This window comes from Neisseria sp. 27098_8_139, from assembly GCF_041433195.1.
Lineage (GTDB): Bacteria > Pseudomonadota > Gammaproteobacteria > Burkholderiales > Neisseriaceae > Neisseria > Neisseria subflava.
In genome coordinates this window covers 1-57,468 of sequence record NZ_JAPWBA010000012.1, presented here as the reverse complement: position 1 = coordinate 57,468, position 57,468 = coordinate 1, and the positions used below count along the sequence as shown (strand labels likewise).

At 48.8% G+C, this 57,468-nt stretch carries 54 protein-coding genes, 2 tRNA genes and 1 pseudogene; 18 read left to right on the top strand and 39 right to left on the bottom strand.

The genetic code is table 11. From position 1 onward, the window contains the following. Positions 1–226: 226 nt before the first annotated feature. The gene (gene pilC, locus O3660_RS09750; protein WP_049351732.1) at positions 227–3,445 is read right to left on the bottom strand and encodes a PilC family type IV pilus tip adhesin; all 3,219 of its coding nucleotides are present in this window, start codon (positions 3,443–3,445) and stop codon (positions 227–229) included. A gap of 394 nt (positions 3,446–3,839) precedes the next feature. On the opposite strand from pilC, the gene carA reads away from it, so the two are divergent. The 3 genes from carA to O3660_RS09735 all read left to right on the top strand — a co-directional run bounded on the left by carA (position 3,840) and on the right by O3660_RS09735 (position 5,872). Next, complete coding sequence (gene carA, locus O3660_RS09745; protein WP_371464906.1) at positions 3,840–4,970, top strand: glutamine-hydrolyzing carbamoyl-phosphate synthase small subunit; 1,131 nt, start codon at positions 3,840–3,842, stop codon at positions 4,968–4,970. Positions 4,971–5,053: 83 nt separating this feature from the next. Further along, positions 5,054–5,311: a SemiSWEET family transporter gene (locus tag O3660_RS09740; protein ID WP_003686764.1), complete on the top strand. Its 258-nt coding sequence runs from the start codon at positions 5,054–5,056 to the stop codon at positions 5,309–5,311. 171 nt (positions 5,312–5,482) lie between these two features. Then, positions 5,483–5,872 carry a DUF559 domain-containing protein gene (locus O3660_RS09735; protein WP_371464905.1) on the top strand — a complete coding sequence of 130 codons (390 nt, stop codon included), beginning with the start codon at positions 5,483–5,485 and terminating at the stop codon, positions 5,870–5,872. A 336-nt stretch (positions 5,873–6,208) separates the two neighbouring features. On the opposite strand, the gene O3660_RS09730 is transcribed toward O3660_RS09735, so the two are convergent. Beyond that, on the bottom strand, positions 6,209–6,376 hold the full coding sequence (locus tag O3660_RS09730) for a hypothetical protein (RefSeq protein ID WP_318250562.1): 168 nt from the start codon (positions 6,374–6,376) through the stop codon (positions 6,209–6,211). A 23-nt stretch (positions 6,377–6,399) separates the two neighbouring features. Then, positions 6,400–6,494 (bottom strand): annotated as a pseudogene (locus O3660_RS09725) (IS1595 family transposase); the annotation flags it as partial. A 114-nt stretch (positions 6,495–6,608) separates the two neighbouring features. Between O3660_RS09725 and O3660_RS09720 the strand changes: the two are divergent. From O3660_RS09720 to ispH, 10 genes are all read left to right on the top strand, one after another. Further along, on the top strand, positions 6,609–7,421 hold the full coding sequence (locus O3660_RS09720; protein WP_003744210.1) for a hypothetical protein: 813 nt from the start codon (positions 6,609–6,611) through the stop codon (positions 7,419–7,421). A gap of 10 nt (positions 7,422–7,431) precedes the next feature. Beyond that, a complete protein-coding gene (gene carB / locus O3660_RS09715) occupies positions 7,432–10,647 on the top strand; it encodes a carbamoyl-phosphate synthase large subunit (RefSeq protein ID WP_371464904.1) in 3,216 nt (1,071 codons plus the stop codon). 405 nt (positions 10,648–11,052) lie between these two features. Beyond that, positions 11,053–12,732: a type IV-A pilus assembly ATPase PilB gene (pilB, locus tag O3660_RS09710; RefSeq protein WP_371464903.1), complete on the top strand. Its 1,680-nt coding sequence runs from the start codon at positions 11,053–11,055 to the stop codon at positions 12,730–12,732. Between the two features lie 79 nt (positions 12,733–12,811). Then, the gene (locus O3660_RS09705) at positions 12,812–14,053 is read left to right on the top strand and encodes a type II secretion system F family protein (RefSeq protein WP_049351723.1); all 1,242 of its coding nucleotides are present in this window, start codon (positions 12,812–12,814) and stop codon (positions 14,051–14,053) included. A 1-nt stretch (position 14,054) separates the two neighbouring features. Next, a complete protein-coding gene (locus O3660_RS09700; protein ID WP_049351722.1) occupies positions 14,055–14,942 on the top strand; it encodes an A24 family peptidase in 888 nt (295 codons plus the stop codon). Then, positions 14,942–15,562: a dephospho-CoA kinase gene (coaE, locus tag O3660_RS09695; protein WP_049351721.1), complete on the top strand. Its 621-nt coding sequence runs from the start codon at positions 14,942–14,944 to the stop codon at positions 15,560–15,562. Before O3660_RS09700 ends, coaE begins: the two co-directional genes overlap by 1 nt. Further along, positions 15,559–15,741 (top strand): DNA gyrase inhibitor YacG, encoded by a 183-nt coding sequence (yacG, locus tag O3660_RS09690; protein WP_003682475.1) that lies wholly within the window; start codon positions 15,559–15,561, stop codon positions 15,739–15,741. Before coaE ends, yacG begins: the two co-directional genes overlap by 4 nt. An 81-nt stretch (positions 15,742–15,822) precedes the next feature. Continuing rightward, positions 15,823–16,722: a glycine--tRNA ligase subunit alpha gene (gene glyQ / locus O3660_RS09685; protein WP_049351720.1), complete on the top strand. Its 900-nt coding sequence runs from the start codon at positions 15,823–15,825 to the stop codon at positions 16,720–16,722. 148 nt (positions 16,723–16,870) lie between these two features. After that, positions 16,871–17,377, top strand: a complete 507-nt coding sequence (gene lspA, locus O3660_RS09680) for a signal peptidase II (protein WP_371464902.1) — start codon at positions 16,871–16,873, stop codon at positions 17,375–17,377. 13 nt (positions 17,378–17,390) lie between these two features. Continuing rightward, on the top strand, positions 17,391–18,359 hold the full coding sequence (gene ispH, locus O3660_RS09675; RefSeq protein ID WP_003685931.1) for a 4-hydroxy-3-methylbut-2-enyl diphosphate reductase: 969 nt from the start codon (positions 17,391–17,393) through the stop codon (positions 18,357–18,359). A 121-nt stretch (positions 18,360–18,480) separates the two neighbouring features. Here the strand turns inward: ispH and ftsZ are convergent, their stop codons facing one another. From ftsZ to mraZ, 27 genes are all read right to left on the bottom strand, one after another. Continuing rightward, positions 18,481–19,680, bottom strand: coding sequence for a cell division protein FtsZ (ftsZ, locus tag O3660_RS09670; protein WP_049351718.1), 1,200 nt, complete (start codon positions 19,678–19,680; stop codon positions 18,481–18,483). A 252-nt stretch (positions 19,681–19,932) separates the two neighbouring features. Next, a complete protein-coding gene (ftsA, locus tag O3660_RS09665; RefSeq protein WP_049351717.1) occupies positions 19,933–21,180 on the bottom strand; it encodes a cell division protein FtsA in 1,248 nt (415 codons plus the stop codon). Positions 21,181–21,254: 74 nt separating this feature from the next. Further along, on the bottom strand, positions 21,255–21,974 hold the full coding sequence (locus tag O3660_RS09660; protein WP_371464901.1) for a cell division protein FtsQ/DivIB: 720 nt from the start codon (positions 21,972–21,974) through the stop codon (positions 21,255–21,257). Continuing rightward, positions 21,964–22,878 carry a D-alanine--D-alanine ligase gene (locus O3660_RS09655; protein WP_371464900.1) on the bottom strand — a complete coding sequence of 305 codons (915 nt, stop codon included), beginning with the start codon at positions 22,876–22,878 and terminating at the stop codon, positions 21,964–21,966. Before O3660_RS09655 ends, O3660_RS09660 begins: the two co-directional genes overlap by 11 nt. A gap of 149 nt (positions 22,879–23,027) precedes the next feature. Then, on the bottom strand, positions 23,028–24,437 hold the full coding sequence (gene murC, locus O3660_RS09650; RefSeq protein ID WP_371464899.1) for a UDP-N-acetylmuramate--L-alanine ligase: 1,410 nt from the start codon (positions 24,435–24,437) through the stop codon (positions 23,028–23,030). Between the two features lie 265 nt (positions 24,438–24,702). After that, on the bottom strand, positions 24,703–25,530 hold the full coding sequence (locus O3660_RS09645) for a class I SAM-dependent methyltransferase (RefSeq protein ID WP_371464898.1): 828 nt from the start codon (positions 25,528–25,530) through the stop codon (positions 24,703–24,705). 135 nt (positions 25,531–25,665) lie between these two features. Then, complete coding sequence (gene murG / locus O3660_RS09640; protein WP_371464909.1) at positions 25,666–26,733, bottom strand: undecaprenyldiphospho-muramoylpentapeptide beta-N-acetylglucosaminyltransferase; 1,068 nt, start codon at positions 26,731–26,733, stop codon at positions 25,666–25,668. Positions 26,734–26,737: 4 nt separating this feature from the next. Beyond that, positions 26,738–28,000: an FtsW/RodA/SpoVE family cell cycle protein gene (locus O3660_RS09635; RefSeq protein WP_371464896.1), complete on the bottom strand. Its 1,263-nt coding sequence runs from the start codon at positions 27,998–28,000 to the stop codon at positions 26,738–26,740. Positions 28,001–28,277: 277 nt separating this feature from the next. After that, positions 28,278–29,774 carry an amidase gene (locus O3660_RS09630; RefSeq protein ID WP_371464894.1) on the bottom strand — a complete coding sequence of 499 codons (1,497 nt, stop codon included), beginning with the start codon at positions 29,772–29,774 and terminating at the stop codon, positions 28,278–28,280. A gap of 202 nt (positions 29,775–29,976) precedes the next feature. After that, the gene (locus O3660_RS09625) at positions 29,977–30,537 is read right to left on the bottom strand and encodes a murein L,D-transpeptidase family protein (RefSeq protein WP_371464893.1); all 561 of its coding nucleotides are present in this window, start codon (positions 30,535–30,537) and stop codon (positions 29,977–29,979) included. Positions 30,538–30,550: 13 nt separating this feature from the next. Next, positions 30,551–31,888 carry a UDP-N-acetylmuramoyl-L-alanine--D-glutamate ligase gene (murD, locus tag O3660_RS09620; protein WP_371464892.1) on the bottom strand — a complete coding sequence of 446 codons (1,338 nt, stop codon included), beginning with the start codon at positions 31,886–31,888 and terminating at the stop codon, positions 30,551–30,553. 45 nt (positions 31,889–31,933) lie between these two features. Next, on the bottom strand, positions 31,934–33,397 hold the full coding sequence (locus O3660_RS09615) for an SEL1-like repeat protein (protein WP_371464891.1): 1,464 nt from the start codon (positions 33,395–33,397) through the stop codon (positions 31,934–31,936). Between the two features lie 61 nt (positions 33,398–33,458). Next, positions 33,459–33,983, bottom strand: a complete 525-nt coding sequence (locus tag O3660_RS09610) for a hypothetical protein (protein ID WP_049350848.1) — start codon at positions 33,981–33,983, stop codon at positions 33,459–33,461. 24 nt (positions 33,984–34,007) lie between these two features. Next, positions 34,008–35,018, bottom strand: a complete 1,011-nt coding sequence (locus O3660_RS09605; protein WP_049350849.1) for a hypothetical protein — start codon at positions 35,016–35,018, stop codon at positions 34,008–34,010. Between the two features lie 19 nt (positions 35,019–35,037). Next, a complete protein-coding gene (locus O3660_RS09600) occupies positions 35,038–35,649 on the bottom strand; it encodes a hypothetical protein (RefSeq protein ID WP_049350850.1) in 612 nt (203 codons plus the stop codon). A gap of 131 nt (positions 35,650–35,780) precedes the next feature. Further along, the gene (locus tag O3660_RS09595) at positions 35,781–36,260 is read right to left on the bottom strand and encodes a group II truncated hemoglobin (RefSeq protein WP_049350851.1); all 480 of its coding nucleotides are present in this window, start codon (positions 36,258–36,260) and stop codon (positions 35,781–35,783) included. A 115-nt stretch (positions 36,261–36,375) separates the two neighbouring features. Further along, positions 36,376–37,458 (bottom strand): phospho-N-acetylmuramoyl-pentapeptide-transferase, encoded by a 1,083-nt coding sequence (gene mraY / locus O3660_RS09590; RefSeq protein WP_049350852.1) that lies wholly within the window; start codon positions 37,456–37,458, stop codon positions 36,376–36,378. Positions 37,459–37,559: 101 nt separating this feature from the next. Continuing rightward, positions 37,560–37,709: a hypothetical protein gene (locus tag O3660_RS09585; protein WP_250601366.1), complete on the bottom strand. Its 150-nt coding sequence runs from the start codon at positions 37,707–37,709 to the stop codon at positions 37,560–37,562. 15 nt (positions 37,710–37,724) lie between these two features. Then, on the bottom strand, positions 37,725–39,089 hold the full coding sequence (gene murF / locus O3660_RS09580) for a UDP-N-acetylmuramoyl-tripeptide--D-alanyl-D-alanine ligase (RefSeq protein ID WP_371464889.1): 1,365 nt from the start codon (positions 39,087–39,089) through the stop codon (positions 37,725–37,727). Beyond that, on the bottom strand, positions 39,086–39,589 hold the full coding sequence (locus tag O3660_RS09575) for a hypothetical protein (protein ID WP_049350854.1): 504 nt from the start codon (positions 39,587–39,589) through the stop codon (positions 39,086–39,088). The genes murF and O3660_RS09575 overlap by 4 nt, the downstream gene beginning before the upstream one ends. Positions 39,590–39,610: 21 nt before the next feature. Continuing rightward, a complete protein-coding gene (locus tag O3660_RS09570; RefSeq protein ID WP_049350855.1) occupies positions 39,611–40,465 on the bottom strand; it encodes a hypothetical protein in 855 nt (284 codons plus the stop codon). A 24-nt stretch (positions 40,466–40,489) separates the two neighbouring features. Next, a complete protein-coding gene (locus O3660_RS09565; RefSeq protein WP_049350856.1) occupies positions 40,490–41,011 on the bottom strand; it encodes a M23 family metallopeptidase in 522 nt (173 codons plus the stop codon). Between the two features lie 180 nt (positions 41,012–41,191). Continuing rightward, positions 41,192–42,670 carry a UDP-N-acetylmuramoyl-L-alanyl-D-glutamate--2,6-diaminopimelate ligase gene (locus O3660_RS09560; RefSeq protein WP_049350857.1) on the bottom strand — a complete coding sequence of 493 codons (1,479 nt, stop codon included), beginning with the start codon at positions 42,668–42,670 and terminating at the stop codon, positions 41,192–41,194. A 26-nt stretch (positions 42,671–42,696) separates the two neighbouring features. Beyond that, a complete protein-coding gene (locus tag O3660_RS09555) occupies positions 42,697–44,445 on the bottom strand; it encodes a penicillin-binding protein 2 (protein ID WP_049350858.1) in 1,749 nt (582 codons plus the stop codon). A gap of 78 nt (positions 44,446–44,523) precedes the next feature. Next, positions 44,524–44,787, bottom strand: coding sequence for a cell division protein FtsL (gene ftsL / locus O3660_RS09550; RefSeq protein ID WP_003681879.1), 264 nt, complete (start codon positions 44,785–44,787; stop codon positions 44,524–44,526). A 63-nt stretch (positions 44,788–44,850) separates the two neighbouring features. Continuing rightward, on the bottom strand, positions 44,851–45,813 hold the full coding sequence (rsmH, locus tag O3660_RS09545) for a 16S rRNA (cytosine(1402)-N(4))-methyltransferase RsmH (protein WP_049350859.1): 963 nt from the start codon (positions 45,811–45,813) through the stop codon (positions 44,851–44,853). Continuing rightward, positions 45,810–46,265 carry a division/cell wall cluster transcriptional repressor MraZ gene (mraZ, locus tag O3660_RS09540; protein WP_039861849.1) on the bottom strand — a complete coding sequence of 152 codons (456 nt, stop codon included), beginning with the start codon at positions 46,263–46,265 and terminating at the stop codon, positions 45,810–45,812. The genes rsmH and mraZ overlap by 4 nt, the downstream gene beginning before the upstream one ends. A gap of 402 nt (positions 46,266–46,667) precedes the next feature. Here mraZ and O3660_RS09535 point away from each other — a divergent pair, with 402 nt between their 5' ends. The 3 genes from O3660_RS09535 to O3660_RS09525 all read left to right on the top strand — a co-directional run bounded on the left by O3660_RS09535 (position 46,668) and on the right by O3660_RS09525 (position 48,084). Then, the gene (locus tag O3660_RS09535) at positions 46,668–47,819 is read left to right on the top strand and encodes a class I SAM-dependent methyltransferase (RefSeq protein WP_049350860.1); all 1,152 of its coding nucleotides are present in this window, start codon (positions 46,668–46,670) and stop codon (positions 47,817–47,819) included. Between the two features lie 106 nt (positions 47,820–47,925). Continuing rightward, positions 47,926–48,002, top strand: a tRNA-Met gene (locus O3660_RS09530). A gap of 6 nt (positions 48,003–48,008) precedes the next feature. Next, positions 48,009–48,084: transfer RNA gene (locus tag O3660_RS09525), tRNA-Ala, on the top strand. Between the two features lie 140 nt (positions 48,085–48,224). Here the strand turns inward: O3660_RS09525 and O3660_RS09520 are convergent. From O3660_RS09520 to O3660_RS09495, 6 genes are all read right to left on the bottom strand, one after another. Continuing rightward, on the bottom strand, positions 48,225–48,629 hold the full coding sequence (locus tag O3660_RS09520) for a ClpXP protease specificity-enhancing factor (RefSeq protein ID WP_049350861.1): 405 nt from the start codon (positions 48,627–48,629) through the stop codon (positions 48,225–48,227). Positions 48,630–48,640: 11 nt separating this feature from the next. Further along, positions 48,641–49,246 (bottom strand): glutathione S-transferase N-terminal domain-containing protein, encoded by a 606-nt coding sequence (locus O3660_RS09515; RefSeq protein ID WP_049328411.1) that lies wholly within the window; start codon positions 49,244–49,246, stop codon positions 48,641–48,643. Positions 49,247–49,460: 214 nt separating this feature from the next. Further along, complete coding sequence (locus O3660_RS09510; protein WP_049350862.1) at positions 49,461–50,246, bottom strand: cytochrome c1; 786 nt, start codon at positions 50,244–50,246, stop codon at positions 49,461–49,463. Positions 50,247–50,260: 14 nt separating this feature from the next. Further along, positions 50,261–51,610: a cytochrome bc complex cytochrome b subunit gene (locus O3660_RS09505; protein WP_049328413.1), complete on the bottom strand. Its 1,350-nt coding sequence runs from the start codon at positions 51,608–51,610 to the stop codon at positions 50,261–50,263. Between the two features lie 18 nt (positions 51,611–51,628). Further along, positions 51,629–52,210, bottom strand: coding sequence for a ubiquinol-cytochrome c reductase iron-sulfur subunit (petA, locus tag O3660_RS09500; protein WP_049350863.1), 582 nt, complete (start codon positions 52,208–52,210; stop codon positions 51,629–51,631). A 122-nt stretch (positions 52,211–52,332) separates the two neighbouring features. Next, positions 52,333–53,082 (bottom strand): Nif3-like dinuclear metal center hexameric protein, encoded by a 750-nt coding sequence (locus O3660_RS09495; RefSeq protein WP_049350864.1) that lies wholly within the window; start codon positions 53,080–53,082, stop codon positions 52,333–52,335. Between the two features lie 175 nt (positions 53,083–53,257). Between O3660_RS09495 and O3660_RS09490 the strand changes: the two genes are divergently transcribed. Continuing rightward, positions 53,258–54,184, top strand: a complete 927-nt coding sequence (locus O3660_RS09490; RefSeq protein ID WP_003748251.1) for a LysR family transcriptional regulator — start codon at positions 53,258–53,260, stop codon at positions 54,182–54,184. A gap of 75 nt (positions 54,185–54,259) precedes the next feature. Here the strand turns inward: O3660_RS09490 and O3660_RS09485 are convergent, their stop codons facing one another. The 3 genes from O3660_RS09485 to dnaJ form a co-directional block, all read right to left on the bottom strand. Then, positions 54,260–54,910: a TIGR01621 family pseudouridine synthase gene (locus O3660_RS09485; RefSeq protein ID WP_049350865.1), complete on the bottom strand. Its 651-nt coding sequence runs from the start codon at positions 54,908–54,910 to the stop codon at positions 54,260–54,262. Position 54,911: 1 nt separating this feature from the next. Then, on the bottom strand, positions 54,912–55,490 hold the full coding sequence (locus O3660_RS09480; protein ID WP_049350866.1) for a TMEM165/GDT1 family protein: 579 nt from the start codon (positions 55,488–55,490) through the stop codon (positions 54,912–54,914). A gap of 296 nt (positions 55,491–55,786) precedes the next feature. Next, on the bottom strand, positions 55,787–56,926 hold the full coding sequence (dnaJ, locus tag O3660_RS09475; RefSeq protein WP_049350867.1) for a molecular chaperone DnaJ: 1,140 nt from the start codon (positions 56,924–56,926) through the stop codon (positions 55,787–55,789). A gap of 201 nt (positions 56,927–57,127) precedes the next feature. Between dnaJ and O3660_RS09470 the strand changes: the two genes are divergently transcribed. Next, complete coding sequence (locus O3660_RS09470) at positions 57,128–57,463, top strand: hypothetical protein (protein ID WP_049350868.1); 336 nt, start codon at positions 57,128–57,130, stop codon at positions 57,461–57,463. The last annotated feature ends 5 nt before the right edge of the window (positions 57,464–57,468 follow it).

Here is a 57,468-nt window from a genome sequence, read left to right as displayed (position 1 = left end):
ATTTGGGTAGAATTAGGAGTGATTTGGGGAGGGAAATAGCCGAAAACCTTTGTTTAGGTTTCGGTTGTTGGGGGAAAGGCTTTTTTGCAAAGGTCTCAGATAGTATGGCAAGGCGAGGCAATACCGTACTGGTTTAAAGTTAATCCACTATAAAACAAAGGTCGTCTGAAAACCTGTTTCCAAGTTTCAGACGACCTCTTGGTCTTCATTCGTTTGCACGAACCAATCAGAAAAACAGCTCGCGCCAGCTGATACGTTTCAAACCACAGATACGACCACCCTCAACTGCCAGAGACTCACCCTTATTTAACAGTAGGCTGCGGGTTACTTTATTGGAGAAGCATTTGTTATTTGGCGTACTCGACGTAACAGAAAGCTCTTTATCCGTACCCGTACCACCTGAATCCCCGTCTGCGGTCACAGGGGAATCATCCAATTTGCTCGGATTGAGGAAGGTAAAGTTGATAACCCCATCCTGAGTCAAACCATTGGCGTATTGCATACCAAAGCCGTCCAGCTTCCGAATAACGGTATCAGGCGTAAAACGCGCGCTGCGTGCGTTCAATGCACCTCCATTATCAGCATTCACACCAATGAACGAAGTTTTTGCTGCAGTTTTCACGCTCGTACTTGCTGGTAAACAAACATCGGCACCTGCAGATTTTTCCTCTGTAACAGAATCATAGCGACGCACAGTCACAACAGCAGTACGCAAGATCATAGTCGGTTTGACGTTTACCCGTTCACCATCACGCAAATCGATTTTCCAACCTTTTTGGGTTTTGGCAACCTGGTTGTTAGTTAGATAAATATAGCCTTCTTTTCCTTTTTCTTCAGGACGAAACTCTTGTTGCTGCAAATCACTTTCGGAAGCAGCGGTTACGGTCTGATTCGGTGTCAAATCTTCATAAATACCGTAAATAGATTGCTTGTCTTTATTGGTCAGATCATTTTGATAAATCTCACTGCCCGTACCGAAAATCACGACATATTCGTTTGCTCTGCGGCGTGAAACGGCAGGTGCGGAGGTAATCGGTTTGCTGGGTGAACCCGTAAAGATTTTAACAACCTTCCAGTTGTCCGGTTTTTCGCCGCGCAGGTCAAAACGATACATATTGCCTCCACGGTCGCCCGCATACGCAACATCAATTACACCATCAAAATCAGTGTCCACAAGGGTCGGCGTGGACAGACCGCCTACACCGTCTTGAACTTCGATTTTTTTCAACAAATCGCCCGGTGCTTTACCTGTATCGTTACCACGCTTATCGCCTGTACCAACTTCCTTACCTAGCATTTCATATACATACAATGCTGTTTCATTTTTCGTATCGGCTTTATCTTCAACACGATAACCGCTGGCAAGAAAACCTGCATAGCGAATGTTTTCTTTTATATCTACACGTCCGTTATCGGCAGGTCTGCTGACCGAGACACGCCCAATTTGCGGCGTACCAATGGTATAGCCCAATGTGTTTTTCTCACCTTTGATGGTTTCAAACAATGGAACTGTTTTATTCCACTCGGTATCAGTGACATCCAAACCTGTTTTGGTAGCTTTATCTACATTACCGCCGATATTCAGGGCATAGGCACCACGACCACCCTGACCCATCGCACCAAACATAAATACGCGCTGAGTATCATTTTCAGAAGTCTGACGCAAGGTAAATCCGCCGTTAACCATATATTCATGATTGGTAATAGACGACGTATAGCTGTCTTTGGCAATATTTTTCAAAACTTTTGCCAAAGTAACCGTCTTCACATTATTACCATCTGCGACATCCCGCTCCATTGTCGAAGGGATGTAGCTGACTTTCAGTTCATACGGATGATTTGCATCTGACGAGGTTTGGAACAAATGCACCATGCCGTCATTCGCAGCCGCAACCATATATTTCTGACGCTTGATCGTATCGTTGCCAACTTTATACTTGGCCTTATTACCGACAGCAGCAACCGAACCGTCCAAAATATCGCCCAAATCACGCTGATCACCTTCCCGAATACGGTAAACTTGACTGTACGGTGTGTTTTTTGATTTATCTTGTATTGATTTATCATCACCGATACGCCCCGTCCAATTCAGCAAATCACGCCATTCATCCGAATTTTTACCATTAGCTGCATCTGCAATATCAAAATAGGCATTGTTTAAAGTATTATTGGGAATATTATTAATAAAATAAGTACTTGAACCCGTATTAATCAGGGTTTTACGGTTTGCAAACGACGGGTACAGCTTCAATTCTTCACTACGACGACCATCCTTCCCTAATCTTTGGAAAATAATCTGGCTACTCCAAGAGTTTGTTTTCAAACCGATAACTGCCGACATCTCAGGCAGGCTGCTGCTGGTCGTTGCAGGCGCGGTCGCACCAACATCGTCGTAACCCACATTTTTCGTGCCAGGTTTAATCTGCTCTACAATGTCGTTAAATACCTTCGACAAACTTTCAGGTTTATCTGCCTCATAATAATACTCGGGGCGGCTGGCAGCCAGCTCCAAATACCTCCTTCCTGAGGGCGAAATACCTTGCCCGAAGCCTACGGTAAAGGTCTGCACCAGTTGTTTACTGTAATCGGCAGGATCTTTAGGATCGCCGTTCCAGCTTTTACCTGTATCATCCGTTCCTTCGGTTTTAAAATCCTGCTCTGCAAGTTTTTTACTGAAGAAAGCTAAGCCATCATCCATATCCCAAGAGGTATCATATGCCCCCAATTTCTCATTCCGACAATAACCTGCCTGCCTATACCCAAAATAATTATATGCTTCTCTATACTTTGGTTCTTCCAGAGAAATATTTCGTCCATAATAATCCGAATAGCGGCTTAAATCCCCATATTTAAAATCAGACTTAGGCCATTTGTATCCTCTATCATCCAAACTACAGCTAAAATTGGCATCACCGTCAGACATCAAAACCACATATGATTTCTGGCAACGGTATTTCACATTCGGCATCACAATTTGACTGACCAACTCGAAATAACGCGAGGTAGTCGGCGTACCTCCTTTGGCCTTAATCCTTTTTACCCTTTCTTCAATCTCAGTTGCCGGTATGGTAAATCCTTTGTCATCAGGAGTATCGCTCATACCGCTATTATTTAAAGTCTGCAATGCCCAGTTAAATGTACTACCATGTTCCTTCAAAACTTTACTTAACGCATCCCTTGTAATCTGAATACGGGTTTGACTGCCAATATATTCATCCATACTACCTGAATCATCAATAAACAGCATAATGTTGTGTTTAACTTCGGGCTGTTTATCAATTTTAGATTCATTTTGCAGATACAGTGGGACTTTGGCGAACTCGCCTGCTGCGGCATTTGCCACCCCGCTCATCAAGGCGAGCGCGGAGGCGATGCTGTAAATCATCGGACGGATGGAGCCGGGGCAACGTGAAGATTTGTTTTTCATAATGCGTTCTTTTTTCATAAAATCGTCGGTTGACGGATGATGACGTTGTTTTTATTTTCTCGGAATGCGATTCTAACATTTACGATGTCATTTATGTGGGGTTCGGGCTGTTTTTTTTGTCTAATGTGGCGAACAATGGCGAAAATGAAACAGACTTCATGATTGTAAAGGGAAAATCCGTTGCCAAACCACAGCTTGAACGATATGGCTTTTTGACGTAGAATGCATTGCTTCTACGGCATAGGCAGCTATGTCTGAAAAAGCACGTTACGCAGCAAAATCAAGGCTGCGGGGCGTGTTTTTTTTTAGCCGAGATTTCCGAAGGCTGTCTTTTTTGTAAACAATTTTTATTTTTCAGACGGCCTGACCCATTTTTTCGAACCGACCATCATCAGGCAAACAGGATTCCATCATGACCACACCTGCATTACTCGTTCTCGCTGACGGCAGCGTATTTCACGGCACATCAATCGGTTACGAAGGTTCGACTTCCGGCGAAGTCGTGTTCAACACTTCCATGACCGGCTATCAGGAAATCCTGACCGACCCGTCCTACTGCAAACAAATCGTTACCCTCACCTACCCGCACATCGGCAATACCGGCACCAACGCCGAAGACGAAGAAAGCCGCAGCGTTTATGCCGCAGGCTTGATTATCCGCGACCTGCCGCTGCTGCACAGCAATTTCCGCGCCTCCGAAAGCCTGCACGACTATCTGGTGCGCAACAAAACCGTCGCCATCGCTGACATCGACACCCGCCGCCTGACCACGCTGCTGCGCGAAAAAGGCGCACAAGGCGGCGCGATTCTGACCGGCGCGGACGCCACGGTTGAAAAAGCGCAAGAACTCATCGCTGCGTTCGGCAGCATGGTCGGCAAAGATTTGGCGAAAGAAGTTTCCTGCAAAGAAGCCTACGAATGGACCGAAGGTGAATGGGCGCTGGGCAAAGGTTTCGTTACCCCTGCCGAACAACCGTTCCACGTCGTCGCCTACGATTTCGGCGTGAAAACCAACATCCTGCGTATGCTTGCCGCACGCGGCTGCCGCCTGACCGTCGTCCCCGCCCAAACCAGCGCGGAAGACGTGTTGGCACTCAACCCAGATGGCGTGTTCCTCTCCAACGGCCCCGGCGACCCCGAGCCTTGCGACTACGCCATCGAAGCCGTGCAAAAACTGATGACAAGCGGCAAGCCCATCTTCGGCATCTGCTTGGGACACCAGCTCATCAGCCTCGCCATCGGCGCAAAAACCCTGAAAATGCACTTCAGCCACCACGGCGCGAACCACCCCGTGCAAGACTTGGACAGCGGCAAAGTCGTCATCACCAGCCAAAACCACGGTTTCGCCGTCGATGCCGACACCCTGCCCACCAACGCAAGAATTACCCACAAATCACTGTTCGACAACACCTTGCAAGGCATCGAGCTGACCGACAAACCCGTGTTCTGCTTCCAAGGCCACCCCGAAGCCAGCCCCGGCCCGCAGGATGTCGGCTATCTGTTTGACAAATTCATTGACAATATGAAAGCGGCAAAACAATAAACCGCCTTTTCAGACGACCTCTCAACTCAACAAAGGTCGTCTGAAAAATCAACCTCCCAACCCTCGAATCAGAAAGGAAAAGCATGACTGAAAAACAAATGCGCGTCCTCTCCGTCGTCGCCACCCTGACCGCAGTAGGCATGTACGTTTCCTATATCCCGCAAATCCAAAACAACCTCGCGGGCAACCCCGGCTCGCCGCTGCAACCCCTCGTCGCCGCCATCAACTGCACATTATGGGTTGCCTACGGTTTTTTGAAAGAAAAACGCGACTACCCCGTTATGCTGGCAAACGCCCCTGGTATCATTTTGGGCTTGATTACCTTTATCACCAGCTTTTAAGGAAGTTTTCAGACGGCCTGTGCAAAATAAAAACGCAAAAGGTCGTCTGAAAAAAGATTGTCTTGCCGCAACATTTAATTCAATCAGCAACCCCATCCCCTCTCCCGTGGGAGAGGGCTAGGGAGAGGGCAGCAAGCTGCAAGGCTTGCACAAACACCCCCGATAACAAAAATGAACCCGCCCGAAAAACTATTGACCGCCGACAACCCCGCCCTGCGCCAACGCTCCAAAGCCATGCGTCAAGAAATGAGCGAGGCGGAAGCAAAATTGTGGCAGCACCTGCGGGCAGGCCGTTTGAACGGCTATAAATTCCGTCGCCAGCAGCCGATGGGAAACTATATTGTTGATTTCATGTGCGTAACGCCCAAGCTGATTGTCGAAGCAGACGGCGGGCAGCACACAGAACAAGCCGCATACGACCACGCACGGACGGCATATCTCAACAGCTTGGGCTTTGCCGTGCTGCGGTTTTGGAATCACGAAATTTTGCAGCAGACAAACGATGTACTGGCGGAAATCCTGCGTGTGTTGCAAGAATTGGAAAAGCAGCCTGCACGGTAGCAGATGGCTGATTTTGATTGGATTTTTGAAAATTATAGGGTGCAGCCTGCCTGAATTGAGCATTTATAAAGGCCGTCTGAAAAGCAAAAAGCAGCCTGCACAACCTGTTTTCCTTGAGAAGCCTTAGTCCCAACAGCCTCCGGTCCTCTCTCCCCGTGGGAGAGAGTTAGAGAGAGGGTAACAAGCCGCAAGGCTTGTATTGGGGCGGTTAGGGTATTGGGAAAGATTGCCGCGATTTGGAAGAATACCCTCTCTCCAACCCTCCCCCACGGGGGAGGGAGTAGGTTGCAGCAGGTTCAAGCGTTGCAGGTCGTCTGAAAAAGAATGCCCGAAATATCAACGGCAGGAATTTTTCAGGTAGCCTTTATCGCAAGGCAGGTGGAATAAACGCCGCGAGCGTTTTTCAGACGGCCTTTGAACCCATCGGTAGTGTGTGTACCGCAAGGCACGCACGCGGTGGGTTGGGGTTGCAGGGAAAATAGAGAACGCGTGCGTACCGCACACACCCTACATGCGGGCTGCGGCTTGCTTCTGACACTGATGCCAGTTAATCTGGCAGTATCAGAAGTAGTCAAATCCAAGGCAAATAGCCGTAGAATTTGACGAAATTGTGGTCAGAAATTTTGCTGAACTTTTGATACTTGTTTTTTTAATTTCATTTCAGAAGCTTATCACTGATTTGGGTGATTTTGCTTCCTAAGCCCCAAACAAATTATTAGAATTTGAATAATATTATATGAAAAATCACGGATCCCCAAACAACCTCATTCCTATGGGCATGGTTTTATTAACTTTCATAATTTGTGCATTCGTTATTATTTTTATAATAGCAATAACAAATTGGGGCTGGATTAAAGAGGCTTATGCATGGATTATTAATAACAATGAATCCATAATTAAATTAGTTAGTTTAATATTGTTTCCCATATCATTTTTTCTTTATTCGTTAGCAACAAAAAAATACATGATAAACAATACTACTGAAGAAATGCTCAATTTCTTTAGCATTCCATACACGCTGCAAGAAGATAGTTTTATTATAAAAACAAACATAAATTATTGGCTTGAGTGCATTGAAAAAATAACCGTACTTGTTGCTATAGTAAGTATTTATTTAACTATAATACGTTTTTTCTCAGTTAATACACCTGTTGATGCTGTTGTATCGATAGTATCAATACTAATCATGCCAATATCAATAGTATTTTTATATATGCATTACTCCATGAAAATACTTACATCTTTAATTTTTAGAAAATATACTCCTGTAAAATTCAAAAAAGAAATTCGTGCAATTCCGTCTTCAACAAAAGAAAAGTTAAAAGAAAAGTTATCAAAAGAGAAGTTAAAAGAAATCCTTCCTGTATTATTTTACATTTTGCTTGTTTCCTTTGTTTCAACAGTCATGATTTTCTATTTCCCCATAATCATTGGTGTTCAAATGGCACCAACTAAACAAGAACCACTTGAATACTGTCAAATTAAAAATTTGCCACCTCAAACGCAAAACCACTGTAAAGAAAAAAGTAACCTTTTAAAAATAAAATAAGGAAATCCCCATGCCCAAACGTACCGACCTAAAATCCATCCTTATCATCGGCGCCGGCCCTATCGTTATCGGTCAGGCCTGCGAATTTGACTATTCGGGCGCACAGGCCTGCAAGGCTTTGCGTGAAGAAGGCTATAAAGTCATTCTGGTGAATTCCAACCCCGCCACCATCATGACCGACCCTGAAATGGCGGATGTTACCTACATCGAGCCGATTATGTGGCAGACGGTGGAGAAGATTATCGCCAAAGAGCGGCCCGATGCGATTCTGCCCACGATGGGCGGCCAGACCGCGCTGAACTGTGCGCTCGATTTGGCGCGCAACGGCGTGCTGGCGAAATACAATGTCGAGCTGATCGGCGCAACGGAAGATGCGATCGACAAGGCGGAAGACCGCGGCCGCTTTAAGGAGGCGATGGAGAAAATCGGCCTCTCCTGCCCGAAATCCTTTGTCTGCCACACGATGAACGAAGCCTTGGCAGCGCAGGAACAGGTCGGCTTTCCGACGCTGATTCGTCCGTCTTTCACGATGGGCGGTTCGGGCGGCGGCATTGCCTACAATAAAGACGAGTTTTTGGCGATTTGCGAACGCGGTTTCGATGCGTCGCCCACGCATGAGCTGTTGATTGAGCAGTCCGTGCTCGGCTGGAAAGAGTACGAGATGGAAGTGGTGCGCGACAAGGCGGACAACTGCATCATCATCTGTTCGATTGAAAACTTCGATCCGATGGGCGTGCATACGGGCGACTCGATTACGGTTGCGCCGGCGCAAACGCTGACGGACAAAGAATATCAAATCATGCGCAACGCTTCGTTGGCGGTATTGCGCGAAATTGGCGTGGATACGGGCGGCTCGAACGTGCAGTTTGCGGTAAACCCTGAAAACGGCGAGATGATTGTGATTGAAATGAACCCGCGCGTGAGCCGTTCGTCCGCGCTGGCTTCCAAAGCGACGGGCTTCCCGATTGCGAAGGTGGCGGCGAAACTGGCTGTCGGCTTTACGCTGGACGAGTTGCGCAACGACATCACCGGCGGCCGCACGCCCGCGTCGTTCGAGCCTTCCATCGACTATGTCGTGACCAAAATCCCGCGTTTCGCGTTTGAAAAATTCCCCGCTGCAGACGACCGCCTGACCACGCAGATGAAATCGGTGGGCGAAGTGATGGCGATGGGCCGCACCATTCAGGAAAGCTTCCAAAAAGCCTTGCGCGGTTTGGAAACCGGCTTGTGCGGCTTCAATCCGAGAAGCTCCGACAAAGCGGAAATTCGCCGCGAACTGGCCAACCCCGGCCCCGAGCGTATGCTGTTTGTGGCAGACGCGTTCCGCACGGGCTTCACGCTGGAAGAAATCCACGAAATCTGCGCCATCGACCCTTGGTTCTTGGCGCAAATCGAAGACTTGGTGAAAGAAGAGCAGCAGGTAAGTGCAGGCTGCCTGCAAGATTTGGATTTCTCCGCCTTACGTCGTCTGAAACGCAAAGGCTTCTCCGACAAACGCATCGCGCAGCTTTTGGGCGTAAAAGAAAAAGAAGTGCGCGAACACCGCTATGCGCTGAACCTGCATCCCGTGTATAAACGCGTCGATACCTGCGCCGCCGAGTTCGCCACCGAAACCGCCTACCTCTACTCTACTTATGAAGAAGAATGCGAAGCGCGTCCTTCCGACCGTAAAAAAGTGATGATTCTCGGCGGCGGTCCGAACCGCATCGGCCAAGGCATCGAGTTTGACTACTGCTGCGTTCACGCCGCGCTTGCCCTGCGCGAATCGGGCTTTGAAACCATCATGGTGAACTGCAACCCCGAAACCGTGTCCACCGACTTCGACACTAGCGACCGCCTGTATTTCGAGCCGCTGACGCTGGAAGACGTGTTGGAAATCGTCCGCACCGAAAACCCGTGGGGCGTGATTGTGCATTACGGCGGCCAAACCCCGCTCAAACTCGCCAACGCGCTGGTTGAAAACGGCGTGAACATCATCGGCACGTCCGCCGACAGCATCGACGCCGCCGAAGACCGCGAACGCTTCCAAAAAGTGTTGAACGACTTAGGCCTGCGCCAACCACCCAACCGCATCGCCCACAACGAAGAAGAAGCGCTCGTCAAAGCCGAAGAAATCGGCTATCCGCTGGTCGTTCGCCCGTCTTACGTCCTCGGCGGCCGCGCCATGCAGGTTGTCCATTCCGCTGAAGAGCTGCAAAAATACATGCGCGAAGCCGTGCAGGTATCCGAAGACAGCCCTGTATTGCTCGACTTCTTCCTGAACAACGCGATTGAAGTCGATGTGGACTGCGTTTCAGACGGCAAAGACGTCGTTATCGGCGGCATCATGCAACACGTCGAACAGGCAGGCATCCACTCCGGCGACTCCGGCTGCTCGCTGCCGCCCTACTCGCTCAGCGAAGAAATCCAAGACGAAATCCGCCGCCAAACCAAAGCCATGGCGTACGCGCTGGGCGTGGTCGGCCTGATGAACGTACAGTTTGCCGTGCAGGACGGCGTGGTGTTCGTGCTGGAAGTAAACCCGCGCGCCAGCCGTACCGTTCCCTTCGTCTCCAAAGCCACCGGCGTGCCGCTCGCCAAAGTCGGCGCGCGCTGCATGGCAGGCATTTCCCTGCAAGAGCAAGGCGTGGAAAAAGAAGTCGTCCCCGATTTCTATGCCGTTAAAGAAGCCGTCTTCCCCTTCATCAAATTCCCCGGCGTGGACACCATCCTCGGCCCCGAAATGCGCTCCACCGGCGAAGTGATGGGCGTGGGCGCAAGCTTCGGCGAAGCCTACTACAAAGCCCAACTCGGCGCAGGCGAACGCCTGAACCCGACCGGCAAAATCTTCCTCGCCGTGCGCGACGAAGACAAACCGCTCATCGTCAAAACCGCGCAAAACTTCCAAGCACTCGGCTACGGCGTCTGCGCTACACGCGGCACCGCCGAATACCTGAAAGAGCACGGCATCATCGTGCAAGCGGTGAACAAAGTGCAGGAAGGTCGCCCGCACATCGTGGACGCGATTAAAAACGGCGAAATCGCGCTGGTGGTCAACACCGTCAGCAGCTCGGCGCAATCTATCGCCGACAGCCACAGCATCCGCCGCACCTCCCTCACCCAACGCGTGCCGCAATACACCACCATCGCCGGCGGCGAAGCCATGAGCGAAGGCGCAAAAAGCCGCGACCACTTGGGCGTGTATAGCGTACAGGAATTGCATGGCCGTCTGAAAAACAAAGCCTAATCAATCCTATCGGATTTAAATAGCTAAAAGGCCCCGTCTGAAACCTGATTGCTCAGTTTCAGACGGCCTTTTCATATTTCAAATTCAAACCGTCTGTCCATCAAAACAACCTTTTCTGCCATCTCCAAACAAGCAATAGCAACATGAAATATAATTTCGTTATTGATTGGATTCATACGACAAAATTGTTGTTTTTTCATCATAATCCAAAAATATCGAGTTTAACGCCTATTCTCCTTGCTTTATAATGGCCGTCTGAAATAAAAATACAATTAAAGCAAAAGCATGTCTTTGCAACTTAAGCAGATTTGCATAATTAAACATATGCTTTAATCATAATAATGATAAAATAATACGGCTTTCCTCTAAATTAAAGGGAAAACTGCACAAGAAACGGAAAATAAAATGAGTGTCGGATTATTGCGTGTTTTGGTTCAAAGCCAGACCATCTCAAATCAACAAGCGGAACATTACAACAGCCTTTTACAATCGGGCAAAGAAATCCTGCCCAACCTGTTTTCAGACGGCATCATCTCCCCTAAAGCTTTGGGAGAGTTGGTTGCGCGCGTATTCAGCTATCCCCTTTTGGATTTGCGCTACTACCCGCGCAATAATGTAGTCAGCGACATTCTGACGGAAGAGCAAATGGTGCAAAACCGTTGCATTCCGATTTTCAAACGCGGACGCAAGGTTTATTTCGCCGTATCCGATCCGACCCAAATCCAAAACTTTCAAAAAATTGCTTTTGCTTCAGGTTTAAGTGTCGACTTGGTAGTAGTTCCAGACGACCAGCTCAGCTCATTGCTGGAATGGCTGGGACAACGTTCGACCACCATTCTGAAAGAAATCAACGACGAACATGAAGCAACGCAGCAATCGCAATCGCTTTATATCGACAATGAAGAGGCTGAAGACGGCCCTATCCCCCGCTTCATCCATAAAACCTTATCCGATGCCCTGAACGCGAGCGCATCGGACATCCACTTTGAATTCTACGAACAAATGGCGCGCGTTCGTTTCCGCGTGGACGGGCAGTTGCGTGAAGTCGTACAGCCTCCTGTCGCAGTACGCGGCCAGTTGGCATCGCGTATCAAAGTGATGGCGCGTTTGGATATTTCCGAAAAACGTATTCCTCAAGACGGCAGAATTCAAATTGCCTTCCATAAACACGGCCGTCCGATTGACTTTCGTGTCAGCACGTTGCCGACATTGTTTGGCGAAAAAGTGGTGATGCGTATCCTAAATTCCGATGGGACATCGCTCAATATCGACCAGCTCGGTTTAGAGCCTTTCCAAAAAGAAATGCTGCTTGAGGCCATCAACCGCCCTTACGGCATGGTATTGGTTACAGGTCCGACAGGTTCTGGTAAAACCGTTTCGCTCTATACCTGCCTGAGTATTTTGAACACGGAAGATGTGAACATTTCAACGGCAGAAGATCCGGCCGAGATTAATCTGCCGGGCGTCAACCAAGTTAACGTCAATGAAAAGCAAGGCCTGACGTTTGCTGCTGCCCTCCGATCCTTCTTACGTCAAGATCCTGATATTATTATGGTCGGTGAGATTCGGGACTTGGAAACCGCCGACATCGCCATTAAAGCCGCCCAAACCGGCCACATGGTTTTCTCAACCCTGCATACCAATAATGCACCGGCCACGCTGTCCCGCCTTTTAAACATGGGCGTAGCGCCTTTCAACATCGCCAGCTCGGTCAGCCTGATTATGGCGCAAAGGCTGTTGCGCAGACTGTGTCCAAACTGCAAACGCGAAGTTGAACGCCCGCCGGTTCCGGCATTGAAAAAAGCCGGCTTTACCGATGCGGACTTGGCTCAAGATTGGAAACTCTACCGCCCGGTTGGCTGCGACAGCTGCCGCGACAAAGGCTTTAAAGGCCGCGTCGGTATTTATGAAGTCATGCCGGTCAGCGATGAAATGCAAAAAGTCATTATGAACAACGGTACAGAAGTTGATATCATGAACATGGCCTATCAGGAAGGCATGGTAGACTTGCGTCGCGCCGGCCTCATGAAAGTCATGCAAGGCCTGACCTCGTTGGAAGAAGTGACTGCTCATACCAATGACTAAACTGCCATATTTTCGAAAATTAAAATAAAGCGGCACGGGGAAACAGTCCGCTTTATTTCTTACTAACAAGGGATAACACATGGCTCAAGCAGAGCAAAAAAGAAGTCTGTTCGGCTCAAGAAGCAAAGGCAAGCGTTTTACTTTTGAAGGAAAAAATACCAAGACCGAACGTCTTGTCCATGGTGAAGTAGTTGCCAAAGACGAAGAAGAAGCACGCAAGAAACTCCAACGCAGAGGCATTCGTCCTTTGCGTATCAGCAAAGTTAAAACCGCACGCAAACGCCGTATTACCCAAGAAGACATTACAGTGTTCACCCGCCAACTGGCAACGATGATGAAGGCAGGCTTGCCGCTGATGCAGGCTTTTGAAATCGTTGCGCGCGGCCACTCCAATCCGAGCATGACCGAAATGCTGATGCAGGTTCGCTCCGATGTCGAACAAGGCAGCGCATTGGGTAAATCGTTCTCCAAATATCCAAAATATTTCGACCGCTTTTATTGCAATCTGGTCAGCGCAGGCGAGTCCGGCGGCGTACTGGAAAACCTATTGGACAAACTGGCTGTCTATAAAGAAAAAACGCAAGCCATTAAGAAAAAGGTTAAAACCGCACTGACCTACCCGATTGCCATTATTGTGGTGGCAATTGCACTTATCTTCATCATGATGATGTTTGTACTGCCTGCCTTTAAAGAAGTTTATGCCAATATGGGGGCAGAGCTGCCAAGCCTTACCCAACTCGTCATGAGCTTGTCCGATTTATTCGTCGACTATGGCTGGATTATGATCATCCTTTTGATTGTTTCCGCCTTCGGCCTGTACAAACTCCATGAAAAATCGCCTACCTTCCAAAAACGAATCGATGCTCTGATTTTGAGACTCCCTGTTTTTGGCGCCATCGTCCGTAAAGCAACCATTGCCCGTTGGGCGCGTACGACTTCCACCCTCTTCGCAGCCGGCGTTCCTTTGGTGGAAGTATTAGATTCAGTTGCAGGCGCATCCGGCAATATTCTCTATGAAGAAGCCACTCAAGACATCCGCGCCAAGGTAACCCAAGGTCTGTCGCTGACATCCAGTATGCAAAGTACGGATATGTTCCCCAATATGGTGATCCAAATGGCGGCCATCGGCGAAGAGTCAGGCTCTTTGGACGATATGCTGAACAAAGCTGCCGAATTCTACGAAGATGAAGTAGACAACTCCGTCTCCCGATTGTCTCACTTGATGGAGTCTATCATCATGGTGGTATTGGGTTCGCTCATCGGTATCTTGCTGATTGCCATGTATCTGCCGCTGTTTAACTTGGGTAATGTCGTAGGTTGATATGCTTGATAGTATTTACTCTGCCATCGACGCCCTCTCCGTTCTTGCGCCATTCGCCATTCCTTTAGCCGTTATTTTAGGATTGCTGATTGGCAGCTTTCTAAACGTTGTCATTTATCGCACGCCGATAATGATGGAACGCGAATGGACACAATTTTCTAAAGAGCATTTGGGCATCAAGCTGACAGATGAAGAAAAACAGCCATTTAATCTGTGCAAACCGAATTCACGCTGCCCAAAATGCAAAAACCCAGTCAAACCTTGGCAAAACATCCCCATCCTCAGCTATGTTTTACTGGGCGGGAAATGCCACTCCTGCAAAACCGCTATCGGCATACGCTATCCGCTGATTGAGCTGCTGACAAGTGTCTTATTCAGTATTGTCGCGTGGCAATACGGCTGGTCATGTACAACTATTGGTGGATTAATTTTGACTGCCATATTGATTGCGCTGACCTTTATTGATGCCGATACACAATATTTACCCGACAGCCTGACTCAGCCCCTAATCTGGATCGGCCTGCTGTTTAATCTGAATGACACATTCGTACCCCTGCATTCAGCCGTTTTAGGCGCAATCGCAGGCTATATGAGCCTTTATACTTTATGCGCCGTCTATAAACTTCTGACCGGTAAAATCGGCATGGGCAATGGCGACTTCAAACTTTTGGCCGCGCTCGGGGCATGGCTGGGCGTAGGTATCTTGCCTGTTCTGATCTTCATGGCTGCCTTAGTCGGACTGGTGGGCGCACTCATTGCCCGCGTTGGTAAAGGTCAATATTTTGCTTTTGGTCCCAGCCTTGCTGTAGCAGGATGGATTATTTTGGTTGCCAATGCACCTATTACCCAACTGGTACAATGGTGGCTCGTACAATCAGGATTCCGATAATGACATTATGGATAGGCTTGACCGGCGGTATCGGTAGCGGTAAATCATCTATTGCCCAAATGTTTGCCGAACTTGGCGCACCCATTATTGATGCCGATGCCATCAGCCGTTCACTGACCGCTGAAAACGGTGAAGCCCTTCCTGCCATCCGCCAGCTTTTCGGCGATGAGGTTTTTGACAGTGAAGGCCGTCTGAATCGTATGGCTTTACGGGAAGAAGTTTTCAGACGGCCTCAATCCAAAAAACAACTGGAAAACCTGCTTCTGCCATTAATCTTAAACAAAATCCAGCAGCAGAAACAACAACTTGCCTCATCCGCCTACGGCATTGTCGATGTACCGCTTTTGATTGAGAATCCGGCATTTAAAGCGGAGACTGACCGCATTTTGGTTGTAGATGTTCCAGAGTCCGTCCAAATCGAACGCGTACATCAACGCAATGGTTTTTCAAAAGAACAAACGCGTCAAATCATGGCCACCCAAGCTTCTCGATGTGAAAGACTGCTGCATGCCGACGATGTATTGGATAATACTCATAGCATGGAAGAAGCAAAAATCAAGGTTGCCCGCTTGCATCAATACTATCAATCCATTGCACAATCACTGAAAGAAACTGCATGACCGCTCCTGTTGTAAAATGTCCAACTTGCCACAAAGAAGTCGTTTGGAACACCGACAGCCCCTACCGCCCTTTCTGCAGCAAACGGTGCAAACTCATTGATTTAGGCGAATGGGCACAAGAAAAATACACCGTTTCTTCGGAAGACGACCCCTTTTCAGACCTGTTGGACGGCAAATAAACTGCGCTGTTTCCTTCAGCCTATTCAAAACAGGCTCAAAACAGTAAAATACCCTCTTTATTCCAATCTATTCCATCCACCATGCTCACCTTCCAACAAATTATTTTCAAATTACAAAACTACTGGGCAGACAAAGGCTGTACCGTTATCCAACCTTTCGATATGGAAGTCGGTGCCGGTACTTCGCATCCAGCCACCTGCCTGCGCGCGTTAGGCCCAGAGCCTTGGTTTGCCGCTTACGTTCAACCCAGCCGCCGCCCCAAAGACGGCCGCTATGGCGACAACCCCAACCGCCTGCAACACTACTATCAATTCCAAGTTGTGCTCAAACCTGCACCGGCCAATATTCAAGACCTATACCTCAATTCCCTGCGCGAATTGGGTATCGACCCTAAAGTACACGATATCCGCTTTGTAGAAGACGACTGGGAAAACCCTACTCTCGGCGCTTGGGGCTTGGGTTGGGAAGTTTGGCTCAACGGCATGGAAGTAACCCAATTCACCTACTTCCAACAAGTCGGTGGCATTGACTGCTCCCCTGTACTCGGTGAAATCACCTACGGTATCGAGCGTCTCGCCATGTATCTGCAAGGCGTGGAAAACGTATACGACCTCGTTTGGGCAAAAACTCTTGATGGCAACATCGTCACTTACGGCGACGTTTATCATCAAAATGAAGTCGAGCAATCCACCTACAACTTCGAATACAGCGATGCCGATTGGCTCTTGCGCCAATTCAACGACTATGAAGAACAAGCCAAACGCCTGCTTGCAGTTGAAGATACCAGTCTTGCCCTGCCTGCTTACGAGCTTGTACTCAAAGCCGGTCATACGTTCAACCTCTTGGATGCACGCGGCGCCATTTCTGTTACCGAACGCGCAACCTACATCGGCCGTATTCGCGCACTGAGCCGTATCGTTGCACAAAAATTCGTTGAAAGCCGCGAAAAACTGGGTTTCCCGTTACTTAAAAACCAATAAGCCCGCACATGCTTATCACGCCGCCCTTTGATATATTCAAGTGGCGGCGTTTCTATTTTCAGACGGCCTTAACGCCGATGCCATCGCAAACACTTCCTGCCTGCTTTCAGGTAAAATAAGCCCTTTATTACATAAGCCGTCTGAAAACATGAGTTCATCCTCTTCTAAAAAAATTCCCTTTTTCTTACTTTCCCTCGTTGCCATCATTCTTGACCAACTGAGCAAATGGGAAATCTTGAAACACTTTACCGAAGGCGAACGCCTCAATATCATTCCAGGCTTCTTTGACCTGACCCTTGCCTATAATCCAGGCGCGGCATTCAGCTTTTTGGCCGACCAAGGCGGCTGGCAGAAATTCTTCTTTTTAGGTCTGGCCGTCGTTATCAGCTTGTATTTAGCCCGTGCCATTTTGCGTGATGAGTTTGGCTGCTGGGGCAAACCAGGGGCTGCCATGATTATCGGCGGCGCGATTGGCAATGTGGTTGACCGTCTGATTCACGGCCACGTTGTCGATTTTCTGCTTTTCTATTGGCAAAACTGGTTCTACCCCGCATTTAACATTGCCGACAGCTTTATCTGCGTTGGCGCAGTTTGCTTGGTAATAGACGGTTTGCTGCACAAAAAAACACCTTCAAACGACACAAAGGCCGTCTGAAAACGGAACACACATGACTCAAAAAACCATTATCCTTGCCAATCCCCGCGGCTTCTGTGCCGGTGTTGACCGTGCCATCAGCATTGTTGAACGTGCACTCGAAGAATTCGGCGCGCCTATTTACGTCCGCCATGAGGTCGTTCACAACAAATTCGTCGTCGACAATCTGCGGGCAAAAGGTGCCGTATTTGTCGATAACTTGGCAGATGTCCCAAAAGGCGCAACACTGATTTACTCAGCTCACGGCGTATCCAAAGCCGTACAGGAAGAAGCGGCACAACGTGGTTTCCGCGTTTTTGATGCCACCTGCCCTCTGGTAACCAAAGTCCATAAAGAAGTAGCCCGCCTCGATGAGCAAGATTACGAAATTATCATGATCGGCCACAAAGGCCACGTCGAAGTAGAAGGCACAATGGGACAATTACCTCCGGGTAAAATGTTTCTGGTTGAGACAGTGGAAGATGTGGCCGGACTGAACGTCAAAAATCCTGACAAACTTGCCTACGTCAGCCAAACCACTTTATCGATAGACGAAACCAAAGACATCATTGCAGCTTTAAATCAACGCTTTCCCAATATCCGTAATCCGCACAAAGAAGACATCTGCTACGCCACAACCAACCGCCAAACTGCTGTTAAAGAATTGGCCGAAGAATGCGATCTCGTAATTGTTGTCGGTTCACCCAACTCTTCCAACAGCAACCGCTTGCGTGAAGTAGCCGCATTGCGCGGAGTTGATGCCTATATGGTCGATAATGCCTCCTATCTGAAAAAAGAATGGTTTGAAAACAAAACCAAGGTCGGTGTAACTGCCGGTGCATCTGCGCCCGAAGTCTTGGTTCGAGAAGTCTTACAAACCATTCAAGATTGGGGACATGAGACCATACGCGAAGGAGAAGGCGCAGAAGAAAGCATTGTATTTGTCTTGCCCAAAGAGTTGCGTCGTGAGGGCGAAAACAAACAGATCCTAAATAAAGGGTAAGTTTGTTATTTGCTTTATTTGAAAACTTAAGGCCGTCTGAAAACTTTCAGACGGCCTTAAGTTTATTCTGCTAATAAAAAAGACCCGCCTTTAAGGCAGGTCTTTTCATGCATGATCCTGATTATTTATCAGAAGTATGTTGCTGACGGCGCAAGATAGCCGGAATTTCAAAGTCATCCAGTACAGACTGGTTGCTGAAATCAGCCGCAGTCAGATTCATAGAACGGATATTGCGGTTGGTACGAACCAAACTTTCAGCACTGCTTTGGCTTTGAGCTTGAGGCACTTCTGCCGCACCGCGTACCAATTGTTGGGTACGGGCAGCAGCGCGCAGTTGGTTGTCAGTACCGTTTTCTTTCAAGCCAGTAGCAATGATGGTAATACGGATAGCGTCTTCGCTCATACTCTCGTCTTCGGCAGCACCAAATTTGCATTCCACTTCAGGGTGTGCATTTTGGTTGACGATACGCATAATCTCGTTGAACTCAGACATTTTCAGGCAGCCAGGAGCAGTGGTAATGTTTACCAATACACCGCGTGCGCCATCCAAAGTAACGTTATCCAAGAGCGGGCTGGAGATAGCTTGATCAGTAGCCAAACGGGCACGGTCGATACCTTGCGCGAAACCTGAACCCATCATGGCGATACCGCGATTGCTCATCACGGTTTTCACGTCGGCGAAGTCCAAGTTGATCATGTCGCTAGGGCAAGTCACCACTTCGGAAATACCGGCAACCGCATCACGCAGTACATTGTCTGCTGCACGGAAAGCTTCGCGCATGGTCACGTCTTCGCCCAAGGCAGTCATCAATTTGTCGTTAGGGATAATAATCAGGGAATCGACGCGCTCTTTGAGCTGTTCCAAACCTGCTTGAGCGATATGTACGCGCTTGCCTTCATAAGCAAACGGACGGGTTACAACCGCAACGGTCAGGATACCCATTTCTTTAGCGATTTCAGCCACGACAGGAGCAGAGCCGGTACCTGTACCGCCACCCATACCGGTAGTGATGAACAGCATGTTTGCACCGCGGATGGCATCCTCGATGGCTTCGCGATCTTCTTGGGCAGCGGCGCGGCCGATTTCAGGATTTGCACCGGCACCCAAACCGCGAGTCAGGTTTGTACCCAATTGAATGCGTTTAGCCGCATTGTTTTTAGCCAATGATTGCGCATCGGTATTGGCACTGATGAACTCAACACCATGAATAGTGTTGGCAACCATGTTGTTGATGGCATTACAGCCGCCGCCGCCCAAACCGATAACTTTAATAACAGCAGGGCTCGTTGCTGATTCTGCTACGTCGTAAACAAATTCCATTCAATAATCCTCCGCGCCCCGCTTTATAAGGACGGTTCAAAAATAACTTATTATCCGTATTATATAAGAAGTATCCAGATACTGGCAAAAATCTTCTTACCATTCGGCTGTCGGCGTTATATTTTTACTACATTTTTTAACAGAAAATATACAAGTTTTAAATTATCCACTTGACAATTATTTAAAACCGTTTAATTCCACTTAAATATTCAGGACAAACGGTTGCTACACAGTCCGCCCTGAAAACTTTTATCAGAAATTGTCTTTAACGAATTTCATTATTCTTGCCCACAGACTGATTTTTTCAGCCTGATCATGAACCACAATGGCACCTGTCACCGGCGCACCGTCTTCCTCCCCTCTTGCCGCCTGCAAAAGACCGATGGCGGTTGAATAGCGTGGATTGCGGATACGCTCAGATACGCCGCCCATTTCTTGTGGAACACCGATACGCGCCGGCAGGTTGAATACTTCTTCCGCCAACTCAACAATACCGGTCAACATAGAAGCACCACCGGTCAAAACAATACCGGAAGTTAACACTTCTTCAGGGAAACCAGAGCGGCGTAATTCGTTCAGCGTCAATTCCAAAATTTCTTCTACGCGCGGACCGATGATTTCAGCCAATACACGGCGTGAAATTTGACGCGATTGACGGTCGCCAACGCTAGGGACTTCAATCATTTCATCCAAGCCGTCCATAGTCGGAATCGCAGCGCCGTAATGGATTTTGATGTACTCAGCTGCACTGTGCGGCGTACGCAAGGCCTGTGCCAAGTCTTTGGTAATCAAATCGCCGGCAACGGGAATAACCGCGGTATGGCGGATGGCGCCATTGGTATAAACCGCGATGTCGGTTGTACCGCCACCAATGTCGATGACGCACACACCCAAATCTTTTTCGTCTTCAGTCAAAACGGCGTGACCGCTTGCCAAAGGCTGAAGCATGATTTGATCCATTTGCAGGCCGCAACGTTGGATACATTTTTGGATATTTTGCAACGCAGTGTTCGCACCGGTAATGATGTGTACACGGGTATCCAAACGCACGCCGCTCATGCCGATAGGCTCTTTCACACCGGGTTGGTTGTCGATGATGTACTCTTGAACCACGGTATGCAAAATGTTGTGATCAGGCGGAATATTGATGGCTTTGGCCGTTTCGATGGCACGATCAATGTCGGTTTGCGATACTTCACCATCTTTAATTTTGACCACGCCTTGTGAATTCAGGCTGCGGATATGGTTACCGGCAATACCGGTGACGACGTGGGAAATTTTGGTATCTGCCATCAGCTCGGCATCTTCTACCGCCTGACGAATGGCTTGCGCAGTGGCGTCAATGTTGGTCACCATACCTGCACGCAGACCGCGTGAAGGGCTTTGACCCAAGCCAACAATGTGGATTTCGTTATCTTCCCGAATCTCGCCGATTAAGGCGATGACCTTGGACGTACCAATGTCTAAGGCACTGATATATTTATTTTGTTGTTGTTCCATAATTGCTCGTTCGCTATGTTGTCTGACTGACGGTTTGATTATTTTTGAAACAAGATTGCTTCACGTCTAATCGGCTATTCACTGTCGGAAGGGTTTTCAGACGGCCGGTAACGGACTGAAAAACCATCCTTATAACGCATATCGATATACTCGATACGGCTTTGTTTTTCACGCAGCAACGATGGCCAAATCTGGGCAAACTGCTGCAAACGTTTGATTTCGTTTTCACGCCCCAATCGCACGGTAATGCCGTTGTTCAATACAAGCAGCCATGCCGAACGCGGCGTGTAGATCAATTCTTTGATGGTCAGTTTCAACGGGCTCAAAATTCCGGAAAAGTCCGCATAATGTTTGACCATGTCTTTGCCTGTCCCCTGCTGCCCTTCAAATATAGGCAGGCCCTGTTTCAGGCTTGCGGCAAACACATTGCCCTTACTGTCCACCAAGCCGCCAGCGCGCCAGTGTGCAACCGGCACACGCTCAGTCAGGATAATTTCCACGGTTTCCGGAAAACGACGGCGTACCATTGCCGAGTCAATCCAAGGCAACTCCTGAAAAGCGGCCTGCGCTGAATCAATATCGGCGCGGAACATATTACCCCTGATATGCTCTCGTGCAACAGTTTGCAATTCTTTGCTGGAAGCATATTTCAGCTTGCCCTGAATGGCAATCTGTTTCACAGGGAAATATTTGGAATTATAAAGCCAAGCTATGCCCGAACCTATCAGTAGAAAGGTCATCAGCACCAATAGCCGGCGGGTCAGTCGACCCAGTGCGCCTGCATCATCCCACATGAGCGGTCTTCAAAATCTCAATACATAAATCAGCAAAATCCACGCCGGTATGGCCCGCAGATTTTGGCACCAAACTGTGGCTGGTCATGCCGGGCAAGGTATTGATTTCCAAGAGATACAGTTTACCGTCTGTATCTTTCAGAAAGTCCACGCGCGAACAGCCGTCCGCACCAATCGCCTGCGCGCCACGCACAGCGAGTTCGCGCATCAGTTTTTCCTCCGCCTCGCTCAAGTCTTCGGACGGACATTGATAAACAGTGTCGTCGCGGTTGTATTTGGCTTCGTAGTCGTAGAACTCGGTAGCCGGGATGATGTGTATGCTGGGCAGGCCTTTGCCGTTCAACACGGGACAGGAATATTCGCCGCCGCCGATGAACCGTTCGGCAATAATTTCGCCTTGAAGGTGTTTCAGCTCTTCGTAAACGCTTTTCAGACGACCTTTTTCTTTCACTTTCACAACGCCGACGCTACTGCCTTCGGCTGCCGGTTTAACAAACATGGGCAAGCCAAGTTGCTGTTCGACAGCATCGAAATCGGAATCTTCATGTAAAACGGCGAACTCAGGAACAGGCAGCCCCAAGGCTTGCCAAATCAGCTTGCAGCGGTATTTGTCCATACCAATGGCGGAAGCGGCAACGCCGCTGCCGGTATAAGGAATGCCCAACAATTCCAACGCGCCTTGAACAGCGCCGTCTTCGCCGTAAGTGCCGTGGAGGATATTGAAAGCAGTTTGGAAACCTTGAGTTTTCAATTCCGCCAAGGGTGTTTCTTTAGGATCGAAGGCGTGTGCGTCTATGCCTTTGCTTTTTAAGGCATTCAAAATGGCGGCACCGCTATCCAGCGAGATTTCGCGTTCACTGGAAAAGCCGCCCATCAATACGGCTACTTTGCCAAAATTCTGCATTGTTTTTGTTCTTTCTTGATTGCTTCTTTGTTTGATACAGGTCGTCTGAAAACGAATCGGGTTTTCAGACGACCTTAATCTTGCTTACCAACCCGATGGAACATCGCTTCATCAGGCGGCTATCGCGGCATCACGATAAAATTTCCGCCTCAGGCTTTTTTCGACAACTCCAGCATCGCGGCAGGAACGCGGTTGATGCTGCCTGCACCCATATTCAACACAACATCGCCGTCTTGCAAAACATTCATCAGCATTTGCGGCAAATCAGCAACGTTTTCGCAGTAAATCGGCTCAAGTTTGCCCAATACGCGGATGGCACGGGCAAGGGCGCGGGAGTCGGCGGCGGCAATCGGCTCTTCGCCTGCGGCATAAACTTCGGTCAACACCAGCGCATCAACGGTATTGAGGACTTTGGTAAAGTCTTCAAACAAATCGCGTGTACGGGTATAACGGTGCGGTTGGAAAGCCAATACCAAGCGTTTTTCAGGGTATGCACCGCGCGCAGCGGAAAGGGTTGCCGCCATTTCGACAGGATGGTGGCCATAATCGTCCACCAGCAAAGCAGTGCCGCCGTTTGGCAATTTGATGTCGCCATATTTTTGGAAGCGGCGGCCGACACCTTCAAAGCCAAGCAAGCCTTTTTGGATCGCTTCAACCGATGCGCCAACTTCCAGCGCAACTCCGATAGCCGCCAACGCATTGAGGACGTTGTGGCGGCCGGGCATATTCAAAACAACTTCAAACGGCTCTTGCTCATGTCCTTTCATTTGGACATGAACGGTAAATTTCATTTGCGCACCGATGTTTTCGATGTCGGTTGCGTAGATATCGGCATTATCGTCCAAGCCGTAAGTCGCGTAAGGCTTGCTCACTTTGGGCAAAATCGCGCGGACGTGTTCGCTGTCAATACACAAGAAGGCCTTACCGTAAAACGGCATACGGTGGATGAAATCAACAAACGCCTGATGCAGCTTCTCAACACTGTGGCCGTAAGTGTCCATATGGTCTTCGTCGATATTGGTCACAACGGACATAATCGGAGTCAGGTACAGGAAAGAGGCATCGGATTCGTCGGCTTCGGCGACGATGTATTCGCCTTTGCCCAAACGGGCATTGGTACCTGCGGCATTGAGTTTGCCGCCGATCACGAAAGTGGGGTCGAGACCTGCCGCACCGAGGATGGAGGCGGTCAGACTGGTGGTCGTGGTTTTGCCGTGCGTACCGGCAATGGCGATGCCGTCACGGAAGCGCATCAGTTCCGCCAGCATCAGGGCGCGGGGAATGACGGGGATTTGCTGCTCCAGCGCGGCGACGACTTCGGGATTGTCTTTTTTGACGGCGGTAGAGGTAACGACGACATCCGCACCGTTGACGTGTTCGGCGGTATGACCGGGATAAACTTGAATACCCAAGCTGCTCAAATGCTCAGTAACAGCATTACGCGCCTGATCCGAACCGGAAACTTTAAAGCCCAAATTGTGTAAAACTTCGGCAATACCGCTCATGCCGACGCCGCCGATTCCGACAAAATGGATGTTGGTAACTCGATTTTTCATCATAACGTTGCGTTCCGGTTGGTTTTTAGTGCGTAAAGGCGTTATTTTAAAGGGCTATCCGCTTCTGCGCCATAGTTTTCTTGTAAATTAAAGATGTTTTGGCATACAGGATTTCACATTGGTGGCAATATGGGTAAAAATGAAGTTGAGTTCAGCGGCGAATCTTCGCTTTTTTGCCCGTTTTTAAACTTGATTTCAGCTAACAAAACACCAGCAAAAACAAAACATAAGGTCGTCTGAAAACCGTTTTCAGACGACCTCTCACTTATCAACTTGACGGCATCTGTATCCTCATCAAGCGCATATCCAGTTTGCGCCGTCCCCACGCGGTTGCATACAAAAGGCGCAAAAGCCACGGATAACGCGGTTTGCAGACGCTGCTCAAACCGGCTTCTTCAATAATTTCCACACCCGGCATCAGCCGCAGAATGTCGTCCACTCCGCTTATCGCCAAGCGGAACTCGGGCGGTTTGTCCATTTTACCGAGCGCGTCGTGGTGTTTGCTTTGTCCGATGTAGGCTTTGGGGATAGTGTCAAAAGCAAGTTGGGCATTCGGCAGACGGCGAGCAACCTGTTTGAAAAAATCCTGCACTTGCGTTTCTTCGAAATACATCAACACGCCTTCGATCACGAGCAACACGGGTTTGCCGTGCGCTGCGACGGTGTTCATCCACGCTTCGTCGAACATGGACGCGCCCAGATAATGATTGTCCGATTCAGGCAGCAGCATGCGCCGCACTTCAATCACTTCGGGTAAATCCAAATCATACCAAGCGGTAATGCGCGGCTTGCCCAAGCGTTCGTAACGCGCATCCAGCCCCGCGCCGATTTGCACGACGACGGCATCGGGATGTTCGGCGATAAAGTGCCGGGTCATATCGTCCAACAGCTTCGCCCGCCCGCAACAGCCGACCTGCGATGCTTTGACTTTGGCAAACTTGCTGAAGTCGTAGTCAATCTTGTCCAACATCCGCACGGCTTCGTCATCGCGCAAAAGCGGCTGCGCCCTACCCTGCTCTACTGCCTTCGCCCACAGGGGGATCAGCATGGTACTGGACAGGGCGGAAATGGTTTCGGGAGAGATTTTTGCAGACATGGCAGCCTCCAATGAGAGAGATTCCTATTTACATCATACTCCCGCACAATAAGGCTGCCAAGCTACAAAAAGGTCGTCTGAAACCTGTTTTTTTGGTTTTCAGACGACCTCTGTTTCGTTCATCACATTATGTCATCATGCCGTACACGCGATGGCGGCTTCCGCCACATCGTCCGCACTGTGCGGCAACGCCAACGTACGGGCATTTTTCGCCCATTTCAGGCATTTTTCACGGTTTAATCCGCCGAGGATTTCGGCCAGTTTTTCTGCCGTCAGTTGAGTTTGCGGCAGCAGCAAACCAGCTTCGGCCTGCACCATAAAGCGCGCATTAGCTGTTTGATGGTCGTCTACCGCGTGCGGATACGGCACCAGCAATGCACCCAAACCTGCAACCGTCAGCTCGGCAATCGTCAGCGCGCCGGCACGGCAAATCACCAAATCGGCATCACGGTAGGCAGATACCATATCGGTAATAAATTCGACGCACTCGGCCTGCACACCCAACGCATCGTAATCCGCCTGCAGGTTGCCCAATTTATTGCGGCCGGACTGATGATACATTTGCGGACGGGCAGCCTCAGGCAACAATGCCAAAGCCTGCGGAACGGTTTTGTTCAACACATCTGCCCCTAAACTGCCACCCACCACCAAAACTTTCAGACGGCCTTGACGGTTTTCAAAGCGTTCTTCAGGAACAGGCAATGCCGCAATATCGGCACGGACAGGGTTACCCACCAATCCGCCTTCATGTTGAAAGGCTTTAGGGAAAGCGTACAAAACACGTTTTGCCCAACGCGACAGTTGGCGGTTGGACAAACCTGCCACGGCGTTTTGTTCGTGAATCACAATCGGCACGCCCAAGAGCTTCGCCGCCAAGCCGCCGGGGAAGGTAACGAAGCCGCCGAAACCGATAACGCATTCGACGCGGTGTTTGCGGATAATCCGCTGCGCTTCGCGGACGGTTTTATACAAAGTAAACGGCAGCATCAGCTTGCGTTTGATACCGTTACCACGCACGCCTTTAATCGCCAGCGTTTCGAGCAGGATGTCGTATTGCGGCACGATGCGCTCTTCCATCGAGCCTTCGCTGCCCAGCCAAATCACATGATGGCCGCGCGCGCGCAATGAATCCGCCACCGCCAGCGCAGGGAAAATATGGCCGCCGGTACCGCCCGCCATCAGCATGAAAGTTTTACCGCCCATGGTTTTACTCCACCGAATAACCGCGCATTTTTTGGCGGTTTTCATAATCAATGCGCAATAACAAAGTAATGCACACCAGCATGATAAAGACAGCCGAACCGCCGTAAGACATAAACGGCAAAGTCAGGCCTTTAGTGGGCAGGATACCGATATTTACACCGATATTGAAGAAACTTTGAATACCAATCCAAATACCGATACCGTTGGCAATGTACGCGCTGAACATCAAGCCCGAATCCCGCGCCTGCTTGCCGATGGAAAACGCACGCCACACCAGCCAGCCGTAGCAGAACACCAAAACCAGCATCCCAACAAAGCCAAATTCTTCACCGATGACAGCAAAAATAAAATCCGTATGCGCTTCGGGCAGATAGAAACGTTTTTCCAAACTCGCACCCAAGCCCTCGCCAAACCAGCCGCCACGCGCAATCGCCATCAAAGAATGCGTCAGCTGATAGCCTTTACCCAAAGGATCGCTCCAAGGATCCAAAAACGCCGCCACACGCGCCATACGGTAAGGCGCGGCCAAAATCAACAAGCCCATACCGCTCACAACGGTCGCCACCAATACGGCAAAATACTTCCACGGGAAACCTGCCAAAAACAGCATACCCATGGTGATCACGACAATCACGACAAACGAGCCAAAGTCCGGCTGACCCATAATCAAAACCAAACCGACCGCCACCAACATAATCGGCAGAATCAAGGTCTTGAACTTGCGGAAACGTTCCTTTACCCTTACCCGAGCTTCACTTTTAAAAGGGCTGCACACCAAATCGCCAATACCGGTAAACAAAGACGACCAACCCAAAGAATCCAAATCGCGCAACATTTCTTCACGGCGCGTAAACAGGCTGGACAAATACAAGACCGTCGCCAATTTGAAAAATTCGGTCGGTTGCAGGTTGAGCGGCCCGATATGAATCCAGCGCGTCGCGCCGTTAATTTCGCGGCCTACAAACAACACCAGCAACAACAGCAAACCCGAGACAGCAAAATAAAACGGAATAATCCGCCGCCAGAAGCTCATCTTCAGCAAAAAAAGCGGCAAGCATATGGCCACCGTAAACAGGATAAACATTGCCTGCTTGCCGACAAAAGAAAACTGCGTACCGCCCTCCGCCGCCGCGTACGCAATCGAAGCGGAATAAATCATCACCAGGCTGAACACGGTCATCAACACCGTCATCCACAAAAGCGATGTATCGAATTTCTGACCGCTGCGGGAAATCGGGCGGTCGAGAATCTTGGAAAGACTAATCATGAACAAACATCCGTTACGGAACAAACGTTTCAGACGACCTTTTGGATATACGGGTCGTCTGAAAATATCGAAAATCAGAAAAACGTCATTCTAAAGGTTTCTTGGCAAAGCAACAATTCAGATTCTTTAAAGACAGTCGGATTCCGGCGTTCTTTGCGCCCTACCCTACCCATCACAAACACAAAAAAGGTCGTCTGAAAACGCTTTTATGTTTTCAGACGACCTTATATAAATCTTTTCCTCGAGTAAACAGACCGCTTTTTATCCAATGCAAACCCTACACCAACTGCGATATTTCCGCCCACGGCTGTATCTGTTCCAATTGCGCGGCGAGGCTAAGCAGCGTATCTTCGCGTCCGTGTGCGGCGGCGAACTGGGTACCGACGGGCAGCCCGTTATGCCGGTAAAGCGGCACGCTCATGGCGGGATTGCCGCTCATGTTCAGCGGCGATGTATAGCCGACGTATTGCAGCGCGGCGGCGGCTTCTTTTTCTAAAAACGGGTTGTTTTTCAACAGAAAACCCAAGCGCAGCGTGCCAAACAGCAGGCGCATGGCTTTTTGTGCGGAGGGCGGCGGCATCATCTCGCCGATTTTCGGCGTGGTGCGCGGGCAGACGGGCGTCATCAACACGTCGTAGCGCGTGAAAAATGCTTTGGCGGCACGTTCCTGCGCCAGCATCACGTCGCGCGCCCATGCCATTTCGCCCGCGCTGATTTGCCGCCCCTGCACAATCATTGCCCACGTTGTCGGCTCAAGCAGGCGGTGCGGCAGTTTTTGTCCAGTTTCGTATTGATATTGGTAGAACAGTTTTGCCGTTTCGCCCATGACGATGATGCGGGCGGCGCGGTTTAATTGTTCGGGCGGCGCAAAATCGGGCGTAGCTTCTTCCAATTCGTGTCCCGCGTTTTGCATCAGTTTCAAACTATGGGCGAACGCGGCTTCCGTGCCTTCGTCGTTGCCGCCGCCAAACCATGCCTGTTTCCAAAAAGCGATTTTCAGACGACCTGTTTCTAGTTTCAGGCTGTCTGCAAAACCGTTTTCGGGCGGCGGCGGGCAGGCATATAGGGCGCGGGCTTGGGTTTGGGCGGCGATGTCCAGCAAAACCGCGCTGTCGCGCACGCTGCGGGTCAACACATGGTCGCATACCAAACCTTGCCATGCCTCCAATGCGTTCGGCGCGTAACTGCTGCGGCCGCGCGTGGGTTTCAGCCCGAACACGCCGCAGTTATGCGCGGGTAAGCGGATGGAGCCGCCACCGTCGCTGCCGTGCGCTGCGGGTACGACGCCCGAAGCCACTGCCGCCGCAGCGCCTCCGCTGCTGCCGCCCGCGGTGTAATCCAAATGCCACGGATTGCGCGTAATGCCGTAAATTTCGGTTTCGGTAACGGCATATGCGCCCCATTCGGGCGTGGTGGTTTTGCCGAACACGCGCAGCCCCGCATCGAGATAGGCTTGGGTTAAGTCGCTGTTTTTCTTGGCAATGTAATGCTGCATCATGCGCGAACCCGACCATGTCGGCGCGCCTTCCCAATCCGCCAGCAGGTCTTTGAGCAAAAACGGCACGCCCGCCAGCGGCGTATCGGCATTTTCAGACGACCCCTGCCACGCCGCCGCGCGTTCGCGCAAATCGTGCGCCAACAGATTGAGCTTGGGATTGACTTCGTCCAAGCGGCTTAAAGCAGCCTGCAACACTTCATCGGCACACACTTCTTTTTTGCGGATCAGCTCTGCCAAACCGACGGCATCGTAACGGATGTAGTCTTGAAAATTCATGGGTTTTCCTTTCAGATTGATAAACACACGTTTTGTCGGTCAGGCATGGCTGCCCGCCTTTTCGCCGTTTGTCCGCATAGGCAATTTTTAAGAAACAGTAACACCGGATAAGGCAAAGAACAAGTTTGCCGCTGCTGCAAAAAGGTCGTCTGAAACCGCCTTGACGTTTTCAGACGACCTTTGAAGCAATGTCGCACATGGTTTACGGCAGAATCTCAATTTCCGCATTGTGTTTTACGCTGCGGTAGAGTTCGTCGACTTCTTCGTCCGTGACCGCGATACAGCCGTCGGTCCAGTCTTTTTGCAGGTGTTTTTTACCGATAAAACCCCAGCCGTTTTTCATGCCGTGGATTTTAATCAGCCCGCCAGGGCTTTTGCCTTGTGCCGCCGCGTAGGCTTTGTCGGCTTCATTGGGATAGGAAACACCGAGGTTTTTGTGGTAGCCGCTGTTGGGATTGCGCTCATTGATGCGGTATTTTCCTTCAGGCGTTTTGCCATCGCCTTCAAACTGTTTATGCCCGACCGGTTGCTTGCCCAACGAAATAGGATAGGTTTTCAGTAACCTGCCTTGCGAGTATGCCGACATGGTGCGTTTACTTTTATACACAACCAATCTGTCGATAACCGCATCTTCAGGCAATGGCGTTTCACTTGGCATGGCAACAGTAGTCGCGGAACGAATCGGCGCAGCAAACCAGAACACCGAAGCGGCGACAGCCAAAAGTACGACTGCCGCCAAGCCGATTCTCAACCCAACTTTCATCTTTCAGACGGCCTTACAAAGCTTTGAACGCTTCGATAAACACTTCCGAACGGTGTGCATAGCCTTTAAACATATCAAAGCTCGCACAAGCCGGGCTGAGCAACACAATATCACCCGCTTCGGCTTGGGCGTATGCCGTCTGAACCGCTTCTTCCAAAGTGGCGCAGTCGGTCATATTCAAGCCGCAGCCGTCCAAATCGCGGCGGATTTGCGGCGCATCGACGCCGATCAGGAACACGCCTTTTGCCTTGCCGGCAAGCGCGTCACGCAGGGGCGTAAAGTCCTGCCCTTTGCCCATGCCGCCCAAAATCACGAAGAGTGGATTTTGCAAACCGGCAATCGCGGCGGCGGTCGCGCCGACGTTCGTGCCTTTGCTGTCGTCGATGAACACCACGCCGTTTTTCTCGCCGATTTTTTCGACGCGGTGCGGCAAGCCTTGGAAGGTTTTGACGTGTTCGAGCAATGCTTCGCGCGGCAACCCGATGGCCTCACACAAAGCCACGGCAGCCATCACATTGGCGGCGTTGTGCAAGCCTTGCAACGGAATGTCTTGCGTGGCAATCAAATCTTCATTGCCTTGTTTTAGGCGGCCTGTCTCGCGTTCCAACCAAAAATCGGCTTCGTGTTCCAACGAAAACCATTTTACCTCGCGCCCGGCGCGCTTCATGGCGCGGCAGAACACGTCGTCTGAATTTAAAACCTGCACGCCATCGCCACGGAAAATCTTGGCTTTGGTATGCGCGTAGTCGAGCAGGTCGTCGTAGCGGTCGAGATGGTCTTCGGAAATATTCAGCACCGTCGCCGCAGTCGGGCGCAGGCTTTCGGTGTTTTCCAGTTGGAAGCTGGAAAGTTCCAATACCCACACGTCCGCCTTTTTGCCTTCGCGCTGCAATTCCGCCTCCAAAACCGGCGTGCCGATATTGCCCGCGATGACGGTATCCAGCCCGCACTTGATGCAGAGATAGCCGACCAGGCTCGTTACCGTGGTTTTGCCGTTGCTGCCGGTAATCGCAATCACCTTGTCGCCGCGGCGGTTCACAATGTCCGCCAGCAATTCGATATCGCCCAACACACGCCCGCCGTTTTGCTTGAACGCCTCGATATCCGGCTGCCGCTCGCTGATGCCGGGGCTGAGCGCCAGAATATCGAAACCATTATCCAACGCATCTTTCAGACGGCCTGTATAAAACACCAGCCCATCAAACATCTTACCGATTTGCGACACGCGCTCGGCTTTCAGCTCCGCATCATAAGCGGCAACCTCCGCGCCGTTTTTGCGCAGATAGGCAATCATGGAAATACCCGTACCGCCAAGTCCGGCGACGAGGATTTTTTTATTTTGAAAAGTCATTTTGGTTTTATCCTAAGCTTTTTCAGACAGCCTTTGAATAAGGATTCAATATCCTGCCTGATTAAATACACGATAAACATCACAACCTTGTTGTAGTCCGTTATTACAAGCCTTACCAAACCACTCGTTGGCAATCTTATAGTTCTGACGAACACCTTCTCCTTTGGCATACATCACACCCAAATTGTATTGAGCTTCTGCAAACCCTTGTTCTGCCGCCTTGCGATACCACTGCTCTGCCTGTACAAGGTCTTGATGGACTCCTTGCCCATTAGCATACGCCACACCCAAATTATATTGGGCATTAGCCAATCCTTGTTCTGCCGCCTTGCCAAACCACTGCACTGCCTGTGCATAGTCCTGGCGGACTCCTTGCCCATTGGCATACATATTACCCAAATTATATTGGGCTTGAGCATACCCTTGTTCTGCCGCCTTCCGATACCACTGCTCTGCCTGTACAGGGTCTTGACGGACTCCTTGCCCATTGTCGTACATCACACCCAAATTAAATTGGGCATTGGCCAATCCTTGTTCTGTCGCCTTGCGATACCATTTGACCGCTTCAACATAGTCTTTGCGGACACCTTGTCCTTTTTCATACATCACACCCAAATTAAATTGGGCTTGAGCATGCCCTTGTTCTGCCGCCTTGCTAAACCACTGCACTGCCTGTGCATCGTCTTGACGGACTCCTTGCCCGTTGGCATACATCACACCCAAATTAAATTGGGCTTGAGCATACCCTTGTTCTGCCGCCTTGCCAAACCACTGCACTGCCTGTGTATAGTCCTGACGAACTCCTCGCCCATTGTCGTACATCACACCCAAATTATATTGGGCTTGAGCATACCCTTGTTCTGCCGCCTTCCGATACCACTGCTCTGCCTGTACAGGGTCTTGACGAACTCCTTGCCCTTTGGCATACGCCACACCCAAATTATTTTGAGCTACAGGATCCCCTTGTTCTGCTGCCTTGAGATACCATCGCGCTGCCTCTGCATAATCTTGACGAACTCCTTGTCCTTCGTAATACATCTTACCTAAACTAAATTGGGCTTCTGCAATCCCTTGTTCTGCCGCCTTGCCAAACCACTGCACTGCCTGTGTATAGTCCTGACGAACTCCTTGCCCATTGTCGTACATTACACCCAAATTATATTGGGCTTGGGCATACCCTTGTTCTGCCGCCTTCCGATACCACTGCTCTGCCTGTACAGGGTCTTGACGGACTCCTTGCCCTTTGGCATACATCGTACCCAAATTATTTTGAGCTGCAGGATACCCTTGTTCTGCTGCCTTGAGATACCATCGTGCCGCCTCTGCATAATCTTGATGAACTCCTTGCCCTTCGTAATACATCTTACCCAAACTAAATTGGGCTTTAGCATTTCCTTGCTCCGCAACTTGAAGCGTTTCCTTAAAATCCGGCACATTATCAGCCCAAACAGCCTGTGCTAAGCCTAAAGACAGCAGGGCTACCATCATTTTTTTTAATAATTTATTCATTCTAAAATCCATTTCTTTCAAATTATTATTTCTGTTTTATCCTAGTTTTTCAGACGACGTTTTATTTCTTTCTCGGTTTTGCCTGACGATAGCCGTTACCGACATTTTTACCTGTATTGATACAAATGCGCCCTTCACATATGTAGGCATCCGACTCAGCAAATGCTTTGGCAGTTTCAATGGCATGTTCATAACTCTCCAATTCCGCACGCCTATCAGCCAAATCAACAACCGTATATCGCACCACCACAAACAATATAATGACAGCAATAACTAATACTACGCCTATGCCGATATACCAGCTTTTGATAATTTTATTGAGTTTTCCCACTTCACGATTTAATTCATCAACTGCCTTCTTATACCCTTCACTTGCTAAGCCCAACGACTGCTCAGTTTCTTGTCGGATAGTCTTCCCTGCATTGTCAACTATATTACCAACCTGTCGTCTGAACCGGTCAGATTCCTCCGACAAAGCACACTGTTGCTCATTAATTCGGCCATCAATTTTCTTCCCCTGTTCGATAATGTCCGCCCGCAACATTACCAACACCTTTATAGCCTCATCAAATTTCTTATCGTCCATTTAAACCTTCCCCGATATACGGATTTAAAGCGTTCTGATCATTGCACGGCTTGAATGTACCAACTCCTGTTGCCGCTCCAATTCCTGCTGTTCTTTATCTTCAGCCAACAGATTTTCTCCCTGCCTCAGCATACGCTGACCTTCTTCCGACTGCGCCAGACTTTTACCCAACGCATCCAACTGACTACTGTCCACAGACAAAACTGCAGCGTATAAATCACTGCCGTTCAAATTGTTCCAGTCAGTATTATTGTAGTCGAAAGAATGTTTTTGATGATCAGACCGTTTCTGCCTTTTCTGCTCATCATGAGGATACAGCACCTCGCCTTTCTCTAGTCGGTCTATGATACTCTCTCTGATTCCATATGCCCCAAGCCCTACTTTTATAGCATTACCCAAACTCCAATTTGTAGATTTGCTCTGTTCGATACGGTAATCTTTTTCCGTCAAAGTACGTGTGTTTACATTGCCGGTAAAAGTAATTTCTACAGTCCTGCCGATACCTGCAGGATCAATTTCTCGTTGAAGTTTAGAATTGACTATTTCTGAAGTCCATCCACCTTTAAAATCAAAATTTTCATTTTTGTACGGCCGAATGGCAAAATCCTTAATATATCTACTGCCATCGGGCTCAACCACAAACCGTGCTTTATCGCCCAACATAAAAGCACTGGTATTCCAGATATATGCTCTCTCGATCAAATCATCTTTGCCATCATCGTACATAGCAAGTGTCAGAGATACCCATCCTCTGTCCAAACCAAAATGCTTCATAACTTCAGCCTTGCTGTATTCTCCGGGTTTTAATCTGTAAGCAGATATCTGATAGTTTTCATTAAAAAATTTATTTACATATTCAAAATCCGACGCTCTTGCAAAACGTCCTGGACCATCCATAAAATCTTGTGCTGACACGGGATATGGCAATGTAGGCTGACGAGAAACTAAATTTTGATGATCTTTATTCTTAGGCGGAATAGTCTGTCCGTATAAATAAAGGCTTGTCATTTCTTCCATTGTTGGTAATTTAGCCATTTTTAATCCTTTCTAACTTTTAAAAATATAGATAACTGGGAATTTCAAAAACTTCCCCGCAACGGCTCACTCCATAATAGCTTCTTGTTTTTTCAATTTCTTGATAAACACGCTTTTGTTCTTCATCCATTTTAAAATTTGGCCTTATTTGCCAATAATCCAACTTTACATATCCATAAAATTTCCCAATAAGTTTATAGACATACTTAACTGACCCATTACCATCATCAATATCACCTGTGTATACATGACAGCAATCATCATTAAATGATTTGAAATTAGCAATATCAAAAATCTCAGGATTTTTAGAAAAATCTTGAGGTTTTTTATATCTTTCCAAAGAAATATCTGAATTCTTATTTATCAACAAAATTATTGCATCATTGATCATTTTTTCTTTTGAATATTCGGAAAAATACTTTCTATCCCGAATACAATATCCTTTATTCGTGATATGCGTCATACCTATATATAAAATTAACGGAGTAATAATGGTTAAAATAGCTATGCCACACTGCATTTTTATAGAAAGAGTGCGGATATATTTATAAATTCTCCATACGATGTACACAATAATAGGAAAAAAGACTATTCCAACTAACCACATCAGCATTATTCCTACAACATCCATATTACCTCCTGTTTTAGCCGTAGGCTGGATTCAGAATCCGACCTTTTCATGATTTGAGTTTAAAGTCCCCTTTTATCATGATGATTAATCTATTTTTTACATTTGCTATCATAATCACTTTTCAGACGACCTCAACCTTCAAAATAACTGTCCACGCCATATTGCTTTAAAACGTTTTTCAATTCGGGAATGCGGATTACGGGGTCAACCGCCATCGGCGGCATAGGCGGTTCGATTCCGTCTTCGTTTTGGTTACGGCACCAATCTGCCATGGCAAAAACTTGGATTAAAACAGGTTCGGCAAGTGCTTTGTCGATGCCCAGTTCGCTCATGGCTTGGGCAAAGCAGGCGATCCATTCATTGCGGACTTGTACGTTGACGGCAAAAGGCATATGGCGGGCGCGCAGTTGGGGATGGCCGTATTTTTCGACAAAGAGTTGCGGGCCGCCGAGCCAGCCGCTGAAAAATTCGTAGAGCTTTTCGCGTATCAGGGTCATGTCTTCGCCGTGCATTTGGCGCAAGGCTTGGTATTGCGGCTCTAGTTCCATCAAGTCGTAGAAACGGTCGGTCAGGGTGCGGATGCCGGTTGCGCCGCCAAAAGATTGGTACATGCTTGGGGACTTTCTGTGTGGATTATTGCGAGATTTATTTTGAGACGTAGGATTCAGGCAAGCATGCTTACCTTACATAATGGCCGTCTGAAATTTTCAGACGGCCTTTGGAGATTTAGCGGATTTTGAGGGTACTTAAACCAATCAGCACCAAGACGATGGTGATAATCCAGAAACGGACGACGACTTGGGTTTCTTTCCAGCCTTTTTGTTCGTAATGATGATGAATCGGCGCCATCAGGAAGATGCGTTTTTTGGTGCGTTTGTACCAACCGACTTGCAACATAACGGAAATGGCTTCAACAACAAACAAACCGCCCATGATGACGAGGACAAATTCTTGACGGATGATGACGGCAACGGTACCAAGCGCCGCACCAAGCGCGAGCGCGCCGACGTCGCCCATAAAGACTTGTGCCGGATAGGCGTTAAACCACAAAAAGCCGAGACACGCACCACACATGGCGGTACAGAAAACTACCACTTCGTTTGCGCCGGCAACGTAAGGCAATTGCAGGTATTGGGCAAATTGGGAGTGACCGCTGGCATAAGCAAAGATGGCAAGACCGGCGGCAACAAGTACAACGGGGAATGCGGCCAAGCCGTCCAAACCGTCGGTCAGGTTAACGGCATTGGATGTGCCGACGATGGTCAGGTAGGACAATACCAAGAAACCGACTACGCCAAGCGGCAAGGCAACTTGTTTGAAGAAGGGAACAATCAGGATATTGTTGGCGGAATTTGTCGCAAGGTAGAACAACGCCAAACCGGCAATGATGGCAATGCTGGACTGCCACACCATTTTAAATTTGGCAGACACGCCGTTAGGGTCTTTATAAACCACTTTACGCCAGTCGTCGTAAAAACCGAGTGCGCCGGTAGCAAGCAAGACTCCTAAGAGAATCCAGATATAAGGATTTGCCCAGTTGCCCCACAAGATTGTGGACACGGTAATGGCGGTCAAAATCAGCGAACCGCCCATGGTTGGCGTACCGTTTTTGATCAGGTGGGTTTGAGGTCCGTCGGTGCGCACTGCCTGGCCGACTTTAAGCGCAGTTAGCTTGCGGATGGTCCACGGACCCAACAATAATGAAAATACCAGCGCAGTCAGCGCGGCCATCACGGCACGGAATGTGGTGTATTGAAAAATATTCAGACCGGTTAACCAGTTACTGAAATGTGCGAGCCATAAAAACATGGGGCTTCCTTTTTTGTTTTTGTTGTTACAGCGGGCTTATTGCCCAATTAAAAATAAATCGGTATGCCGTCTGAAATTTCAGACGGCCTTGTTGAGTAAGATTATTTTTCTACCACGCAAATCGGATAGTTTCCAGGATTCTTTCCGCCTCCTAAGTCCAAGCAAGTATCTTCATAGATAAATGCCTGTACTTTCATTCCGGCATAAAACGCGACAATCAGCAAACCAGCCAATAGAAAAATCTTTTTCATATTTCAGACGGCCTTTTACACAGTTGTTGCTGCCAACGCCTCGACCACTTCTTCCATCTTCATAAAGCGCGAGCCTTTGACCAATACAGTAGCGCGTTCAGGTAAATCGTGGCTCAACACTTGGATCAGCGGATCTTTGTCAGCAAACCACAAACCTTCCGCGCCAAATGTTTCTGCCGCTTCAACGCTGTTATCGCCGACAAAATACGCGGCCTCGATGCCTTTATCCCGTGCATACGCGCCAACTTCGGCGTGCATGGCAGCGGCTTCATCCTCACCCAATTCGCCCATATCGCCCATCACAAAAATACGCGGCGCAGGCATAGCGGCAAGCACATCAATGGCAGCTTTCATGCTGTCGGGGTTGGCATTATAAGTATCGTCAATCAAAGTTGCATCTTTAATGCCTTGCTTGATATTCAGACGGCCTTTGATATTGCTGAAATTTTTCAGGCCGTCTGAAACTTCGACAAGGCTCAAACCTGCCGCCAAAGCCAGAGCCGCCGCCGCTACGGCATTATGCACATTGTGACGGCCGGGGACTGGCAATACCACGGCAACACGTTCATTACCACGCACCAAATCAAATTCGCAGGACAACGGTTTCAACTCAATATTTTCTGCATGGATATCGCCACTGGCAACGCCGAAAGTCTGAGCGTTCAATTGCGCAGTAGCAGCTTCAAATGTAGCGATATTGGCATCTTCGCACGGAATCAACGCAATGCCGTCTGAAAGCAAACCTTCATAGATTTCACTTTTCGCTTTGGCAATATCGGCGACACCATCAAAACCGCAACCGACATGCGCACGCAAGGCATTATTGACCAGAGCAACATTCGGACCGGCGATTCGGGTCAGCAAAGACAATTCGCCAAAATGGTTCATACCCATTTCAATGACGGCATAGCGGTGTTTTTCGTTCAACTTCAACAAAGTCAGCGGCAAGCCGATATGGTTGTTGAAATTGCCGGCAGTCGCCAACACAGCTTCATCACCGAATCGATGACGCAATACGCCGGCCAACATCTCTTTAACCGTTGTTTTGCCGGAAGAGCCGGTAATGCCGAAGACAAACGGATTCACATTTTCACGCCAGGCCTTCGCCAGTTTTTGCAAAGCAGCAAGCGTATCCTCAACCTTCAATGCGCCTTTCAAAGCCGCACAATCTTCGCGCGAAACCACAACTGCCGTTGTCCCCGCTGCCAACACATCTTCAACAAAGTCATGCGCGTCAAAGCGCTCACCGGCAAGCGCGAAAAATACGTCGCCGTCCTGAATATCGCGGCTGTCCGTAACAATACGCGAAACGGGTTGATTTTCAGACGGCATTGGAAGGCCAAGAGTTTGGCAGATGAAATTTAGGTCTAGTGGTTTCATGATTGTGTTTCTTGTCCTTGTTCTAACGGCTCCACATTTTTATCCGTATTTTGGGAAACCATTTTTAAATGACGATAATTGCGTCCTGCCAGCACAATAAAAAGAATAGCGGCAAAATTTACACCGACAGTAAGCTTATTTATTATGAGGCTGAACGATAGTTTCAATACACTATCTATATAAAATACAAAAGAAAATACATCGCTTGCAAAAGCAATCTGCAATATGCATGGCATGTACACATATGTCATTCTCTTAAAACCTACTGCACGGTATTTAAACGCATTCCATGCTGCAGACAGCGCCAATAAACCTAAAGCGAAAATTAAAACTCCAAACAGCACGGACCATGCCATGTTGTTGATCAGTCCCTGCACACTCTGAATTACTGCCAGAACTACCCAAACCACGCCCTGCACAAAAGTCAGCCATACCATAAATTTGCCGCTTTTGGGTAATTTTTTATATTCAGGAAATGTCTTGGAAAACCAACTTTTCATACTATAAATCACTTTCTCTTATCAGCTGCCGATTTTCCCATACTGCTGGTAATCGGAAAAACACAATACAATGGTTTTACCGTTTTGGCGGTAGGGGGAGCAAAGGCTGTAATTGCCGTCTTTTACTTCATAACGTATTTCATTTGTTTGTCCGGCAAATACCCTCTGCAAGTATTCACGCTCGCTCAAATGCGGAGCATAAAGATATTGCGTTTTGCTGATCGTTTCTTTATTGCCATTCCGAGTAACGACAAAACCATTATCATCGCCTACTCCCTGAGCATTGGGCGCCTGCTCATCAATCCCACTTAAATGGGAATCGGCTGAGAAAGCCAAATAAACCTGTTTATTACCTATCGTATCCGGCACAATCACCGTAGCGGCTTTAAAGGCAGAATCTTCCTTCGACATCAGCTCAAGGATTAACGCCGCTTTTTTGATGTACGCCAAGTCAAAACGATAATCTGCCAAGGCATTGATTTGCGATGGATTATCCTTGACGATGCGCTCTAGCGATTGAGTCAAAATCTGACGTTTTTTCTGAACAGTCAGATAATTTCCGCCAAATAACAAGGCAGCTAAAACGGGAAATACTACCAACAACAAATATAAGGTTTTCCGGCCACCTTTGCTTTCTTCCTCTTGTCCTCGCTCGGCGATACGGGTCAAATTCAGCATGATGTTCAGTATCAAGGCACCCGCCATCACGGCAAAAATCCCCAAAATACTCATCAGGAAAATTTCCGTAATGTATTCGCGGAACACCTTAAGCCCGAAAACATTGGATAAAATCAGAACAAATACCCAGTACACCAGCAGCACGACTGCCACCATACCGACGATATTCGTTACCTTAACCAATTTCTTTGCGTTCATACTCTCAAATCTTGTTCAGACGGCCTATCTGCTCTGATTAATCAGCGGATACGGATTCACCGCGCCGCTCGGCAGATACACGCCGTAATGCAGGTGGGCCGGTGTGGTTCTAGCGTTGCCGGTTTTACCGACATAGCCGATGACCTGCCCTTCTTTTACTCGCTCATATAGGCGGATACGGGCAAATTTATTCAGATGGGCATAGTAATGCCACGCCCCCGGCCCTTGAATACCGATAACTTTACCGCCCAATCTGTTGCGTCCGATTTTAGTTACAATACCGGGCGTCGTACTACGTATCGGCGTATTTTTCTTAGCAAAAATATCCACACCTTCATGCCTGCGCCCCTGACTGCGCGCTGCGCCCCAAGTGTCGTCAAAACGCTTGCCTTTAACAGGATTCGGCAGGCTTTGCTCTACCAGAGGCTGTTGCGCCCTCAACTGCTCGATTTCGGCAGTAGGACGCGGAAGTTGTTTGGTTGTACAGCCTGCGAATAAAACTACGGCTGCACTGATTAATAAGGTTTTTATCGGCATTTTCAGCATCAAATCGGTCTCCTTGTTGTTCAGACAGCCTTGTTAAAAAGTCCTCCGAAACAAACAACTGTGATGGGTTTAATGGCTGACGTGCCGTAATGCGTGTGTCGTATTGCTTTTGTTGTATATGCTTAAATCTTTTTCAGACGGCCTTAAGGTTTCAGGCCGTCTGAACATTTGCGATATAGCTTAACCGCGCTCTGCCAATGCTTTTTCTGCGATTTCAAAATCGGAGAAATGGTGCTTCACGCCTTGTACATCCTGATAGTTTTCATGCCCTTTACCGGCAATCAGAATGATGTCGTTCGTGGCGGCGCGTTCGACTGCGTAACGGATAGCAGCGGCGCGGTCGGCTTCGACGTATTCGGGCGCGGGAACGGCAGGCAGGATGTCGTTGATGATGTCTTGCGGATTTTCCAAACGCGGGTTATCGCTGGTAACCACCACTTTATCGGCACCCTGCACGGCTGCTGCACCCATCAATGGGCGTTTACCGCGATCGCGGTTGCCGCCGCAGCCGAATACACACCACAAAGCCGCACCCTGCGGTTTGATTTCTTGCAAAGTGGAGAGTGCTTTTTCCAGTGCATCGGGCGTGTGGGCATAATCGACAACGACCAAAGGTTTGCCGCTGTTCATAATGCAATCCATGCGGCCTGAAGCGGGACGGATTTTTGCCAGTACTTCCAAAACGTTATTGAGTGGATAACCGTTGGCACACAGCAAGGCAACACAGGCGGCGAGGTTTTGCGCGTTGAACCGTCCGAGCAGGCGCGTGCGGCAACGGCCTTCACCCCACGGGGTTTGGAATACGGCTTCCATGCCATCTGAAGAAGCGGTGAAATGAACAATACGGATGTCGGCGTGTTCGCTGAAGCCGTAGCCGTAAACGGCCAAATCAGGGCAGTCTTTTTTCAGACGACCTATGAGTTCTGCGCCGTATTCGTCGTCTACGTTGATGACGGCGTGTTTCAAGCCGTGCCAGTAAAACAGGCGCGACTTGATGGCACCGTAGGCTTCCATCGTGCCGTGGTAGTCGAGGTGGTCGCGTGTGAGATTGGTGAAGATTGCGCTGCGGAATGGCACGCCGTTGACGCGCGATTGGTCAAGGCCGTGGCTGGAAACTTCCATCGCGGCGGCTGTTGCGCCTTGCTGGCGGAAGCGGTAGAGCAGGGTTTGGACATCGACAGGGGCAGGCGTGGTATGCGTGGTCTCTTCCAATGCGCCCCAAAAGCCGTTGCCGACTGTACCGATAATAGTGGTTTTTTCGCCCAATAAATCAGCAGCTTGGGCCAGCCATTGTGTGATAGAGGTTTTGCCGTTGGTGCCGGTTACGCCCCAGACTTTGAGGCCATCTGAAACATTGCCGTAAACCTGTGCCGCCAACATACCGGCGCGATGTTTCAGATCTTTAATGCCTTGATTGGGAACCTTCCATTCAGGATTCCATGTAAATTTGCCGTCATCATCCCAAAAAACAAAGGTTGCACCGTTGGCGATGGCGGCAGGAATATAGCTGCGGCCGTCTGTATATTCGCCCTGACAGGCAACGAAAATGTCACCCTGTTTAATTTGTCGGCTGTCTGAATGCAACAAACGCCCTGCTGCGTTTTCACACAGCAGAGGCGGAAAGTTGGTTTCAGCCAAGGGGGTTAACTTGCTGAACATAAACAATATCTCTTTGATTGTTTGGATTATGACGGTACTTTGACAGTAGCGGTATTACTTAAAGGCTTGGTTGGGGAAACACCCAAGATGTTCAAGCTTCCGCTCATGACTTCTTTGAATACAGGACCGGCAACCACGCCACCGTAATAGCCGTTGGCAGTCGGCTCGTCGATGGTAACAGCCACAATCACGCGTGGATTTTTAGCCGGAGCAAAACCGATGAACGTACCGACGTGTTTGTTGTCCACATAGCGGCCATTGACCAGTTTACGCGCCGTACCGGTTTTCGCACCTACGTCGAAACCATCTACCGCACCGGCAGTACCGGTACCGCCGGCTTCAGTAACGGAAACCATCAACTCGCGCACTTTTTTCGCAGTAGAGGCTTTGATGACACGCTTGCCTTTAGGCGCAACCGCCTGTTTTTCAAAGCTGACCGGCAACAACTCGCCGTCATGGGTCAAGACAGTATAGGCACGCGCCAATTGCAACAGGCTTAATTGCAGGCCATAACCGAAAGACATGGTTGCCTGTTCGATTTTTTGCCATCTGCGCCAGCTTCTCAACAAACCTGCAGTCTCGCCAGGAAAGCCTGAATGCATACGCACGCCCACACCTAAATCGTGATAGAAATCGTACATTTCTTTAGGCGTAAACATGGCAGAAAGTTTACTGGTACCGACGTTGGAAGATTTTTGCATAATGCCGCGCACATCCAAAGTAGGATAAACGTGGGTATCTTGTACGGTAGCCGGACCGATTTTGTAAGGCAGGGTGTTGAACGTATCGGTTGCATCCACTTTGCCTGAATCCAATGCTTTGGCAATGGTAAAAGGCTTCATGGCAGAACCAGGTTCAATCATATCGGTTACGGCGCGGTTGCGGCGCTGTTCGCTATTGGCCTGACCCGGTTGATTCGGATCGTAAGCCGGGCTGTTGACCAAAGCCAAAATCTCGCCGGTTTGCGCATCCAATATCACAACCGCACCCGCTTTGGCTTTGTGATAAGCCACAGCCTTGTTCAACTCGTCATAAGCCAGCGTTTGAATACGCTGATCCAAAGACAAAATCATGTCTTGGCCGTTTTTAGGCACGCTGTTGCGTGGAGAGTCGAGACTGTCAACGATATTGCCTTTATTATCGCGCAATACGACTTTCGCACCATCCTCACCGCGCAGGCTGTCTTCACGGGAAAGCTCCAAGCCCTCCTGACCTTTGCCGTCGATATTGGTAAAACCGATAACGTGCGCAAACAGATTGCCCATCGGGTAATGGCGTTTCAATTCTTTTTGGAATGCGATGCCTTTAATGCCCAATGCTTTGATTTCTTCTGCTTTCTCGTAGCTGAGTTGACGTTTCAGATAGATAAAGCCTTTGTCTTTTTTAGACAATTTATTTTTCAAAACTTCAACAGGCACATCGGCAATGGCCGACAGTTTTTCTAATTGTTCTGCAGTCGGCATTTCTTCCATACCGGAAGGCATGGCATACAATGATTCGGTAGGCGCACTCAAAGCCAATGTGGCGCCATTGCGGTCAGTAATCATACCGCGTGATGCCGGCAGCGGAAGCGTACGCACAAAACGTTGGTCGCCCTGATTTTTCAAAAACTCATGCTGACTGGTTTGCAGATAAACCCCGCGTACCAACAGACCGGTAAATGCCAGCGCAACAGCGCTCAGCACCAAACCGATTCGCCCGTTACTTGTCAGCGGCTTTTTCGTTTTTGTTGTTCCAGACAGCATTTGAGGTTTATATTCGTTCTTAATTAACATGTTGAACTTCTCATGACTTAGCTGCTCAGTGAGCCATCAAATCCCGTAAATCTTGCACTAATGCAAGGCTCTATATTCTTATTTTTTGCGTTCCAGCATAGCCGTATTATGCGCACCCGGTGGAAGCAGATGTTGCTTTTCGGCCGCCACTTTAATCAGTTTGTGGTTTGCCAATCTTGCTTGCTCCAATTTCAAGCGTGCGTAATCCTGTTCCAACTGAATTTCCCGTTTTTGTGCCTTATCCAACTCGATAAAATGCAAACGGGACTGGTTTTGCTTAAATACTACGGCAAAGGCTGAGACCGTCACCAAAACCAGCAATAAAATATTCAACTTACCCATCTCAAACTTTCAGACGGCCTGTCAACAGGACTATCTCTTACGACAGCGTTCAGACGCCATCCCCTACTCAATAACCGAAAATTCGCCACTGCTTCGTTCCGCCACACGCAAAACTGCACTGCGCGCACGCGGATTGGCTTCAGTCTCGGTCGAACCCGGTTTGATTGCTTTGCCTACAGCCTTCAAAGGCGGCTGAGGTAAATCCGCTTCCTTAACCACCGCCCAACGGGGCAATGGCGCATGTTGCGAATATTTTTTTATAAACTGCTTCACAATTCTGTCTTCCAGCGAATGGAACGCAATGACAGCCAAACGTCCACCCTCTTTCAGACGGCCTGCAACTTGCGGCAAAACTGCCTCTACCTCTTCGAGCTCGCGGTTAATAAAGATGCGAACTGCTTGGAAGGTGCGCGTTGCAGGGTCTTGTCCGCGCTCACGAGTACGGACGTTTTGCGCCACAAGCTGCGCCAGCTTGCGGGTTGTATCGATGGGACTCTCCTCGCGTTGCGCAACAATGGCGCGCGCAATCTGGCGACTAAACCGCTCTTCACCATAATTCTTAATTACCTCGTGTAAATTCTGTTCGGATGAGGTTGCAATCCATTCTGCCGCAGACATCCCGCGAGTCGGATCCATCCGCATATCCAGCGGCGCATCAAAGCGGAAACTGAATCCGCGGCTGCCATCGTCAATTTGCGGCGACGAAATCCCCAAATCAAAAAGCGCACCGTCAATCTTATCGATGCCTAATTCATCCAAGGCCGTCTGAAATGTTTCAAAACCATTGTGTACGACACTGACGCGCTTATCTTGCTTTGCCAATTCATTAGCTACCGCAATCGCCTCGGGGTCTTTATCAAAAACAACCAAACGACCCTGCTCACCCAAACGCGACAAAATCAGCCGGGAATGCCCTCCCCTACCGAACGTACCGTCCACATAAATCCCGTCTTCACGGATTGCCAACGCATCCACCGCCTCATGCAACAAGACAGTAACATGCTGATAATTTTCAACTTTACTCACAATTGCAAATCCGTTTGACTCAATTGGAAAGCCAACTCATCAGGATCAATATCCAAAGCCTGATTCATTTCCTCTTCCCAATGTTCGCGACCCCACAACTCCATACGGTTTGCACGGCCAACCAAAGTAACTTCTTTTTCAAAATCCACGCGTTTGCGCAGATTCGCCGGAATCAAAACGCGTCCGGCGCTGTCCCATTCCAAAATCTCCGCATTGTGCAGCAGTAAATTCTGATACCGTTGCAAAGCTTCATTGCCGGCTACTTTCAACTTCAAAATCTGCTCGGCTTTTTCTTCCCAAACGGGCTCGGGGTACATCAATAATTTTTTTCGAGAATCCAGAGTAACCACAATTGCAGGCGTATAACGGCGCAGCAAAATATCGCGGAATTTGGCAGGAATCGCCAACCGCCCTTTACTGTCCATACTCAATTCATGAGCACCGCCAAACACATCACACCCCAAATTCGATTAAAATAAAACTAGAGTGGGATTAAAAATCCCACCTTCCTAAAATATTTCGTTTTCACTCCTACGGAACACTTTTTAGGAAAAAGTAACCACTTTCACCCACTATGCCCCACTAACCGACACTATAAGAAATTTTGGCAATCAGGTCAAATCAACCCTTTATCTGAAATGAAACACTAAACACTTAAAATTCAATAGCTTATATATACAAAAATGCATGACAAATTAATATGTCAGTCATCTCATATAGCATAAAACACTATATATAGTATTATTTGTGTTTTTAAAATACTATATATAGTATTTTTATACCCGATTACCACCCCTGTCACAAGGGGCTATAATATACAAACAAATTCAAATTTTTTACATTATCTAACAGTCATGAAGCCACAACTCCCCCTCCCTTCCCCTGATGCACAAGCCTCTTCAGCACACCTGACCAAGCTCATAAAAAACGAAATTAAACAACATCAAAACTGGATACCCTTCTCCCGTTTTATGGAGCTTGCCCTTTACACACCTCAATACGGCTATTACAGCGGAGGCAGTCATAAAATCGGTACGGACGGCGACTTCATTACCGCCCCCACCCTTTCCCCCCTATTCGGACAAACCCTTGCCAAACAACTTACCGAATTACTGCCGCAAACAGCAGGTAATATCTACGAATTTGGTGCAGGCACAGGTCATCTCGCTGCCACACTCTTGCAAGACCTTTCAGACGGCCTGAATCATTACTATATTATTGAGTTATCCGCAGAACTTGCAGAGAGACAACGCCAACATATTATTGAGCACACATCTCCCGAAGCAGCAGCAAAAGTCATCCACCTTACCGCATTACCAGAACACTTTGACGGCATCATCATCGGCAACGAAGTATTGGATGCCATGCCGGTGGAACGCTTGATTTATCAAGAGGAAAGGTTTCAACAAATCGGCGTCAGTTTAGAGAATGACGGGCTAATCGAAGCCATCAGACCATTGGCACAAGCCGAACTTACGCAAACAGCCGCCTTATACTTCCCTCCCCTTCCCTCATACACAAGCGAGCTGCATCCTGCACAATATGCCTTTATCCAAACCCTGGCCGCCAAATTGCAGCGCGGCGGCATGATATTTATCGATTACGGCTTCGATGCCGCTCAGTATTACCATCCGCAACGCAAGGAAGGCACATTCATCGGCCACTATCGCCACCACACTATCCACGACCCATTTTTCAATATCGGCCTGACCGATTTGACTGCGCACGTCAATTTCACCGATATTGCACGCGCCGGCACGGAATCAGGTTTAGATTTAATCGGCTACCTGCCCCAATCTTATTTCCTGCTCAATCTCGGCATCACCGATCTGCTAGCACAAATCGGCAGCCCGGATTCGGTTGAATATATCCAAGCCGCCGCCGCAGTACAAAAACTGATACATCAGCACGAAATGGGCGAACTTTTTAAAGTCATCGCTTTTGGCAAAGACATTGATATCGATTGGACAGGCTTCAGCCACGGAGATATTTGCCATAAGCTATAACCTGACAATCTACTTTTTATTTTTTAAAAACAATAAGAAATAAAAAAAATCAAAATTAGCGCTTGCCAAATATTCAAAAAAAACTATAATAGCGACTTCACGAAACGGCGAATTAGCTCAGTCGGTTAGAGCAGAGGAATCATAATCCTTGTGTCCGGGGTTCGAATCCCTGATTCGCCACCAAATTTCGGGGGTATAGCTCAGTTGGTAGAGCGCTTGCATGGCATGCAAGAGGTCAGCGGTTCGATCCCGCTTACCTCCACCACTAAACAAAAAAGCTCTTGTTAAATACAAGGGCTTTTTTGTTTAGCTTAATTAATAACTGATTGCTCATTAATTTTGCCATTTCAATAACTAATCAATAAAGGCCGTCTGAAACATTTCAGACGGCCTTTTATCTTTTAATTACTTCACAAGCTTCAATACTTTTTTCGGTTTGTCTTCCGCAGATTCAGCTTTTTTATCTTCCACCGCTGCAGCTTCAACAGAAGCAGGCTGATATGGCTCTACCTCAAAACCCATACCCTCTCCACTTTCGCGGCCAAATATACTGACAATATGACCGACCGGAATCCAAATCTCGTGCGCTACGCCGGAAAAGCGGGCAGAGAAATTGACCCATTCATTGTCGATATTCAAGTTATAGCTGGCGGTAGGACCAATATTTAAAACAATTTCATTGTCACGCACATACTGCATCGGCACACGGGTATGTTCATTTACCCAAGCCACGATGTGCGGTGTTTGGTTATTATCCAAACACCATTCATACAAAGCACGCAACAAATACGGTTTGGTTGAAGTTGCCATAGATCTGTCCTTTAGCGGCGCATGGCTTTTTCAGCCGGCGTCAATGCCTCAATGAAGGCTTCGCGTTGGAAAATACGCTCGGCGTACTTCAGCAAAGGCGCAGCAGATTTACCCAGTTTGATGTCGTAATAGTCCAAACGCCACAACAGTGGAGACAAGGCAACATCAATCATGGAGAAGTCGTCGCCCAAGATGTATTTGTTTTTAGTAAAAGATGGTGCCAACAGTGTCAAACCATTGCCAATGGCTTCACGCGCTTTAGCTTGTTCTTTATTGGTAGATTCAGGGTTTTCCAACACTTGCACCAAGCTGAACAATTCTTTATCCATACGGTACAGTACCAAACGGCCGCGACCGCGCATAACAGGATCGCCCGGCATCAACTGAGGATGAGGGAAACGCTCGTCAATGTATTCGTTGATAATGTTTGATTCGTGCAAAATCAAATCACGCTCAACCAGAACCGGTACTTGGTTATACGGATTCATCAAAGCCAAGTCTTCAGGTTTATTGAACACGTCCACATCTTTGATTTCAAAATCCATGCCTTTTTCGTACAGCACAAAACGGCAGCGCTGGCTGAATGGACAAGTAATACCTGAATACAATGTCATCATAATTTTTTACTCCTGATAAATCTTTTCAGACGGCCTTAAGCCTTATAAAAATTCAGACAGAATTATACATAATTTCAAACACTTAATCCAGAAATTTAACATATCATATTGTTTATATTAAGTAATTTTAAAATTTACATTATTTTTGCATAAACCAATTTCACAAACAAAAAAGGCAAACCTGAAACAGGTTTGCCTTTTTGATTCAAAAGAATTAGTGAACGTCTTTCCAGAATTCTTTTTTCAGGAAGTAAGCCAATGGCAGCATTACCGCAAACAGGAATGCCAGAACCATGTAGCCGATGCGGTGGCGTTGCAACTGAGCAGGCTCACCCATGTACACCAAGTAGTTCACCAAGTCGCGTACATAAGTATCGTACTCTTTTTGGATTACTTTACCGTTAGGCAGGCGACGGCTGTGCAGACCGGTAGATTCCCAATACAACTTAGGAGTCAGGTTACCATGCTCGTCTTTAATCATAACGGGCTGACCTTTGGCATCCAACTCAACGGCTTGAACACCTTGTTGCTCCCACAATGGGTGAGGCATACTCGCACCGGCCAAAACAGTATTGTTCCAACCGTTCGGACGAGTTGGGTCTTTATAGAAGCCGCGCATATAGGCGTACAGGTAGTCTGCACCCTTAGAACGGGCAATCAGGGTCAAATCCGGCGGAGGCGCACCCAACCATTTGGAGGCATCTTTCGGATCCATTGCCGCTACCATGACATCACCAACGTTGTCTGTTGTGAACATCAGGTTTTTCTTGATTTCATCTTCAGTCAAACCGATGTCTTTCAGACGGTTGAAGCGCATACCGCTTGCAGAGTGGCAAGACAAACAGTAGTTTGTAAAGATTTGCGCACCGTGCTGCAGGCTGACTTGGTCACGCAGATCGATATCGACTTTTTCGTAGTGTCCGCCGCCGCTGGCGACGGCTGCACTCATAGGCACTGCCAGCAATAAGGCAGCAAACCAGTTTTTCAGAGTTTGTTTCATTTTCGCTGCCCTCATCAGATATTGGTTGCAAACAAGTAAGCACCGACAACGGTAATACCGACGTAAACAAAGAACATAATTTTTTGTTTAGTAGTGCTCATGGTTACGCGTTCAGGAACTGGTTTGTTGGTATCCAGTTTGGTATAGAACGGCATACCCAGGAAGAATGCAAAGTAGACGAAAGACAGGATACGTGCAACCAAAGTACGAGTATCAGTTGCTACCATTGCACCCAAAATACCCAAACCGATGAAGGCAATAATGAACAGAACCAACGCCGTTTTGAAGATTGGGCCGCGATAGCGGACAGATTTAACCTCGCCTTTATCCAACCAAGGCAACAAGGCGATCAATACAACTGCTGCACCCATACCGATTACACCCCATACCTGAGTACCGGCAAAGGAAGGAATCGCACGCAGAATTGCGTAGAACGGAGTGAAGTACCATACCGGCGCAATGTGCGGAGGTGTTTTCAGCGCATTCGCTGCATCGAAGTTTGGCGCTTCCAAGAAGTAACCGCCGCCTTCAGGTGCAAAGAACAACACAGAACAGAAGACAATCAGGAATACAACGACGCCCAAGATGTCTTTAACGGTGTAGTAAGGATGGAAGGGGATACCATCGCGTGGAATACCGTTTTCGTCTTTGTTTTTCTTGATTTCAACACCATCAGGGTTGTTAGAACCCACTTCGTGCAGGGCGATGATGTGTGCCACAACCAAGCCGAGCAATACCAGAGGTACTGCGATAACGTGCAGGGCGAAGAAGCGGTTCAGAGTAACGTCGGAAACGTTGAAGTCACCGCGGATCCAAGTGGACAAATCAGGACCGATAACAGGGATGGCGGAGAACAGGTTAATAATTACCTGCGCACCCCAGAAGGACATTTGCCCCCAAGGCAACAGGTAACCCATAAAGGCTTCTGCCATCAATGCCAAGAAAATCAGAGAACCGAAAATCCACACCAATTCACGAGGTTTTTTGTACGAACCGTAAATCAAACCACGGAACATGTGCAGATAAACGACGATGAAGAAGAAAGATGCGCCGGTGGAGTGCATGTAGCGGATAATCCAGCCGCCGGACACGTCGCGCATGATGTATTCTACTGCAGTAAAGGCAGCAGGCAGATGGTAGGCGTTAAGGTTGCCGTCCGGTTTGTAGTTCATGGTCAGGAAAATACCGCTGACGATTTGAATTACAAGGACGAGCAGGGCCAAAGAGCCGAAGTAATACCAGAAGTTGAAGTTCTTCGGCGCATAGTATTGAGCCAAATGCTCATTCCACATTTTAGACAGAGGGAAGCGATCGTCCATCCAGCCTAACAATGCTTTTGCTTTGCTATTGGTTTGGTTTGCCATAATTATCGTTCCTTATTTTTAGTCTTCGCCCACCAAAACAGTCGTATCGCTCAGATATTTGTAAGGCGGTACAACCAAGTTGGTCGGTGCAGGAACACCTTTGTATACTCGGCCTGCAATGTCGAATTTCGAACCGTGGCAAGGGCAGAAGAAGCCGCCTTTCCAGTCTGCGCCCAAGTCAGCGGGAGCAATATCGGGACGGTAAGTCGGAGAGCAACCCAGGTGGGTACAGATACCGATAGCAACGAGGAGGTTCGGTTTGATCGAACGGTGCTCGTTTTTACAGTTTTCGGGCTGATGATCCACTTCGGAATTGGGATCGACAACTGCGCCATCCAAACTTTTCAAGTCTTTGAGCTGTTGATCTGTGCGGTTGACCAGCCAAATCGGTTTGCCCTGCCATTCGGCAGTCAGCATTTGGCCTGCTTCGATTTTGCTGACATCTACTTCGACAGCAGCACCGGCAGCCTTAGCTTTCTCCGATGGGAAGAAGCTGGCCACGAAAGGCGTAGCTACGCCCAGAGCCGCCACACCGCCTGCACCGCAAGTAGCCAGTGTCAGAAAACGGCGGCGACCGTTGTTGATTTCTTGATTATCCATTATTCAGTCGTCCTAAAATTTTGGGAATACCGAGCCATTAAACAGCGTAATTCTACCTAGTTTGTTGTAATACTCAAAGCATTATTTAAAATAAGGTAAAGTTTTATGATATTGCTCAATACTCAGGCAGGGTTGTTTTCATCAAAGTGAACCACTTCGATACCGAATTTTTCTGCCACGGCATCGCCTAAGGCGCGTACGCCGTAACGTTCTGTCGCGTGGTGGCCGGCGCTGATAAATGCTACACCTGTTTCATTGGCAAGATGATATTGCGCTTCGGAAATTTCACCGGTCAGATACGCATCGACACCTTCGTCTACGGCCGTCTGAAAAAATCCCTGCGCACCGCCGCTGCACCAGGCAATACGTTTGATTTCGCGTTCAAAATCGCCGATAACGGTCGGCTTGCGGCCGAATACCGCCTCAATGCGTTCAGACAACTGCGCCAATGTTTGCGTGGTTTTCAGACGGCCTGTATTCAACAGGTTTTGCTCGCCGAATTGTTTTTCGAGCACCCAATCGAGTTTCTCGGCCAACTGCGCGTTATTGCCCAGTTGCGGGTGCGCGTCCAGCGGCAGGTGGTAACCCGCCATATTGATTTGGTGGTGCAGCAAGGTTTCAATTCGTGCTTTTTTCCAACCGGTAATCGTGATAGGCTCGCTTTTCCAAAACATGCCGTGGTGAACCAAAAGCAGATCCGCCCCCTGCTCTACGGCAAAATCGATTGCAGCTTTGCTGGCGGTAACCGAAGTGGCGATTTTGGCAATTTCTTCTTTGCCTTCGACTTGCAAACCGTTGGGCGCATAGTCTTTAAACAGCCCGACCTGCAATGTCTCATCGCACCACGCCAGAATTTCGCGGCGTAAAGCCATATTCCACTCCTTATATCTATCTTCAAAAACAGCTTCGCATTCTAACCGCAAAATCTGTTTACACCTCAAATTCTTACATTCCGATTTCAGCAATCATTCCCAACATTAATCATTTGCACATCATCATGAATTATTTTAATATACCCCACCTTACCCACAGGCCGTCTGAAAACACATGGACTCTATTATCGAATTGCGTCATCTCAAAACCTTGCTGGCTTTAGAAGAAACCGGCAGCGTTTCCCTTGCCGCCAAACGGGTTTTCCTGACCCAATCCGCCCTATCGCACCAAATCCGCGCCTTGGAAAATTATTACGAAACGCCGTTATTTGAACGCAAATCCACACCTTTGCGCTTCACACCGGCCGGTATGCGCCTGCTGCAACTGGCGCGCGAGCTGTTGCCACAAGTTGCCGCAGCCGAACGTGATCTGGTGCGGATTATCGAAGGCGAAGCCGGCGAACTCAGGCTTGCTGTCGAATGCCACACCTGCTTTGACTGGCTGATGCCTGCCATGGGCGAGTTCCGCCCGTTATGGCCGCAAGTTGAATTGGACATCGTTTCCGGTTTCCAAGCCGATCCGGTCGGGCTGCTGCTGCAACACCGCGCCGACCTTGCCATCGTTTCCGAAGCCGAGCCACTTAACGGCATCAGCTACCGCCCTCTGTTTGCCTATGAAATGGTCGGCATCTGCGCAGAAGACCACCCGCTTGCCGACAAAGACGTTTGGGAAGCCGAAGACTTCATCGACGAAACCTTGATTACTTATCCCGTCCCCGACGAAATGCTGGATTTGCCCAAAAAAGTGCTGCTGCCCAAAGGCATTAATCCGCCGCGCCGCCACAGCGAGTTGACCATCGCCATTATTCAGCTAGTTGCCAGCAAACGCGGCATCGCCGCCCTGCCCTATTGGACGGTTATGCCGTATTTGGAAAAAGGCTACGTCGTCCACCGCAAAATCACTTCAGACGGCCTGCAAAGCAAACTTTATGCTGCCATTCGTACGGAAGATGCCAACAAAGGCTATCTGGACAACTTCTGCCAAATCACGCACGACCGCTGTTTTGCCGACTTGCCGGGTTTGAGCGAATTGGAAATGTAAACTTGAAACAATCAAAAGGCCGTCTGAACAATTTTCAGATGGCCTTTTTTAATATATACAAAAATCTCACTGCTTCTATTCGGACTCATCCGAACCCAAACACGCCGACAAATCGATTTCAGACGGCCATGTCTTATCAGGCGCAACCCGAATATCGAAATGCTCGCCGCGATAGTCGAAAACCAAACGCCAAGCGTGCAAAAACAGATGTTCCGCATCATCGCCACCATACAGCGTATCGCCCAAAATCGGACTGCCTATGCTTTTCATAGCCACGCGCAGCTGATGGGTTTTGCCGGTAAACGGTTGCAACACAAACAGCCGCAAACCGGGCTGCAGGCTTTGGCTGCTGAAACGGGTAACGGCAAAATTATCCTCGTCACGCGTCAGCTTCCATGTACCGCGCCGCGAACGCACCATACCGCCTTTCACCCAGCCCTGCTTTTTCGCCGGCTTGTGCGTACCGAGTGCCAAATAAGTTTTACGCATGGTTTTTTCGGCAAACTGCGCCGACAAAGCGGCCGCGCTGTCGCGGTTGAGCGCAAGCAGCAACAGGCCGCTGGTGGCTTTGTCCAAACGGTGAACCAGCCACACGCGTTCAACGCCGAGCTGCTGCGCCAGCGAAGCGGTCAGGCAAACATCCCCTTCCGATTCGCTGTGCACCGATACGCCGCAAGGCTTATTGATGACCACAAAGTCTTTGTGCTCAAAAACAATGTCCCACATTTCAGACGGCCTTCAACACAATACCGTCGCCAAGCAGGGTCAAAATACCCAGCAGGCAGAACAAGATACATGCGGCAATGCGTACTGCTTTGGCTGGAATTTTGCGCATCAGCATTTCGCCCAAATACACGGCAGGCACAGAGGCAATCATCAAACCGGCAATACTGCCGACCACGACCAGCAGGATAGATTGGTATTTTGCCGCCAAAAGAACCGTCGCAATCTGCGTTTTATCGCCGATTTCTGCCAAGAAAAACAGGACGACCGTTGCTGTAAATGCGCCGTATTTCAACCACTTACTATCAGGGTCTTCGTCTTTGTCCGGCAACAGCAGCCATAATCCGACCGCAATAAAGCTGCCGCCGACCACCCATTTAATGACTTCGGGCGAAATAGCAGATGCCAGCCAGACACCGAGTGCGGCTGAAACAAGATGGTTCAACAGGGTTGCAATAAAGATACCGGCAACAATCGCGTTTTTGTGGGAAAAACGTGCTGCCAAAAAGAGCGCGAGCAATTGCGTTTTATCGCCGATTTCGGCAATGGCAACGCCCAGCGTCGAGGAGAAAAAAGCTTCCATGATTTAAGATACTCAACCGAAAAGCGGGCAAACAAAAAGCGCTGTGCATACCGCCCGCAAGGGTATGGACAACGCTTACGTCTTGCCTGTCTTCCGATAAAGCAGAGAAGATACCGCTGCCACGGCCGCACAAGCCGATTATGTTGACAACGGTTTCGGCATTGCGCCGAATGGCTACTCCCGTAAGAGTGAAGCCCGAATTGTAAGGCAATCCATGGCTTGAAGCAACAAAAAGAAAAACAAAAGGCTGTCTGAAACCCTATAAAGCAGGTTTCAGACGGCCTTTTTCACAATGATTAATTATCGGAGAACAAATCGCCTACTTTTTCCCAAAACGATTTTTTGCGCGGGGTTTGGCTGAGGTCGAGGCCGGAGGAGATTTTTTCAAATTCTTCCAACAACTCTTTCTGACGATCGGTCAGGTTGACCGGTGTTTCAACCAAAATGTGGCAGTACAAATCGCCGGTCGAGCTAGAACGCAGAGACTTGATGCCTTTGCCTTTCACGCGCATACGGCGGCCGGTTTGCGTTTCTTTCGGAATGTGCAGTTTGACTTTGCCGTCCAAAGTTGGCACTTCGACTTCGCCGCCCAATGCGGCAATGGCAAAGCTGATCGGCAGTTCGCAATGCAGATCTAAGCCGTTGCGTTCGAAGATTTTGTGCTGTCTTACGCGGACATTGACATACAAATCGCCTGCCGGTGCGCCGTGTTGACCCGGTTCGCCCTCGCCGCTCAAGCGGATGCGTTGGCCGTCGTCGATGCCTGCCGGAATGTTGACTTCAACCGTTTTGCTGGTTTTGGTGCGGCCTTCGCCACGGCATTTGACGCAAGGATCTTTGATTTCTTTGCCTGTACCGTGACAAGTCGGACAAGTCTGCTGCATTTGGAAAATGGCTTGGCGGACGTGTACCGTGCCTGAGCCGTGACAGGTCGAACAAGTCGATGCGGATGTGCCCGGTTTAGCACCTGAACCGTGACAGACATCACATTCTTCGTAAGTCGGAATATTGATGCGTTTTTTCACGCCTTTGGCGGCTTCTTCAAGCGAAATCTCTATACCGACCTGCAAGTCCGCACCGCTGTAATCCGGCTGACGGCCGCCTGCGCTGCCGCCACCGCCGAACATTTGGCTGAAAATATCGGAAAAATCGAAGCCTTGCGCACCACCGAAACCGCCAAAGCCACCGAATCCGCCCGCACCTGCGCCCTGTTCGAACGCGGCATGACCGTATTGGTCGTACATGGTACGTTTTTCCTTGTCAGACAAGGTGTCGTAAGCTTTTTGGACTTCTTTAAATTTTTCTTCCGCTTCTTTGTTGTCGGGATTGCGGTCGGGATGATATTTCATTGCCAGCTTGCGGTAGGCTTTTTTGATTTCATCGTCGCTAGCGCTGCGGGCAACACCAAGGGTTTCGTAATAATCTTGGGTACTCATAATTTTGATAGTGTTTTGAATAAGTTTGAACTGGGTCGGATATGTGGGCGGAAGGTAAAAAACTCAAGTCGATATTTTTAAGGCCGTCTGAAAATTTTGTTTCAGACGGCCTCCCTCGCCTTGTCAAAGCATGATAATGGCCTTAAAGTGAAAGAATATTTGACCCTATACCGCTGTTTTATACTAGAAAGGTTTTCCTCCATGATGAAAAAAACCGCTTCCTTTTTATGCCTGATGCTGATGGCGGCCGCTGTCCAAGCCGCGCCTTCCGACAGCGAACGCATTGCGGCACTGGAGCGTCAGGTGGCCGAACTGACTGCCCAAGTAAACCGCCTACTGAGCGAGCGTTTGGACGAGCGTTCCGCACGCAGAAACAACGAAGTTCACGTGTGTACGTTGTCGGCATTTACCGACACATTCCGTACCGAAAACGTCAACCGCGGCCGCGCACGCTTGGATGTGATTCAGCAATGCCGCCGCCAGCACGCGGAAATGTTCTGCAAGGAAGAAACCGTCCGTTGCCAGACTTACCGTTAACCTTT

Bases quoted from the DNA above. Each gene is read 5' to 3' on its own strand.
- pilC (WP_049351732.1), bottom strand. From the start codon at position 3,445: ATGAAAAAAGAACGCATTATGAAAAACAAATCTTCACGTTGCCCCGGC.
- carA (WP_371464906.1), top strand. From the start codon at position 3,840: ATGACCACACCTGCATTACTCGTTCTCGCTGACGGCAGCGTATTTCAC.
- O3660_RS09740 (WP_003686764.1), top strand. From the start codon at position 5,054: ATGACTGAAAAACAAATGCGCGTCCTCTCCGTCGTCGCCACCCTGACC.
- O3660_RS09735 (WP_371464905.1), top strand. From the start codon at position 5,483: ATGAACCCGCCCGAAAAACTATTGACCGCCGACAACCCCGCCCTGCGC.
- O3660_RS09720 (WP_003744210.1), top strand. From the start codon at position 6,609: ATGAAAAATCACGGATCCCCAAACAACCTCATTCCTATGGGCATGGTT.
- carB (WP_371464904.1), top strand. From the start codon at position 7,432: ATGCCCAAACGTACCGACCTAAAATCCATCCTTATCATCGGCGCCGGC.
- pilB (WP_371464903.1), top strand. From the start codon at position 11,053: ATGAGTGTCGGATTATTGCGTGTTTTGGTTCAAAGCCAGACCATCTCA.
- O3660_RS09705 (WP_049351723.1), top strand. From the start codon at position 12,812: ATGGCTCAAGCAGAGCAAAAAAGAAGTCTGTTCGGCTCAAGAAGCAAA.
- O3660_RS09700 (WP_049351722.1), top strand. From the start codon at position 14,055: ATGCTTGATAGTATTTACTCTGCCATCGACGCCCTCTCCGTTCTTGCG.
- coaE (WP_049351721.1), top strand. From the start codon at position 14,942: ATGACATTATGGATAGGCTTGACCGGCGGTATCGGTAGCGGTAAATCA.
- yacG (WP_003682475.1), top strand. From the start codon at position 15,559: ATGACCGCTCCTGTTGTAAAATGTCCAACTTGCCACAAAGAAGTCGTT.
- glyQ (WP_049351720.1), top strand. From the start codon at position 15,823: ATGCTCACCTTCCAACAAATTATTTTCAAATTACAAAACTACTGGGCA.
- lspA (WP_371464902.1), top strand. From the start codon at position 16,871: ATGAGTTCATCCTCTTCTAAAAAAATTCCCTTTTTCTTACTTTCCCTC.
- ispH (WP_003685931.1), top strand. From the start codon at position 17,391: ATGACTCAAAAAACCATTATCCTTGCCAATCCCCGCGGCTTCTGTGCC.
- ftsZ (WP_049351718.1), bottom strand. From the start codon at position 19,680: ATGGAATTTGTTTACGACGTAGCAGAATCAGCAACGAGCCCTGCTGTT.
- ftsA (WP_049351717.1), bottom strand. From the start codon at position 21,180: ATGGAACAACAACAAAATAAATATATCAGTGCCTTAGACATTGGTACG.
- O3660_RS09660 (WP_371464901.1), bottom strand. From the start codon at position 21,974: ATGTGGGATGATGCAGGCGCACTGGGTCGACTGACCCGCCGGCTATTG.
- O3660_RS09655 (WP_371464900.1), bottom strand. From the start codon at position 22,878: ATGCAGAATTTTGGCAAAGTAGCCGTATTGATGGGCGGCTTTTCCAGT.
- murC (WP_371464899.1), bottom strand. From the start codon at position 24,437: ATGATGAAAAATCGAGTTACCAACATCCATTTTGTCGGAATCGGCGGC.
- O3660_RS09645 (WP_371464898.1), bottom strand. From the start codon at position 25,530: ATGTCTGCAAAAATCTCTCCCGAAACCATTTCCGCCCTGTCCAGTACC.
- murG (WP_371464909.1), bottom strand. From the start codon at position 26,733: ATGGGCGGTAAAACTTTCATGCTGATGGCGGGCGGTACCGGCGGCCAT.
- O3660_RS09635 (WP_371464896.1), bottom strand. From the start codon at position 28,000: ATGATTAGTCTTTCCAAGATTCTCGACCGCCCGATTTCCCGCAGCGGT.
- O3660_RS09630 (WP_371464894.1), bottom strand. From the start codon at position 29,774: ATGAATTTTCAAGACTACATCCGTTACGATGCCGTCGGTTTGGCAGAG.
- O3660_RS09625 (WP_371464893.1), bottom strand. From the start codon at position 30,537: ATGAAAGTTGGGTTGAGAATCGGCTTGGCGGCAGTCGTACTTTTGGCT.
- murD (WP_371464892.1), bottom strand. From the start codon at position 31,888: ATGACTTTTCAAAATAAAAAAATCCTCGTCGCCGGACTTGGCGGTACG.
- O3660_RS09615 (WP_371464891.1), bottom strand. From the start codon at position 33,397: ATGAATAAATTATTAAAAAAAATGATGGTAGCCCTGCTGTCTTTAGGC.
- O3660_RS09610 (WP_049350848.1), bottom strand. From the start codon at position 33,983: ATGGACGATAAGAAATTTGATGAGGCTATAAAGGTGTTGGTAATGTTG.
- O3660_RS09605 (WP_049350849.1), bottom strand. From the start codon at position 35,018: ATGGCTAAATTACCAACAATGGAAGAAATGACAAGCCTTTATTTATAC.
- O3660_RS09600 (WP_049350850.1), bottom strand. From the start codon at position 35,649: ATGGATGTTGTAGGAATAATGCTGATGTGGTTAGTTGGAATAGTCTTT.
- O3660_RS09595 (WP_049350851.1), bottom strand. From the start codon at position 36,260: ATGTACCAATCTTTTGGCGGCGCAACCGGCATCCGCACCCTGACCGAC.
- mraY (WP_049350852.1), bottom strand. From the start codon at position 37,458: ATGTTTTTATGGCTCGCACATTTCAGTAACTGGTTAACCGGTCTGAAT.
- O3660_RS09585 (WP_250601366.1), bottom strand. From the start codon at position 37,709: ATGAAAAAGATTTTTCTATTGGCTGGTTTGCTGATTGTCGCGTTTTAT.
- murF (WP_371464889.1), bottom strand. From the start codon at position 39,089: ATGAAACCACTAGACCTAAATTTCATCTGCCAAACTCTTGGCCTTCCA.
- O3660_RS09575 (WP_049350854.1), bottom strand. From the start codon at position 39,589: ATGAAAAGTTGGTTTTCCAAGACATTTCCTGAATATAAAAAATTACCC.
- O3660_RS09570 (WP_049350855.1), bottom strand. From the start codon at position 40,465: ATGAACGCAAAGAAATTGGTTAAGGTAACGAATATCGTCGGTATGGTG.
- O3660_RS09565 (WP_049350856.1), bottom strand. From the start codon at position 41,011: ATGCTGAAAATGCCGATAAAAACCTTATTAATCAGTGCAGCCGTAGTT.
- O3660_RS09560 (WP_049350857.1), bottom strand. From the start codon at position 42,670: ATGTTCAGCAAGTTAACCCCCTTGGCTGAAACCAACTTTCCGCCTCTG.
- O3660_RS09555 (WP_049350858.1), bottom strand. From the start codon at position 44,445: ATGTTAATTAAGAACGAATATAAACCTCAAATGCTGTCTGGAACAACA.
- ftsL (WP_003681879.1), bottom strand. From the start codon at position 44,787: ATGGGTAAGTTGAATATTTTATTGCTGGTTTTGGTGACGGTCTCAGCC.
- O3660_RS09535 (WP_049350860.1), top strand. From the start codon at position 46,668: ATGAAGCCACAACTCCCCCTCCCTTCCCCTGATGCACAAGCCTCTTCA.
- O3660_RS09520 (WP_049350861.1), bottom strand. From the start codon at position 48,629: ATGGCAACTTCAACCAAACCGTATTTGTTGCGTGCTTTGTATGAATGG.
- O3660_RS09515 (WP_049328411.1), bottom strand. From the start codon at position 49,246: ATGATGACATTGTATTCAGGTATTACTTGTCCATTCAGCCAGCGCTGC.
- O3660_RS09510 (WP_049350862.1), bottom strand. From the start codon at position 50,246: ATGAAACAAACTCTGAAAAACTGGTTTGCTGCCTTATTGCTGGCAGTG.
- O3660_RS09505 (WP_049328413.1), bottom strand. From the start codon at position 51,610: ATGGCAAACCAAACCAATAGCAAAGCAAAAGCATTGTTAGGCTGGATG.
- petA (WP_049350863.1), bottom strand. From the start codon at position 52,210: ATGGATAATCAAGAAATCAACAACGGTCGCCGCCGTTTTCTGACACTG.
- O3660_RS09495 (WP_049350864.1), bottom strand. From the start codon at position 53,082: ATGGCTTTACGCCGCGAAATTCTGGCGTGGTGCGATGAGACATTGCAG.
- O3660_RS09490 (WP_003748251.1), top strand. From the start codon at position 53,258: ATGGACTCTATTATCGAATTGCGTCATCTCAAAACCTTGCTGGCTTTA.
- O3660_RS09485 (WP_049350865.1), bottom strand. From the start codon at position 54,910: ATGTGGGACATTGTTTTTGAGCACAAAGACTTTGTGGTCATCAATAAG.
- O3660_RS09480 (WP_049350866.1), bottom strand. From the start codon at position 55,490: ATGGAAGCTTTTTTCTCCTCGACGCTGGGCGTTGCCATTGCCGAAATC.
- dnaJ (WP_049350867.1), bottom strand. From the start codon at position 56,926: ATGAGTACCCAAGATTATTACGAAACCCTTGGTGTTGCCCGCAGCGCT.
- O3660_RS09470 (WP_049350868.1), top strand. From the start codon at position 57,128: ATGATGAAAAAAACCGCTTCCTTTTTATGCCTGATGCTGATGGCGGCC.